The following is a 50,932-nucleotide window of genomic DNA, read 5'->3' on the forward strand; positions in this document are numbered from 1 at the left end:
TTGGAATATTATACTCCAATCGAATTTATTAATACACTTAAAAAACATAGGAGAGAGTTGCGTTTATAACTTGAATTCTGCTATTATAGGGGGTGAAACTAATTTTTCCGCAGCTTATAATCTGGTGTTTAACTCAAAAAGTAAAACGTATTGTCAAAAGATAACCTTATAAGTTGTCTCTCAAAACGAGAAAGTCGAGTTAAAAAGTGTTTAATCTTTCTTTTTCAGTATTTTAAACTTCTCAATATCGTGCTTTCGTACCCTTTCTACCTCGAACCAGCGATTAATTTCAGTACTTGTTACACCACTGTTTACAAATACGCCCTGTCTTTTATACACTTGCGTAAGTATCACTTTTATTTCATTCCTTGAATAGTGATCGCCTATTTCAAACTGCTGGTGAACAGCATTACGCATGGCGAAGGATTTCTTAATTGCATGCTCGTTCTGTTTATTGATAGAACGCTCCATAGCCTTTACATTGAAATCCAGCTTCTCACGGATAAATTTACTACCTAGTTTCTCGTAACAGGAGTAAAGTGTCTGGTCGTCTTTACCTGTTATCAGCCTCGAAAGCAGGTGATGATATTTCTTTTGTGCCTTTTCGTTAGGATTCGTGCGTAATTTCTCCAACGCCTCAAAACGTAACAATAGCACTGCCATGCGTCCTTTTCGGGTTCTCTGGCGATGCAGAGCCAATCGGTCATCATCACTGAATAAATGCTGCTGAGGCTCATGCTCTATATTAAAGAAACCGGATGCACGATACGCCTCATATAAATTGGTGGGGTAGGTGTAGAGCGATTTCACAAGTTCGGCCTCGTATAAGTTGCTGACAAGGAACGGATCGGGTTTGCCGGCATTGTCTAAATAAGGAAGAAAACTGTTGTTACCAAGCGCTTCTCTTAGCAAAGTTCGTTTACCATCATTCGTAGTTTGTTTCAACAGCTTCTGCCAATCGTTGTATATATCTTCGGCTCCTTGCAGCCAGCTTTTTATTTCAGGCTCACTTTTATACTCCAGATTTGGACGGATGGAACTTATGTGCGTAATGCTTTTCACGCCGTTTCTGAACCGTCCCACAATCTGAATGGCCTCAGTCTTCGGATCGATAGCCGATTGTGGCGCACCGTACATATCGGAGATAAGAATCACATGAGGAGGAATCTTCGATATGATATCAACAGCCGAAAAGAAACGGCTGGTGAAGAAGTTGAACTGCATTAGTTCATCAATCAAAGTCGATTTCTTTCTCTTTCCTGCTTTCCACAATTTGAAAGTGCTCTCCTCACTGCAAAACGTGTAGCAATCCTGTATATCGGGCACATCAACAAAGAGCGAATCTATAGTGTCGATGGAGTTTGTAAATATGCACACCCTCGATTTCTTGGTAATTTTAAGTTCGGTAAGTCGCTCAACCAACGATTCACAAATATTGTTTGTGGTAATCAGCTTCATCTTCTTCTTATAATCATAAGTAGGCACCACTTTTAGTATGCGGAATCCCTGATTTACAAGACGTTCATCCTCGGCAATGATAGGTGTGGCCGAAACCATTGCTTTATATTGAAAAAGGAAAAAGTCGCTCATCGGGCCCGATATAGTTCCCCGGTAATCTACATCCTGCACCAGCTTCTCGCATTCATCGAACAACATAAAGCATTCGCTGTACATATCAATCTGCAAAGCCTCCATAGCCTCTTTTACCTTCTGGAAACTCTCCGGAGTGGTAAGAATCTTGTAATGTTGCTTCCCGTTCTTTTCAAGGAAATCTGTTATATGTTGTACCATTACTCCTTTGTGAACAGCCAGCGTATGCTTGTGCTTCTTTGCTTTATCCACAATAACCGGCACATTAGGTTCAATAATGATAGACTTTCGTGGTGATGTAAGTTCGCAGTAAGTAGCTCCCAGTCCCGGAAGCACCTTGTTTATTACACAATTAGTAGGAAGAGCCGCAAAACCTTCGCGCTTCAACGCATCAGTGAGATACTCCTTTTCGTGTATCTTGATAGTTCTTTCTCGTAGCATTAAATTTATTTTGATTAATAAAGGGCGCAAAGGTAACTTTATTTCTCATAATTTATACTATATGTTTTGAAAATATATAAGGTTGTTTCGGTTGAAATGTCTAGTTGTTTTTTTATTTATTGGCGGGAGATTTTTGGAGGGTGGGGTTTGTTTCGCTCGGGGGGGGAAGGATTGTTACTATTGTTGATTTGATGTAAAAATTAGAATGTATTTGAATTACTTTACTTATTTTTTTGACAGTTCTAAATTTAGAGCTGTTTTTACACGTATAAATAAGGTTAACGACTTTGATAATTAGGTGCTTTGTTTATATTACCATTGCTCTATTAAGTATTAATATCGTTTTATTAAATTTTGTTGACGATTAATATATATTTATTATCTTTACATTTTTAATCTGTAGTGTAAAAAGTATTAGACTAATTTATAAATATAAATGAAGTGTCATGTATGAGTAACTTTGGCTATTATAGGAATTGTGTTTTTGAAAAAAAATAAGAGTGATAGCTCTTTTTTGTTTGAGGAAAGAAATCGAGTTTTTATTTAATTAAAAATGAATATATGGGGAAAATTATTAAGAAAATTAGAATAATAAATTTTAAAAGGTTTAAAGAGCTTGAATTACCCTTCAATGACATATTTAATGTTTTTGTTGGCGATAATGAGTCAGGGAAAAGTACAATTTTAACCGCCATTAATTTGGTTTTAAGTGCTAGCCTTAATAAAATAGATACATTAGGTTTGGATAGTCTTTTAAATATAGAAGCTGTAAAAGAATTTATGACTACTGATAAAAAAGTGGAGAACCTTCCTGTTATGTGCATTGAATTATATCTTAATGATCAAGATAATATTGATTTAAACGGCAAAAACAATCTTGATAAAATTGAATGTGATGGATTAAAACTTGTTTGTGAACCTAGAAGTGATTTAGGAGCTGAAATTAATGAAGTACTTCGTCAAGATAATCCGGTATTTCCATATGAATATTATGCTATACGTTTTAGAACTTTTGCCGATATGCCTTTAAATAACTATAAAAAATATTTATCCCATATGTTGATAGATAATTCATCAGTAAGTGGTGAATATGCTATGAGGGAATATACTAAAGATATCTTTAAAAATAATACAGTTAATATTGAAAGGAGTGGATACCAAAATAAATATCGTTTGTATAAAAATGCATTTACAAATAATGTTCTTTCAAAAGTTAATGGTCGATTAAATAAATATTCTTTTCGATTGAAACATAATTCTAAATATAATCTTGAAACAGATATTACTATTTGCGAGGAGGATATTAATATTGAAGATAAAGGAAAAGGAAAACAATGTTTTGTCAAAACAGAATTTGCTTTAAATAATAATGCAAACCTTGATATAATTTTGATTGAAGAACCCGAGAATCATCTTAGTCATATTAATATGAAAAAATTGGTTTCATTAATTGCTAATACAGGAGATAGACAATTATTTGTAACAACTCATAGTAATATGATAAGTTCTAGGCTTGATTTAAGAAATCTAGTATTGATGAATAGTAATGGTAATCTACCAACAAAACTCAAAGATTTAGATGAAAATACGGCTAAATTTTTTATGAAAGCTCCAGATAATAAGATATTGGAATTTATTCTGTCTAGCAAAATCATTTTAGTTGAAGGCGATGCTGAATATATTCTAATGGAGAGTTTTTTTAAGCATGTAACTCAGAATAGTTTAGAAGAATCAAATGTCCACGTAATTGCAGTTGGGGGTATTCGTTTTAAAAGGTATTTGGATTTAGCTAAAAAATTACAAATTAAGACGGCTGTTATTACTGATAATGATAAAAAATATCAAGAAAATTGTGTTGATAATTATAATGATTATAGCCAAGATGGATTGATAAAAGTATTTTCTGATTCTGATAATGAAAGATATACATTTGAAGTTTGTATATACAAAGACAATACTTCTATATGTGAAATGATTTTTGGCCCTAGAAGAAAGGTTTTGTCTGTGCAAGAATATATGCTTAAAAACAAAGCTGAATCGGCATTCAATTTGTTATCAGAGAATTCTGAAGGATTTATTATTCCTAATTATATTAAAGAGGCAATAGAATGGATAAACGAGTAATTTTTGCTGTTGCCGGGTCTGGTAAAACTCAATTGATTATTGATAGCCTTGACTTAAAAATAAGGTCATTGTTGATAACTTATACAGATAATAATTATGTAAATTTAAAGCTTAGAATTATACGTAGATTTGGTTACATTCCTTCTAATATATATATTTATACTTATTTTTCTTTTATGTATTCGTTTTGTATAAAGCCTTATTTCTCAGATGATTTTCGTATTGTTGGAATCAATTATAAACCTAATCCTAATAGGTATGCAAAAGGCAATGACAGATACATTGATAATTATAACAGATTATATAGTAATCGTATTGCCAAGTTCTTAGACATCAAATCTGCATTACCTTTGATCAGAGGTCGTTTGGAGAGATACTTTGATATTTTGTGTGTTGATGAAGTTCAAGATATGGGAGGATATGATTTTAATTTTCTTATGGCACTATCTGAGGCAAATATTACTCAATTGTATTTAGGCGATTTTTACCAGCATACATTTGATACAAGTAATGATGGAGTTGTTAATGCAAATTTACATTCTGATTATGAATTGTATAAAAGCCGTTTTGTTCAATCAAATTTCACTGTTGATACTACAACTTTAAATAAAAGCTATCGTTGTAGCATTACAGTATGCGATTTTGTTACTAGAAAACTAAGAATTAATATTGAATCACATAAAAGTGAGCCAGCAATTGTAAAAAGTATAAACTCATTAGATGAAGCTAGATCAGTAATTACTGATGACTCTATAATTAAATTATTTTATCGAGAACATAATAAGTATCGATGTTATTCTTCAAATTGGGGAGAAAGTAAAGGAATAGATAAATATAATGATGTCTGTGTTGTTTTAAATAAAACAACAAATGATCTTTATATTAAAGATGAAATGTATAATCTTAAGCCAACTACAAAAAATAAATTTTATGTTGCTTGCACGAGGGCAAGGAGGAATTTATATCTTATCTCTGAGACTTTCCTTGCTGAATATAAAGTATCATAAGAGAATATGAGGTCATTTGAAACTTCTATAATTCTATTTAAATCAGAGAAACTGACGTTGCTAGTATTCATTTTTTTATAGTTGTTGCTCCATTGTCTATTAGTTATATCGAATAAACTTCTATATTCACATAAATCCATTAGATATAACTAATGAAAGAAAGTGTTATAGAAATATCCTATTATACGGAAAAGATACGTCCCTATATAGGACAACCTATTATTAAGATATTAACCGGACAAAGATGTCTTGGGAAAAAGATATATTCTAAAACAGCTAAATGATATTGTCTGCAATATAATGGATACTGACATCGATGTGATTTACCTTAAATAGGGATTTAAAGGAATTCACTAAGATTCTGACGGATATGATTTATCCTAAAAATAATTAGAAGTATAGTAAAATAGTGAACAATTAAATACGAAGTATTCATATTATTACTACATTTGTTATATAATTAAGTCATAAAAATTGTAAGTTACAAATCTGTAAAAGAAGTTGTAACTATGCTTCAAGAAAACGGTTTTGTTCTAAAAAGCGATAAAAGTAACTATGAAAACAGTAAAAGTGATTGTAGAACATGCAGGAAAGAATTTTAGTGCTTATATAGAAGGTGCTCCAATTATTACCGTCGGTAATGATATGAGAGAGATTGAAGATAATATGAGCGAAGCTATCCAACTGTATTTGGAAGATAATCCAAATCCTGTTGAATTATTGGTTGGAGAATTTGAACTTAAGTTCAAGATAGATGCTGCTACCTTTATTAATTACTACAGTAATATATTTACGAAAGCTGCATTGAGTAGAATAACTGGAATTAATGAACGCCAGCTATGGCATTATGCAGCAGGAGTACATAAACCTCGTAAAACTCAGCTTGAAAAGATTCAAAATGGTATTAAGACATTGACAAAAGAGCTTCAGGCCATTAGTCTGGTATAGTTTAAACGCTGATGCATATTATAGAGAATGAAACACATACACAACCTCGAATAAATTTATAATGAAGTCATCAAGTTTTGAAATGTTAATTCTTTCTATTTTTCTGTTATTTATGGCAGCAGTCGGGTTTTTTGTTTTTCTTTTTACTGGAGATATAGATGTTTTCTTTCCAGCTTTGGCAGCAGCTTCAGGTGCTGCATTTGTATTAGCAGTTAGAGCAAGGGTTTGGGATAAAAAGAAAATAATAGAATTAGATCAAAATAGATATTGGGTAATGGCCTTGTTAATTTTGGCTATTTTGGAATGTATCTTTCTTTATTTGATTTATATTTCTCAGAATGCCTACATTATGTCAATATCTGATTTTCTTATAAAATGGATAAGGCCTTTTGTTTTTATAATTCCTATTTGGATACTAACTTTGTATAATTTAAGAAAATAGTTATATCTAATAAAAAGACTTATTTGCATTAACCTATTAGATATAAATCATAAAAGGGGGTATTATATATAAATCCGATTTAAGGAATAGATATTCCTTTCTAATCCTAACTATATTGATTAGTAAATTCCCTTTTTTAAGATTTATATGTATAAATTCGGAATTTTTATTTAATTTTGTATCGCATTAAAAGCAAAAAATAAATTCTCTTATCTAACAAAAAAATCACTTTGAGATTAATGAATATTCACGAAGTTGAAAAAGAACAGATTATCTCGCTGGTGAAGCGCGAGGTTGTTCCGGCAATTGGTTGCACAGAGCCTATCTCGGTAGCGCTTTGTGTGGCTAAAGCCGCCGAAATATTGGGTACGCTTCCGGTTAATATTGAAGCTCATCTTAGCGCAAACATTTTAAAGAATGCGATGGGCGTGGGAATTCCAGGTACAGGAATGATTGGTTTGCCAATAGCAATTGCACTTGGTGCGTTGATTGGTAAGCCTTCCTATGAACTGGAAGTCCTGAAGGATTGTACCCCCGATGATGTGGAACGAGGCAAACAGCTAATAGAACAGCAGGCCATCCACATCTCCCTAAAAGAAAATATTGAAGAAAAACTCTATATTGAAGTTGTTTGCGAAGCCGAAGGTAAACGCTCAACTGCTATTATCTCTGGTGGACATAAAGATTTTGTTTACCTGGCTGTTGATGATAAGGTTCTTCTGGATAAACGTACGGCTTCTGTTGCTGAGAAATCAGAACATGATCCGGAACTGAACTTGCGTAAAGTTTATGATTTTGCGATGGAAACGCCTTTGGAAGAGATCGCCTTTATTCTTGAAACCAAACGACTGAATATGGCTGCTGCCGAACTTGCTCTGGATGGTGATTACGGACACGGACTGGGAAAAACTCTGCAAAGTAAAATGGAGCGCCACATTATGGGCGATAACACGTTTGCGCATATTCTATCATACACATCTGCTGCATGCGATGCTCGTATGGCAGGAGCGATGATTCCTGTAATGAGTAATTCAGGTAGTGGTAACCAGGGAATCTCGGCTACACTTCCGGTGGCTGTTTTTGCTGAAGAAAACGACAATTCGGAAGAAGAACTGATTCGTGCGCTGATGTTAAGCCACCTGACTGCGATTTATATCAAACAAAGTTTAGGCAGACTGTCTGCTCTTTGCGGATGTGTAGTTGCGGCTACCGGTTCCAGTTGCGGTATCACTTATCTGATGGGTGGTGGTTACGAACAAGTTTCTTTTGCCGTAAAGAATATGATTGCCAATCTTACCGGAATGATTTGCGACGGTGCTAAACCTAGTTGTGCACTAAAGGTGAGCAGTGGTGTATCAACTGCAGTTCTGTCTGCCATGCTTGCCATGCAACAGAAATGTGTTACATCCGTAGAAGGAATTATTGACGATGATGTGGATCGTAGTATCCGCAACCTGACAAGAATTGGTTCCGAGGCTATGAATGAAACCGACCAGATGGTTTTGAATATTATGACTAGCAAGTGTTGAAAATCCATTTTATAAGTGTGATTCTATAAACACGACCTGCTTTTTTATCCTGTCTCAGGTTTGTAAATAATTAGATTGCTCATACACTCTTAACTTTTCTCCCCAAAAAGATATAATGAAATAATTTATTGCAGAATAAGACCAACTTATTCTGCAATGATCTTGTCTATTATATATTTCCCAGGTTTTTGTTTCTTATACCAAACTTACGCTATATACTCTCTCCTTAAAATGCCATGTATATGGTATTGCCCCTTATAACGACTTAAAATACCTTTGCAAAATCAAAATATAAATAAGAAAGTATGAAGTATTTGATTAGAAAAAACGAAATTATTCCTTTAGTCATGGGAATGCGATGTTGCAAGTGATTTTTGACGTATGGTTTAATAATTAAGGTGTTTTATAGTTTAAATTTTTAGGGTATGAAGAATTTCAGGATACATTTATTAGTATTGGCTTTAATAGCTACAGTTCACTTGCATGCACAGAAAAATACTTCCGAAATTTATATAAAAGGTTCCAGATTTACCACTCCTTTAGTACAAAAGTGGATTAACGAATATGAGAAACAGAATCCTGGAGTAAAAATTGTATGGGCAGACAAAAATGCAGATAATAATTCGGTAGACTTGAGTGTACTGACTTATAATGACTCTTTGCAATCGGACAAGCAAGTTATTTATGTGGGTAGATATGCACTACTTCCCATTGCCGGGAAAAATAGTTTATCTCTGGCGGAATTGAGCAAGAAGAATCTTAATAAGAAGAAATTGAAAGAGCTCTTTTTCAGAGAAGATGTTTTTGCTGACGATCAGAAAGATGCAAAATCTGCAAGTAAAGCAACAGTTTATTCAGGAAATGGAAAGTCATCGGCCACAATAACTTTTGCAGCATATTTCGGTTACAAAACTGCGGATATAAAAGGACGGAAAATATCGGGCGATGATCAGTTCCTGATTAATGCGGTTGAGAAAGACCAGACGGGAGTAACCTTCAATAGTCTGAACTACATTTATGATACGAGTTCCCGCAAGTTAAGAGATAATATAGCTCTGCTTCCTCTTGATGTGAAGAAAGAACAACGCAAGGTTCTTGCTTCTGAGAATATTGATCAGGTTATAGATTTACTCGAAAATCAAAATGTAGATATTATACCGGTGCAGGATTTTGGATTTCTTTATTCAAAGAATGCAAATCCGGAAGTTGGAAGATTCGTCAGCTGGGTACTGGATAACGGATTGATTCATAATCACAATTACGGCTTCCTCAAGCCAACAGTAGATGTTCTTGTTTCTCAGAAAAAACAAGTGGAGGGTAGTGGTTACCTATCATCTATAAAAACAAAATAATTCCTTTATAAAGCATTACTTATGATAAATATATTTTTTAGAGTCGGGGATAGACTTACATTCCCGACAGGGAGAACTATACTCTCACTTATTGCAATTCTTTTGTTTACTTCTTCGGGATTTATAAATGCACAGACTTTAATAAAAGGACATATTGTTGATGAACGTACCAAAGAACCTATAATAGGGGCTATTGTACTTATCAAGTCTACAACAACAGGTGCCTCTACTGATGTAAAAGGAGAATTTGAAATAAAAGCTTCAAAAAAACTTCCGCTTACTTTATCTGTTAGTCTGGTAGGTTATCGCACTCAGGAGATTGATGTGTACGACACTGAAGAGCCTGTTTATGTTACGTTATCAGAAGATCTGAACCGCCTTAATGAAGTGGTGGTTGTAGGTTATGGTACTCAGTCGAAGAAAGTGTTTTCTGGAGCGGCAGCACGTGTTAATGGTGACGTAATAAAGGAATTACCGGTTCAAAGTTTTGATCAGGCATTGTCCGGAAGAGCGGCAGGTGTTAGCATATCACAGCCTAACGGCTTGCTGAACAATCCTCCTGTAATCAGAATCCGTGGTGTGAACTCTATCTCTTTAAGTTCATATCCCTTGGTCGTAATTGATGGGGTTCCTGTAAGTACTGGTAATATTTCTACTACAACGGATGTGCCTAATAATCCGTTGGCAGATATAAATCCTTCGGATATTGAGTCTATTGATGTACTAAAAGATGCAGCTTCTACCTCAATTTATGGTTCACGAGCTGCAGCTGGTGTGTTGCTGATTACAACAAAAAGAGGTAAATCTGGTAAGGCAAAGGCTAATTATGAAGGCTGGGTTGGTGTTACCAATGCTACCCGTTTGCCTAAACTGCTGAATGCGCAACAATATATGGATATAAAGAATGAAGCGGTGCTTAATTCCAAAATTCTGAGCGGAAATGCAAACAATGATAATGTGAGCTCTCAATTATTCTTTCCTTCTTATAACGCGGATGGTTCACTGGTTGACACAAAATGGTATGATTATATTTATCGCACAGCTGTGTCTCACAACTATGCGTTAACATTATCAGGCGGAACAGAGAAGACTACTTATTATTTTTCAGCCAATTATTCTAATCAGGAAGGTTTTTTGGTGAATAATGATTTTCAAAGAAAAGGTATACGATTTAATGTTGATCATGAAGTAACTAAATGGTTGAAAATAAAAGGTAATGGTTCGTATAACACAAGTCATAACCAGGCTTATAGTTCAGGATCTTTGCAGGGATCATCTCAATTTCTTATTGGGGCAGCCAGAATGGCTATTTCTTTGCCTTCTAATATAAGTCCTTATAATGAAGATGGTAGTTATAATCTGAGTAGCACCGGACAAATAGGTATGGGAAATAATAAAGCTTCTTCTACTTTATATAATCCGTTGGCTTTGTTTGAATACAGCCGTAGCACTTCTGACAATGACCGTTTTCTGGGTGGACTAAGCGCGAATGTAAAATTGTCGAAGCATCTGGAGTTTAATACATCGTATGCTATTGATCGTTTGAAAACGGAGACAATTAGTTTTTTAAGTTCTAAGTTGGGCTCTTCGGGTTATTCTAATGGTGGCTCTGTAACGAATGTATCGGCATTGAGAAATAATGAGACTTTTACTAATACATTGAATTATGATCAGGTATTTAACAATAGGCATCATGTTTCTGCTTTGTTGGGTACCGATTTACAGAAAAATAAAGTAAATATCTGGGGAGTAAGTGCTTCAAAAGCTTCTGATGAGTTCTTTGAAAACTATCAGGGAGGCTGGAGCAATTATACTGCTTCTAATAATTCATTGGGTGAAAGATCTTTCTTTTCTTACTTTTCTCGTTTGAGCTATGATTTGGATGCCAAATATCTTTTTACTGTGAATCTGAGACGTGATGGAAATTCAGCTTTGGCCGTGGGACATAAGTATGGTAATTTTGGTGGTGTTTCTGCCGGTTGGGTTCTTTCACAAGAGAAGTTCTTCAAAAAATCGGCATTGGGAAGAATATTTGATGAACTAAAACTGAATGCAAGCTGGGGACGTGTGGGAAATGGAAATCTGACAAACAATTATGGTTCGTATGACTTGTTCTCTTCTTCTCTTTATGGAACAGCATCAGCATGGGCTATCAGTCAGTCGGGTAATCCTGATCTAAGCTGGGAAACAAGTGATCAGACAAATATTGGTATCAATGCCGAATTGCTGAAAAAACGTTTGTCGGTGGAACTAGCTTACTTTAATAATAATGTGAATGGGTTGATTCTGGATACACCTCAATCTCCGTCAAAAGGTATTCCCGGTAATTCTATATTAACTAACATTGGTTCTATGTACAACAGAGGTATAGAACTTACATTGAATGCTTCTTTGATTCAGAAAAAAGAATTTTCATGGGATGTGTCATTCAACTTTACAGGTATAAAGAATAAAGTAACTCAACTTGCCGGAGATAATGCTGATATTATTGGGTATACCCATACTTCTGCCAACGCAAACAATGTAACTCGTGTGGGTTATTCTGTAGGTAGCCTTTATGGTGCTAAGACTGCCGGTGTGAATCCGGAGAATGGTCGCAGGATATTTGTTAACGCTAAGGGCGAAAAAGTGCAGTATAGTTCTGTTGTGGCACCGGGTGAAAGTAACTGGACTTATCTTGATGGAACAACAGCTCCTGCAATCGGGGTATCTGACTATTATTTGATTGGTAGTGCACTTCCTAAATGGTATGGAGGGTTAGTAAGTAACCTCAAATATAAGAACTGGGATCTTACGCTGAACTTTACTTATGCTGGTGGTAACTATGTGATGAATGGTACTAAGGCAACTTTGAGAGAACAGACTTTTTATAATAACTATACCGGTATTCTGGATCGATGGACTACCCCAGGACAGGTTACTGATATACCTCGCTTGGTTTATAATGATATTATTTCCAATGGTACATCGTTCCCAATTTCTGCAAATGCAGAAAAGGCAGATTTCCTACGCTTGCAGAATGTACTGTTAGCTTATAGAATTCCTGCAAATTTATTGAGTAGATTAAATTTAAGCTCTGCCCGGATTTATGCACAGGTATCGAATGCCTTTTTGCTGACTAAATATTCGGGTACGGATCCTGAGTCGTCTGTTAATGGAAACTCAAATACCACTCCGGGTATAGAACGTAACTCCTTAGGACAAGGACGTACATTCACTTTGGGAATTAACTTAGGATTCTAATTACACTATATAAAAATGACATATTATGATTCGAATAATAAATAAAATAAAAAATATATCAGTCATTCTGGGACTTACCTATTTTTTTTCATTTACTTTGTCAGGATGCGATAGTGAGTTGAATACAGAATCGGAAACTTCATTAAGTGCCGGAGAAATATTTCAAACACAGACTCGTATCGAGGGGTTAGTCAACGGAATGTATAAAGCGCTTAAAGGTGCTAGTATGTTCGGTGGTCGCATTCATTTGTACCTGGATGTACGTGGTGAAGATTTTATCAATGTAACAGGTAACTCATATACAGCTTATGAGAGCTGGACAAACTCTTATACTTCCGGTTCAAATGATATTAATAATACCTGGCAACAGGCTTATGCTGCAATTAATAATGCAAATATTATTATAGATGGATTAGCTAAAAGTACTGGTGTGATAAGCGATGAGGTAAAAACACAATATGTTGCTGAAGCAAAATTTGTAAGAGCACTTAGCTATTATACTTTGGTAACTATTTATGCCCGTCCGTATACTGAAAACGACGGAGCATCAAAAGGTTTGCCTCTTCGCTTGCAGGCAGAAACTACATCGGCAAACAATGACCTGGCACGTAGCACCGTGAAGGAGGTTTACAAGCAGATTCTTGAAGATCTTGATTTCGCTGAAACCAATTTACCGGATTCTTATTCTTCTTCAGCTCTAAATACAACAAGGGCACACAAGAGTACAGCCATTGCTTTGAAAACAAGGGTTTATCTCAATAAAGGTGATTTCCAGAATGTGATAGCCGAGGCAAAAAAGATTGTTCCGCAGACTGATGCTCCATTCTCTGCAACAACAGGGGTGAAGCATGCTTTGCAGAGTGATATAACAACTTTGTTTGGATCTAATTTCCTGACAACAGAATCTATTTTATCCATGCCTTCAACTGCGTCCGATTCTTATAGCGGACAATCAGCTATTGCGTATGTTTATTATTCAAACAAGGAATACTATCTGAATCCTTCAGGTATATTGGGCTCTTCTCTTTGGGGAACCAATGATGCACGCCGTAATTTGATTGAGTTGAAATCTGGAAAATACTACCTGAAGAAGTATACAAAGGTTTCTCCATACATAGATTATATTCCTGTAATCCGTTATTCAGAAATATTGCTTAATTATGCTGAGGCTGCTTTGAGAACTAACAACAATGCATTAGCCATAAAATTACTGGAAGCTGTTCATCATCGCTCGGATGCCGGTTTTGTATTTCCTGCCAGTTCAGAAAATACAAGTACAGCATTACTGGAAACTATTCGTCAGGAACGAAGGATAGAGCTTTTAGGTGAGGGATTCCGTTCTAATGACTTGCTTCGCGATTTATTGACTATTCCGGCAAAAGGAAGTAGCAGTCTGCAGGCTGCTCAGGTTTTACCTTCTGCCGAGAACTATATATTCCCGCTTCCTGATTCTGAAACTAACACCAATAAAGCACTTTAATTATATGAAGAAGTTGTTTGTTTATATATTGCTCTTGTTTGCAGGAATTCTGCAGGCAGGAGCTTGTACTACAGCTGTTATTTCGGGTAAGTTTACAGCCGATGGTCGTCCTTTGTTGTTTAAACAAAGGGATACACATGATCCGAATAATAAATTTCAGTCCTTCTCGGATGGTAAATATCCTTATATCGCTGTAGTCAGCACGCGTGATTCTGGAAAGAAAGGTGTATTTGGTGGACATAATAGTGCCGGTTTTGCCATAATAAATTCGGCATCCTATAACCTGAATCCGGGATTGGACGGAGATGAAAAGGGGCTTGACGCTTATATAATGAAACTAGCCCTCCAAACATGTGCTTCTTTAACCGATTTTGAACACCTGCTCGACAGTCTGCCTCGTCCAATTCGTGCCAGCTCTAATTTCGGGGTGATTGATGCACATGGTGGTGCAGCATATTATGAAACCAGTGATAAAAGTTATGTGAAATATGATGCAAACGATCTTGCTGTAGCACCTTTTGGGTACATAATACGTACCAACTTCTCTTTCTCCGGAGACCGTACTCGTGATAAAGGACTGGCACGTTTTGAAGTGGCATCCGAACTTTTTTATCAGGCTTCTCTGAAAAAGAGCATCTCATTTGAATTTATACTGAAGGATGTATCACGTAGTTTGAAACATGGACTTACAGGAATAGATTTATATAATAATATACCGTCAGACGGCAGTAAAGCTGTTTTGGTTCCATTTCGTGATTTTATTCCGCGTTATCTAACCACTTCTGTTCTTGTTTTCCAGGGTGTAAAGGACAATGAACCGGCTTCGCAAACAGTTCTTTGGTCGGTTGTTGGCTGTCCGTTGACTTCTGTAGCTGTTCCACTTCTGGTAAATAGTAAAGGATATCTGCCTAAAATTGTTACTTCAGAAGGAGAGGCTTCGGCACCACTTTTTGATTGGTCATCCAAATTAAAACAAAAACTATTCCCGATAGATCGTGGAGAAGGAGAGGATTATCTTAATTTAGCGGCCCTAATTTCAAAAGATCAAAAAGGAATTCTTCAGACCTTGCAACCGGCGGAAAATAAAGTGATAACTGAATCACAAAAATACATCAATAAATGGAGAACTGAAGGGGTGAAGGTTGATGAACTAAAGAAGCTTGATGATTGGATAGATCAATATTTGACTGATTATTATAAAATCAACTATAGTTTATAAAAGAAGATTCATTATAAGTTTTAGAGGATTCCCGAAGTCAGTTATAAAAATCCCATATATGTGGTATTGCCTCTTAATGTAACTTTAAATACCTTTGTTGCCAGAAAATAACTTATATGGATAATTATAGAACTAATTATAGCTTATGAAAAGAAAATTAATAGTTTTGGCGGCATTAGCATTAAGTTTTACCTTAGCTCATGCACAGGAAAAAAATACATTGCACCTCAATGGCTCTGTAAGTGGAGTAACTACAGGTAAAGTGTATCTGCAAAAGTTTATAGACAAATATTATGTCGTTGTTGATTCTGCCAAAGTACAGAATGGACAGTTCTCTTTTTCCACAAAAACAGTATTGCCTGAGATTTACGGAATCTCTCTGGACTCAAAGGAAAATCCTTATATGCTGTTTTTGGATAAAAATAAAACAACTGTGAATTTAGATCCGGCTTCCGATTATCAGAATACAGAGGTTACGGGATCTGCTTTACATGCTCTCTTTAAAGAGTATAAAAGTAAAGAAGATGTGAAGATTGATGAGTTTATTAAACAACATCCTTCTTCGTTAGTATCGGCTTATGCACTTTATCGTGATTTCTCGTACAGACTTTCCCCAACCGAAATAGAATCAAATATCAAGTTACTTGATCCTTCGTTGCATAACACAACTTATGTGCAGGTTTTAAACAAGCTGGTAAAAACATTAAGTAATGTTTCTGTGGGCAAAACAGCTCCCGAGTTTTCTGCTAAAACCCCAGATGGAAAAACGGTTGCTCTTTCAGATCGTTTGGGCAAAGGTTATCTGTTGATCGATTTCTGGGCATCCTGGTGTCCACCTTGTAGAAGAGAAAATCCAAACTTTGTGAAGATATATCAGAAGTATAAAGATAAAGGCTTTGATGTACTTGCGGTTTCTCTTGATAAGGCAAAAGATAAATGGGTAAAAGCCATAGCTGATGATCATCTTGACTGGACTCAGATTTCTGAATTAAAATTCTGGCAGAGTGAAATTATTGGCAAATATGGCGTAAGAGCTATTCCAACTAATTTTCTGGTTGATTCAAAAGGAGTAATAGTTGCCAAAAATGTATTTGGTGATGATTTGGATAATTTGTTGAGAGAGTTGTTAAATAAGTAAGATAACCTTCATTCAAATCAGGTATTTGCATTCCGGATATTGAACTGGGTATGAATAAAAGGCTACCATTGCAAAAGTTGTAATGGTAGCCTTTTTAGTTTTTATTTTATCCGTCTCATAATTAATTTTATATAATAGCTGGATATATCCATTTGTAGAAAAGCTGAATATATATAAATAAGTTAATATACCTGAGTCGCGGTAATATAAATGCCATGTTTATGGTATTTATATTGCCGCGAATTATTTTGAACTTTGCAATCGATAAAGATGAAAAATATGAAACTAACATAATTCAAATTAGAAGGTTATGAAAACTTTATTTAGAAAAAAACGATTACAGCGATACTTGCAAAAAGTATTGGATTCTCAAAAGACATTTACTTTCTTTAATCAGGCAGGTTTATATTCTGCAATGATGCCTGCATTCTCTTCTTCTCTTTCTACACTTCCCATGCGAATGTGCTGTATGCACACCTGCTCTTTTCCCTTCTAACATCCTTTTTTAAAATATCCGGACGTATAGGAATAAGGTAAAATCCTTATTCCCGGATATGTTATCCTCTCTTTATTATAATACAAAAACAAAATCAATTATGAAAACAAAATATTTCAGCAAACTGTTTTTAGCCTTATTGTTTCTATCCACAGGCCTTGCAGCACAAAACTCTGATAATAATCCTATATTGATAAGCGGAACGAAATTTACTTATCCTTTAATAGAAAAGTGGATAACAGAATATACAAAGATTAATCCGAATGTGCAGTTAAAATTAGTACAAAGTAAAGCTAACACTCAGGATCCGGATTTAAATGTTATTGCTCATTTTCCACAAAAAGATGAACTGAAAGAGAATGATGGAATAGTATATGCCGGTCGATATGCTTTATTACCTGTGACCAATAGCAAAAATCCATTTTTAACAAGCATCGCAAAGAAAGGACTGAACAAAAAGGATATAGACAAACTTTTCTTCGAAGCATTCAATTATGGTGATGATCAGAAAAAGGAGAAACCAAAGTTACCGGCAACAATTTATGCCCGGGAAAATCATTCTTGTGCTTCTACAGCTTTAGCTGGATATTTTGGCCACGAATCTTCGGAAATTAAAGGGAAAAAAGTCTTGGGCGATGATATTTATTTGCTTTCAGCAGTGAAAAAAGACACTATTGGTATTGCTTACAACAATCTGGGTTATCTTTTTGACATCAACACCCGCAAATTAAAAGATGGAATAGCATTGTTGCCACTCGACCTGAAAAAAGATGAGAAAAATGTATTATCAGGAAATGTTGACGATGCAATTACATTATTAGAAAGAAGTCAGATAGAGACAATACCTGTTGTGAATTTCGGTTTTGTTTATTCTCAGCAAAACATACGAAAAGAAGTTTCTGATTTCTTGAAGTGGGTATTAACTGATGGACAGAAATACAACCATGGATTTGGCTTTCTCAATTTAAACAAAGAAGTGTTAGCGGAACAAAGCAACCATTTAACTGAAAGACTATTGTCTTTGAAATAACCAGAACTCTTTTAAATAAAATAAAACGAATATCCCTTTTTCTGTTGATAAACTGATTTAGGGCAGGCTCGTTATAACTCTAAATAAATATGATAAGAACAATTACTACGACAAAAAAGAAAAGAGATTTTTCTGATTTTATTAGATTGAAACTGGTTTTCCTGTTTGTGAGTCTATCCACTTTTACTACGTATGCACAAATTACTCTTAAGGGAACAATTCTCGATGAGAGATCTAAGAAATCTGTGTTTGGTGCATCAATCAAACTAAAAGGGCAACTTGGAGAAACATTTACGGATGTAGATGGGGCTTTTCAACTAAAAGTAAAAGCTTTACCTGCTACTCTATCGGTAAAAAGTATCGGATATAAACCCCAGGAATTTGATATTTATGAAGCTGAACCGATAACAATTTACTTGAATGAAGATTTGAACGAACTTGATAATGTTGTTGTTACCGGTTATGTTCAGACAAAGAGAAATGCAAAGACTAGTGCTATCTCTGAAATAAAGGCAGATCAACTTAAGAACATAGCAGGAACCGGATTGAATGAACAAATACAAGGACAAACTCCGGGACTTTTGGTTTCAACTACTTCGGGAACTCCAGGATCGAGTGTTTTTGTCCGCTTACGTGGAACTACATCCATTAATGCAGGTAACGATCCATTATACGTGATTGATGGTGTACCAATTAGCAGTAAAACTTTGCAAACAATCAGTATTGGTGGGCAAACAACTAATCCTCTTTCGGATATAAATCCAGCTGATATTGAAAGTGTTGAAGTACTTAAAGATGCGAACGCTACAGCTGTTTATGGTGCACGCGGTGCAAATGGTGTAATATTGATTACTACTAAACGAGGGAAAAATAACAGTAAGACAAAGATTAGTCTGGATGCAGAATATGGTTTTTCCAAAGCTGCTAAATTGTGGGATCTTGCCACAGGTCCTGATCATGCACAAATTCTTAATGAAGCATGGGTAAATGATGGAAAATCTTATGCTACAAGACCATATCGCCCTAAAGAAGAAGGAGGACTTGGAAATCCTGAAGATCAAAAAACTTATGACAGACAAAGTCTTGTTTTCCGGACAGCAAACGTACAAACCTATAACATATCTGCAAATGGAGGTGATGCGAAAACATCGTTCTTTATAGGCGGCGGTTTTACATCTCAGGAGGCTATTGTGAAGACACAGGATTTTTCGAGATATAATTTCCGTGTAAATCTTGACCATAAGATCAATAATAAATTGTCAATAGGTACCAGTAATTCTTTGGATTATTCCATCCGTTCTTTATCTCGCACGGCCAATAGTCCTAAAGGTATTCTTCAGGCTAGTGTACATACTGCTACATTGCTTCCTATATATAATGAAGATGGTTCTTATGCCAAGTATGGTATCTTTGATAACATTGTAGCATTGATAAAAAACAATGACCATCATGCATATGGTTTACATTCAATCAATAATGTATATGCAAAATGGAATATTAAAGAAAACCTATCTTTTAAATCTTCAGTTAGTGCCGATTTGAATAACTATCATGAGAAAAGATATTTCAATACTCAGCTATCCGATGGGCAGCCCAATGGAGCAGCTACTGATGCAACCAGTATTGAACAAACTTGGGTGGCAGAGCAATTACTGAATTACTTTACAACCATTCGTAATTCGCATTTTATCTCTCTTTTCCTAGGTAATACTGTGCAGAAACGTAATTATCAGCAAGAGTCTATTAATGCTTCAAGTTTCCCAAGTGATCAGTTTAAAACAATATCTTCGGCAGCTATAACATCTGCAACAACAAGTAGTTCTTCCTCGGGATTGGTTTCTTTCTTTGGTGGAGCAAATTATAGTTTCAATAATAAGTATAGTGTTGATGCCAACCTTCGTGCCGATGCTTCTTCAAGATTTGGAAAATCTAACCGATGGGCTTATTTCCCTTCTGTAGGAGCTTCATGGCGCGTCAGTCAGGAAAACTTTATAAAGAATCTGAACCTGTTTAATGAGTTAAAGCTAAAAGCCAGTCTCGGCTGGACCGGTAATCAGGATATTGACGATTTTGCATCATTAGGTCTTTGGAGTGGAGGAGCTAATTACGGAAATTCAGCAGGTATTTCCAGTTCTCAGTTAAGCAATCCTGATCTGAAATGGGAGACGACTCGTCAATGGAACGTGGGGCTTGAATCTTCTTTCTTAGCAGGCAGACTTTCTTTCGAGCTCAATTATTATAATAAGTATACTTCTGATTTGCTTTTGAATGTACCAATAGCAGGAAAAACCGGATTCTCTTCTACTATACAGAATGTGGGAGCAATGAGTAATAAAGGTGTTGAGTTTGAAATTAATTCTACCAATATAGATACAAGAGACTTTAAATGGACTTCATCATTCCAAATCTCACATAATGAAAATTTAGTAGAGAAGTTACCTATATCTTTTTCACAATATTCAAGAGACTGGGTGCGCTTGCAACAAGGTTCGCCAATGTATTCTTTCTGGCTTTACAAGCAACTGTATGTTGATCCCAAAACTGGAAATGCAGTATATGAAGATGTAAACAAAGATGGCAAAATAACTACAGCCGATCGCCAGATAGTTGGCGATGCATGGCCAACTTTTACAGGTGGACTTAGAAATACACTCACATATAAAGGTTTTGATTTATCGGTATTCCTATATTTCTCAGTAGGTAATGATGTGTTTAACATGAATCGTTTCTTTCAGGAACATGGTGGTGTACGTGGCACAAACTGGGGATTGTTAAAGAGCCAGATGAAACGTTGGCAAAAAGAAGGTGATATTACAGATATACCTCGTGCCTCTACTGTTGTTAATCCTGATGGAAGCTACAATAATGATTTCCAAAGCAGTCGTTTCCTTGAAGATGGTTCTTTTCTGCGACTTCGTAATCTGACTATTGGTTATACCCTTTCTCCAAAAGCTCTTGTAAAGGCAGGATTGAGCAAAATTCGATTGTATGCTAGTGCTACAAATCTGTTTACTATAACTAAATATTCTGGTGCTGATCCTGAAGGAAATACAGCTGCCGATCAAACAAATGGAACAGTTCAAGGACTCGATTTTGCTATTCCACCACAGCCAAGACAAATTGTATTTGGTGCTAACTTAACATTTTAATAATTAAAGAATATGAGAACAACAGAATTCTATAAACATACATATAAAATATTACTCTTAAATTTCATTTTGCTGTTTAGCTCATGTAGTAATATTCTTGATCTGGAGCCCGAGCAGTCTGTATCAGATGCATCAGCAGTGGTAGATAAAAAATCGGCAGAAGCTGCTTTGGCAGGAGCTTATGATAAGTTACAATCTGATAACTATTATGGTAGAGAATTTGTTGCAGCTATTTATTTAGCTGGCAATGATGTTACCTGGACGGGATCACTGAATTACTACAGAGCTTTTAATAATCATTCATACCAGTCTGATAACACAACCATAAATACAGCATGGTATGCAATTTATGCCACTCTGAATGCTGCCAATCAGGTAATAGACAAGGTTTCTGCATTGTCTTCTCAGGTTTTGACTGACACAGATAAGAATAGAATTGTTGGAGAGGCTTACTTTATAAGGGCATTATCTTTATTCGATTTGGGAAGAACCTGGGGAAACATTCCTATTATTACCAAAGGAACAATTACAGCGCATGATTTTGATGGAGTAAAGCAAAGCACTCAGGCCGAAGTTTATCAACAAGTTATTAAAGATTTGCAGACAGCACTTTCTTTATTGCCAGAAAAAGTTGATCGTTCGCGAGTTACAAAGAATACGGCACGTGCATTATTGGCCAGAGTTTATCTTTATTCTGAAAACTGGGAAAAAGCAGAAGAGTATTCTTCTATATTAATAGCCGATATAAACGATTATCAATTAGTCGACTATCCATCATTCTTTAGTAATAAGCAGACAAAAGAGTCAATTTTTGAACTGCTTTATACTACTTCCGATAAAAATACTCATGGTTATTATTGGTTGTCATCTGCTAATGGAGGACGTCATGAGTGGGCTCCATCAGAAGGCATAGTATCATTGTTGGGGAGTTCTGAAACAGGTGGAACCCGAAAGGCTCTTTATTCAGATCAGTCTACTGCAATTAATAAGAATTTCTATGTGGGAAACCTGTATTGGAGAACAACCGGGGATGATCCGGCATATATTCTGCGTATTTCTGAGCAATATCTTATCAGAGCTGAGGCACGTGCTAAAAAAGCAACACCTGATCTTACCGGAGCTTTGAGTGATTTGAATGCTGTGAGATTGCGTGCTCAGATAAAAGTATTAACAGGACTTTCCAAATCTGAAATAATTCTTGCAATTGAGAATGAACGCCGCGTTGAATTCCCTTTCGAACCACATCGCTGGTTTGATTTGGTACGTACAAAAAGAGCCGGAACAGTACTTGGTGTAACCGATTCTGATAAATGGATATTCCCTATACCGTATAATGATATACAAGCTGATAGTGATTTGAAACAAAATTCAAGTTACTAGATTGGTTTACTATACATGCTTTATATGAATAGTGTACAGCTCACCTAAAGCAAGAATCAAGATTATTAGTAGAATAAAAGATATATATTACAATGAAGAAATTAGCATTATTTATTTTAGCTACAACAGCTTTTGGATTAGGCTGCTTTGCCCAGAACAAAGGGCATTTTTCAAACAAAAGCAATATTGCCATAGATTATCTGAATAATTCATTTCCTGTTTATGACCAATTACAGAAAAGTATATGGCGAAAAGCTGAATTAGGATTTATTGAAAAAGAAAGTTCGGAATTGCTTCAGAAGCAATTACAGGATAACGGATTTAAAATTGAAGCTGGCGTTGCCGGAATGCCAACAGCTTTTGTTGCAAGTTATGGTAGCGGAAGCCCAGTGATTGGAATTTTGGCCGAGTATGACGCTTTACCTGGTTTATCACAGGATACGGTGGCATATAAAAAGCCTTTGATAGAAGGAGGAAGCGGTCATGGTTGCGGTCATAATGTGTTTGGTGTAGGCTCTGTTGCAGGAGCAATTGCTGTTAAGCAGTGGCTTGAGCAAACAAAACATTCGGGCACTATAAAAATATTTGGTTCTCCTGCAGAAGAGGGAGGCGGAGGAAAAGTGTATCTGGTTAGAGAGGGAAATTTTAAAGGTGTAGATGTCGTGCTCGACTGGCATCCTTCTTCTGGTAACGGAGTAAGTACAGATACAGGTACTGCGATACAGATGATAGATTATAATTTCTATGGAAAAGCAGCTCATGCTGCCGGAAGTCCGGACAAAGGACGCTCAGCATTAGATGCAGTAGAATCATTTGATTACATGGTTAATATGTTAAGAGAACACGTCCCAACTTCTTCCCGTATTCATTATGTTATAACCAATGGTGGCGAGGCTCCTAATGTAGTACCTGCTTATGCCAAAGTATCCTATTATATCCGTAGTCCCAAAAGAGAAACTCTAAAGGATTTAACAACATGGATTAATCAGGCGGCACAAGGTGCAGCTTTAGGTACTCAAACTACAGTGAAGTCTGAAATTATTTCAGGGTTTTATGAAAGATTATATAATAAAACATTGGCAACCTTAGTGCAGGATAAACTGGAAAAAGTAGGAGGGGTAATATATAACGAACGTGAAGCTACTTTTGCAAAAGAAATAGCCAAAGGACTAAATGAGGCTGATACGGTTTTAGTAAGGGTGCAAAGAGTAGAACCTCTTAAAGAAGAACGAGTTTCACAAGGTGGAGGCTCTTCTGATGTGGGAGATGTGAGCTGGACTGTTCCTACAGTTAGTTTTGGTACAGCGGCATTTATTCCGGGAAGTGCGGGTCATAGCTGGCAAAATGTTGCAGCTGGAGGGTCAACCATTGGAACAAAAGCTCTTATCAATGCAGCTAAGGTATTCTCATTATCTGCAATTGAGTTATACAGTGACTCTAAATTAGTAGAAAAGGCAAAACAAGAATTCAACAAACGTCGTGGTTCTGATTTTCATTATGAACCTTTATTAGGCAATCGTGCTCCGGCATTAGATTATCGGGTAAAGAAATAAGCAATAAAGATCTGAAAAATAGTCAAATGAAATTAAATAACAAGACTGAATGAGTTTATTTGTAAGAAAATCAATAAGTAGTTTATTAAGCGAGTCGAATGCAACCGATAGCAATACTTTAAAAAAGTCTTTAGGACCATCTAGACTTGTAGCTTTAGGTATTGGAGCAATTATTGGTGCAGGTCTATTTTCTATTACAGGAGGTGCTGCTGCATATCAGGCAGGTCCGGCTATCACAATCTCTTTTATAGTAGCATCCTTAGGATGCTGCTTTGCCGGATTGTGCTATGCAGAATTTGCTTCCATGATTCCGGTTGCTGGTAGTGCCTATACTTATTCATATGCAACTATGGGAGAATTTATTGCCTGGATTATAGGGTGGGACCTGGTACTTGAGTATGCCATTGCAGCTGTCACTGTAAGTATTAGCTGGAGTCGGTATCTGATTAAGTTCTTAGAGGGTATAGGTGTTAATCTACCACCGGAACTTACCTTGTGTCCCTGGGATGGAGGAATAATAAACCTTCCGGCAGCCATAATCATTATTCTGGCAAGTTTGCTTTTGATTAAAGGTATAGAGGGAAGTGCACGGGTTAATTTTGTAATTGTGCTATTAAAAATAGCAGTGGTACTTGTCTTTATTGTTTTAGGATGGAAATACATTGATATCTCAAATTATAGACCATATATTCCAGCTAATAATGGAACCTTCGGAGAATATGGTTTTAGTGGAATTATCAGAGCTTCTGCCGTTGTTTTCTTTGCATTTATAGGTTTTGATGCTGTAAGTACGGCAGCTCAGGAAGCAAAGAACCCCAAAAGAAACATGCCTATTGGTATATTGGTTTCTTTACTTATCTGTACAGTACTCTATTTTCTGTTTGCACACGTAATGACCGGAGTTGTTAACTACACAGCATTCAAAGGTTTTGATGGCATTGCTCCCGTAGCAATAGCTATTGACCACATGGGCAAGCCAGACGCTTTGGGTATTATTCATCCAGATTATCCATGGCTAAATAAAGCTATTGTTCTTGCAATTCTGGCTGGTTATTCTTCTGTAATACTTGTTATGTTATTAGGTCAAAGTAGAATTTTCTATAGTATGAGTAAAGACGGTTTGTTGCCAAAAGTCTTTTCACAAATACACCCTGTTTACAGAACACCAATAAAAAGCAATCTTATATTGTTGTTTGTTGGCGGAACTCTTGCAGCTCTGGTTCCAGCACGAGTGGCAGGCGAGATGACTAGTATCGGAACTCTTTTAGCTTTTATTCTGGTTTGTTTCGGAATTCTGGTAATGAGGAAGAAAATGCCTGATGCACCTCGTGCTTTTAAAACTCCTTTGGTGCCTTTAGTTCCAGTCTTAGGTATAGCAACATGTCTATTTATGATGATATTTTTGCCGGCGGATACATGGATTCGTCTCCTTGTTTGGATGGTGATAGGCTTTGATGTATATGTTATTTATGGATTCAAGAACAGTAGGTTACAAGATAAATTACCTACTCGTATAGATTTACTGACTTTAAGGAGCGTTGGGATAATTATTGCACTTCTTTTGGTATCTGTTGTTTTGTGGTATCAGCAGACTGTTGGATGGAATGGTAGTAAAACCTTGATGACAATAGCTTTTGTTATTGCTTTTGTTCATAGCTTGTTTGTATGGAATAAGCTAAAAGGCTTGGATTCACTAGTCAATAAGAAGATTGTGGAATTAGCTTGTGCAGAAGAGAAATTTTAATAATAGTATAGTTTAATGTTTGTTATTGTTTGATTCATTGAGAAAAAGTTGTAAAGTTGAAAATCTTTTATTTTATGGGGGTGATCTTTCGATCACCCTTTTTTATGCAAAGTTTTAATTGGAAGATGTATAGAACTAATTCTGAAAGATATACTGAATAATAAAGTATAGTCGTGACGTTTGTATATATTTGCAGATGAAATATACAATGCATAGAATGGAAAATATTTCTTTTGAAACAACGTTTCATAAGTCTCCCATAATATTAACTGAAGGAGCTATAGTTGAGCGGTTACGTCGTGAATATAATATACCTTTGGATGAGCATATTGTTCATGCCGGATTAATTTATAATGATACATACAGAGAGGTGCTGGCCGATATCTACAAACAATATCTGGATATTGCTGAGGCTTTTCAGTTACCGATTATGTTGATGACACCAACTCGTAGAGTTAATAAAGAAAGAGTTCTCCGTTCTGCATTCAGTGATAAAGATATTATAGCCGATAATGTAACGTTCCTTTCTGAATTAAAATCGGGTTATACCACTTCTGTATATGTTGGAGGTTTGGTAGGGTGTAGGGGAGATGCTTATGCCCCCTCGGAGTCTTTGTCTATAGATGAAGCAATAGAATTTCATCTACCTCATTTGGAAGCATTCAAAAAAGCCGGGGCCGACTATCTTTTTGCTGGAATAATGCCTGCTTTACCGGAAGCTATTGGAATGGCTAAAGCAATGGAAACAACAGAACTTCCTTACATCATAAGCTTTATGATTCGTAAGAATGGAACTTTGCTCGACGGTACATCAATTCATAAAGCAATAGAAGTAATTGATGCAAGTACAAAAATGCATCCTTTATGCTATACGGTAAATTGTGTGCATCCTGATAACCTGCATCAAGCCTTGTCCGTTGCTGATAATAATACTCCGTTGGTTCGTTCCCGATTTATGGGTATACAAGCAAATGCATCCAGCCTGAGTCCGGAAGAACTGAATGAATGTAATTGTTTAAAATCTTCTTCAGATATAGAGCTTGCCAATAGCATGTTTGCTTTGCATAAAGACTTTCCTCTTAAAATTGTTGGTGGATGTTGTGGTACGGACAAAACACATTTAAAAAGATTTGCAGAAATGTTTACTATGAAATAATACCAATGTAAACGCCTTGAAATGCTGTATGTTTGTATATCAAGACTCATAAAAGTAGTTGAGTAAAAAGTTTGTGATAAGTATTTGCAATAAAAAGGCAAGCTAAAAGTATATTTTATTTTAGCTTGCCTTTTTATTATAATTCCTTTGTTTTATATCTTAAGTAGTTGTTCTATAGTTTATTGCTATTCAATAAAGAAACTCATAGATACATAAAGATATTTTGTATTACAATGTTATTAAAAAAAATGCTATTTTTTATGCAGTAATTATGTAACTTTGCGTTTGTTTTAAATAAATGATTCAAAGCAAGGATTAGTTCTTTAAAAAAATGCGTATAATACTATTTTGCGAAAACAAATATGCTATTGATATTTTATATCCAATTTATCAAGAAGCAGTACAATCTCCGGATAATAAAATTCTCTGGTATGTACATCAAAAAAAAATACCTTTATTCCCTTTAAGTGAGGAAGTTCCATATACCAATAATATACAGGAAGTCTACGATTTTTCACCGGAAGCGACTTTTGTTCCGGGAAATATTGTTCCTTATTATCTTCCCGGAGTAAAAATTCAGGTTTTTCATGGATATGCCGCTGAGAAAAAAGACCATTGGGTGATAAGAAGATATTTTGATACTTATTTCACTCAGGGACCCTTCTTTACTAAAGGCTTCTCTACTTTGGCTAAAAAATATAAAGACTTTGAAGTCGTAGAAACCGGATGGCCTAAGCAAGACTGGATAAAAAAGCATTTGCATAGTTTTGATACTGAAAAGGCTGACTTGCTGGTCGAACATAAAAAAAGTCAAGTTGTGTTGTATGCTCCAACCTTCTCGCCTTCTTTAACTTCTTTGCCACACATTAAAGAAGCTCTTGTAGATCTTGTTCACAAAAAGGATGTTGTATTATTACTCAAATTCCACCCTTTAACAAAGCAAGAATGGATTGATGAATATAAACAGTTGGCAGAAAGCGAAGAACATATTGTTTGGATTGATGATTTTAACGTAACAAAATACCAACTAATGTCGGATGTGATGATTAGTGATACGTCATCCACAATATACGAGTTTTTGTTGCTGGATAGACCGGTCATTACTTTGCGTACAATCTCAAAAGATATTTATTGGACTAATATTACTGAACCCGATCAATTATCGGATGCTTTTGAAACAGCTCTATATGATGAAGGTGCAATAAAAAAACGACAGTGGATTAAAAATAATTATGATCCTTATCTGGATGGAAATGTATGTAAGCGCATGCTAGATGCTACTGCCGATTATATAAACAGACATGGTGTTCCAAAGAAACGGAAGCTTAATCTTTGGAGGAGATACACCAGTATTAAAGAATTTGGACGAATTAAACGATAAAAAATGAAATCATACGTTTTTCCTGGAAATATTGAGGAAGAAATATTGCAAATAAATAACGGACAGATACCATATATGCGTACTGCTGCCTTTTCTGCATTAGTAAAAGAGTCTGAGCAGATGATGCTTCAGCTCATAAACTGCAAAAGAGGAAAGGTTATTTTTTATACAGCGTCCGGAACGGGAGCAATGGAAGCTGTAGTTACTAATTTTGTAACTCTGAAGAAGAAAGCATTCATTATATCAGGCGGATCATTCGGACATCGCTGGAAAAGCTTATGCGATTATTATACTTGCCCAAACGAAATTTTTGAAGTTCCTTTTGCCAAGGATATCGATTATGATAAACTTGAAAGTGCCATAATTGAATCTCAACCGGATGTCTTTTTATGTCAGCATCATGAAACCTCAACAGGGCAGTTGTTTAATCTGAAAAAGATTTCAGATATCTGTCATAAGTATAATGTTTCGTTAGTTGTTGATGTAATCAGTTCTTTCCTGGCCGATCCTCTTGATATGGATGCGCTTGGAATAGATATCTGCATTACAAGTAGCCAGAAAGGGTTGAACATTGCTCCCGGATTATCTTTGATAGTACTTGCTGAGAGTGTTCAGAATCTGCCTTATGCCCGTAAAGGTTATTATTTTGATTTTGCGGAAAACCTTAAGAATCTGGAACGCGGACAAACTCCTTACAGTCCTGCCACTACACTTTTTATGCAATTGCATGCCCGCTTAATAATGGATGTTGAAAAGGGAGCTAATGCTATTGTTGATGAAGTAAGAAACAAAGCGCATTACTTCAGAAGTCTTTGTAAAAAGAATGGTTGGGAAGTACCTGCCGAAGTTCCTTCCAATTGCATTACCGGATTTTTCGTTCACAAAAATGGAGATATATTGTTCAACGAACTGTTGAAACAAGATATATATATTATGCCCGGAGGCACTCCTCATTATTTCCGGGTATCGCATTTAGGCGTTCAAACAAAAGAGGATTTGGATGAATTGGCTGCACGAATAAAGGAAATAGAGAATTATAAACTGAATTAAAATAAAAGAGAGATGGTTAGGGTATTTACTTCAGGTAGTTTTGATTTATTTCATGTAGGACATTTAAACTTATTAGAACGGTCGGCGGAGTTGGGAGATGAACTGATTGTTGGCGTTAGCACGGATGAACTTATTGAAAAATACAAAGGGATGAAACCCATTATACCTTTTGAACAGCGTTTTAGGATTATTGAATCTTTAAAATGTGTGACAAAAGTAGTGAAACAAGTGAAATTAACCGAAGTGGCTCAACTTCGGGAGGAGAAAATTGATATTGTGACCATTGGAGACGATTGGGAACATAAATATCTGGAAGGGTTGGAGTGGATGAAATCTCAACCGGACAAACGTGTTGTTTATTTCCCATATACTCCCGGCGTTAGTACTACAACAATAAAAAAGATTATTATTGATAGTGCTAATCAGATTGTGGATGCTGCTCTTCAGCGCGAATCAGCTCTTGACTTTTGCTGGGCAGAGGATGAAAGAAAGTTGGTAATCGAATAAATTTGCAGGAAAAAACAGGCACTGTCCATATAATTGTGTAAATGGGCAGTGCTTATTTTATATAACATGCAAAAGTATCTTATAAAATAGCATATATAATATAAAGAATTCCTCCATTAACACTTCCTAATAAGGCGCTTCTGAGAAATAGGGGGGAAGAAGTTATTTTCTTAAATTTATATGAATAATGAGCCTTTTCTGATAATTTCATAATTCTAATGTACTTTAAAAATTAGTCACTGTCGGGTACTTAATCTCAGCCATGATAAATAATAACTAATCAATCTGGTTAAATTGTTCGTTCCAAAGTTTACTATAGATTCCGTTTATTTCACACAATTCTTTATGCGTTCCGGTTTCTACAACACCTCCTTTGTTAAGCACTACTATCTTATCTGCATTTCTAACTGTGCTTAAGCGATGTGCAATTACAATGATTGTTTTTCCTTGCTGTGCAAGTGCATTTAAGGTTTGCTTTACATATCGTTCAGAGACAGAATCCAATGATGACGTTGCTTCATCAAATATAAGAATATCCGGTTCTTTGTATAGAGCCCGGGCAATAGCAATACGTTGTCTTTCACCACCTGAGAGAGAAGCTCCATGTTCTCCAATATAGGTTAGATAACCATTTGGAAGTTTTTCTATAAATTCTTTTAGCCCAAGTTGTTCAATTAAATCAGCAATCTTTTTTATATCCGGCTGAAAATTACCTAATGCAATATTTTCTATAATTGTACCTGCAAAAAGTTCTATTTCCTGAGGTACAGTTCCCACTATTTTTCTCAGACTATCATTGCTTATCTGGCTAATATCGTAGCTACCAATACGAACATTTCCCGACTGAATAGGATAAATATGTTGTAAGATAGATATCAGAGTAGTTTTGCCGGAACCACTTTCTCCAATAACAGCTGTAGTCTTTCCTTTCTCTATTTTCAGATTGAGTGCTTCGAACACTTGTTTTCTACTACCATAGCGAAATGAAACGTTTTCGAATGTTATATCTCCAATCATCTCCGGCTCAATAACAATCTTTTCATTATTTTCTTCCTGTTCCAGGTCCATAATCTGGAACAGACGATCTGCTGCTATTAATGCATCCTGAATGGTTTGATTCGATTTTATTAATGAGTCGATGGGTGATAATAAATATCCTATCAGCGAATAAAAAACCATTAATGTGCCGGGAGTAAGCTCTTGTTTAATAACCAGATTACTTCCTATCCACAATACTGCAATTGTAATACCGGTGGAAATAAACTGAATTCCCCCTTGAGTAAGAATTGATCCATATATACTTCTATAAGTATTCCTCAGAAGATGAACAAAACGATTTTCGGTATTTATATTAGCATATTCCTCAATTCCAAAGCGCTTGATTGTTGATATTGAGTTTAATGACTCAACCAATTGTGTTTCCAGTTCGGCTCCACTTTCCATAATTTTTCGTTGGTATTTTCTGTTCAGTCGGTTGAAACTCCAATAAACTACAAAAAAGAGAGGAGCTGATAGCAGGGTTACTACTGCTAGTTTCCATGAATATAAAAACATAAGGCAGGCAGAGAAAAATAAGATCATAACATTCACAACTAAATCAAGCGAAACCTTATTGATAAAATTGCGAATCTTTACCGCATCATTTACCCGCGAAATTATTTCACCTACTCTCATCGTATCAAAGAATTGCTGCGGAAGGGTTAATATGTGCTTATAATATCCAAGAATTAATGCGGCATCAATGCGTTGTCCTGTTTTTAGGGCCAGAATACTTTTCATCGAACCAATAAATGTACGCAGAACTGCGATGAGAAGCATAATAATTCCCATCAGGTTTAGCAGGTTTACATTCTTGTCCACAAGTACATAATCGGTTATTTTTCCTACATACAATGCTGTTGATAATCCTAGAATACTATAAATGAATGCACCAAATACAGCTTGAAACATCATGCTTTTGTGTGGTATCAGCAAGGACAAAAATTTGCTGGCTATGCTTTGCTTCAGGTTTCCGGTTTTAAAGTTATCTTCGGGTTCCATTAAAACAAGTACCCCTGACCATTCCTTTAAAAAAGCTTCCCGGTTTATTTTATGTAATTGTCCATCGGAAGGATCCATAATAGTAATGCTCTTCTTAGTAACCTTGCAAATTACTACAAAGTGCTGAAGCGTCTCTTTTACAATAATATGTGCAATAGCCGGTTTGGGAATTATCTTTAATGATTCATCATTTGCCCTAACACCTTTTGCTTTAAATCCTAAACGGTTAGCAGCTTCTACTAATCCAAGAATGTTTGTTCCTTTTTTACTGGTAAATGCATATTGTCTGATTCTTGAAATTGGATATCTTAATCCATAATGTGCACTTATCGAAGCAATGCATGCTGCCCCGCAATCTGTTGCATCATGCTGTTTTATCTTAACGCCTTTTTTACTATACATATACTGGATTCATTTAATGCTGTGTTACTTTAAATTGTGAGGGATTAATACATTCGTCTATTTTTTGATACAGAAGACTAAATAAAGACCGTTTGTTTATCATAAAATGAGCGCTTACTGTCATCCCTTTTTTTAGCTTCCCTTTCTGCCCGTTTTTAAGCTGTAAGTAGTTTCTTTTCATACTACATTTAACTTTATAGAATGAATCCTTGCTTTGGTTTTCCGTTAAAAAATCAGATGATATCTCTGTTATATTCCCGGCAACTGTTCCCCATTCATTGTAATCGAAAGATTCAATCTGAAAATTTACGGGCATTCCTACACTAAGGTATCCTATGTTTCGTGGATTTACGTATACTTCGAAATAGAGAGTTGAATCCGGACTAACTACTGCTAGTGACTGGCCTGCTTGCACGCTACTGTTTTTATATATACCTGAAAATTGATCAAGAGTTCCATTTACCGGACTTTTTACTACATATAACTCTTTGTTCTTTAGTTCTTGTTTAAAAGAGGCATTCATCTCGCTTTCCAGATTCTGATAGTTATTTAAGTCTGTTTGCCATACGCTCAGTTGGTTTTCTTTTAGCGATGCCAGTTCATTTTTCTGAGTTTCGTATTGATAGAAAGATTTATCATAATCTTCTTCAGAAATTACTTTTTTGGTGAATAGTAATTTGTTGCGTTTTAAATCTTTCTCAGCCTTATCTAAGGATGTTCCAAGTTCCTTTTCTCGTTTTATATAATAGTTATATTCTTGTTGTCGGGCAGGGGAATGGAAAGTTGGAGGCTGCTTACCTTTTGCCAGGAATTTTAAATCGGCTAAATGTGTTTTATAATCATCAATACGGTGGCGTTGATAGAGAATCTTATACTCTGAGTTACTCATTCTAAAGCGGAGAATAATATCTCCTTTTCTGAGTTTTTTTCCTTCGTATGCATATACAGAGTCAACCAGTTCTGTAACAGGAGCTTTTATTTCAGTTTTTTCTGCTATAGGTCTTATTATTCCATTACCTTGTATTGATATATCAACATAAATAAATGGAAGTGAGATTAAAGCCAGTGTTATAGCTAAAAGCACTACCCAATAAATCTTTTGGGATGTGGTTGAATGATTATAAGTATAAGCTTCAATGCTGTTTTCAATAAATTCAGATGGTAATAGCATTCTTTAAATTGTTTCTTTTAGAATAATGGATTTGTTATGTTGCGGTTAGTAGTGTTACAGATAAAAAAATATTGCTTAAAGACTGAATTAATACAGTCCTTAAGCAATTCATTTATACTACCTAACCAGTTGAATAATATAAATCTTTGGATGACAAAAAACAATAAAATGTATTTTATATGGAAATATAAACTAGATATTTTTTCGTTCCATAATAATTTCTCCATTGGGGCCTAAACGATAAATAATAATATACTCTCCGCCTTCTATGCTGGCCATCTCTTCGACTGTAAGCTCTGTTATCATTTTGTGTTTTTTATTTTTATAAATCTGATGTGGGCAAAAGTATAGAATCATAAAAAAAAAGAATGTTATTAAATTGTTATCCAATCTAATCTTATTGTTATTTTTGCAGTATATTTGGAGAATATGAATAGCAATTACGCAAAGTTTATAACGGCAATAGCCATTTTATTTATTTTATTACTGCAAGGATTGTGGCTCTATAATGCATATCGCTTTGTAAGTGGCCAAATAGAGAATAAAATAAATATCTGCCTTTCAGAATCAAATCAAAAAGAGGTTTTTGCAAGGCTTAGCATTGCTTTGCAATCTATGCCGAAGGGGGCTTTTATTAGTTCGGACACAATTTCGGGAGAAAGCACGTCGTTTCTTCCTAATTATGTTGATTTGCAGGAATCTCTTGTGAAGTTAAATAGACCTTTGGTAATTTCCAGCCTGGATAGTTTGTTCTCTAAATCGTTAGAGCAATCTCATCTTAAGGTTAAATATATACTGAATAAAGTGAATCCGCAGACTGGTGAAGTTATTCAAACAACCGGCAAGAATACTGAAGAACTTTTTAAAGGTGCATTAAAGTCTATTATAATTCCTACAAATAAGAAAAACACTGAAGGAATTCAGGTATTAGTTATTTCTCCATATAAAGTTATTTTTGAACAGATGACGTTGATGCTTGTAGGTTCTGTTTTAATGGTATTAGTAATTGGTTACTGCATTTTCTTCCAGATAAAAATAATTGTTCGGCAGAACAAAATAGCCCAGCTGCGTCAGGACTTTACGTACGCAATGATTCATGATATGAAAACTCCTCTTTCTACTATTTTAATGGGGATTAATATGTTAAGAAGCGGCAAGCTTGATGACAAAAAGGAGAAGAAGGAGAAGTACTTTGAAATTTGTATGGACGAGAGCAATCATTTGCTTACTTTGACCAACCGTATATTAACTATTGCCAAACTGGAGCAGGGGGAATTGAAGCTAAACAAACAGATTGTGGATTTAAAAGAAATGATCGGTTCGTTGGTTAATAAGTTCTCTATAAATCATCATAAGAAAATATCTTTTGATTTGTCTTTTTCCGATGATCTAACCTTTGTGGTTGCCGACTATGAATATCTAAAGGAAGCTATCAGCAACCTGATTGATAACTCGATAAAGTATTCTCATAACGAGGTGAAGATAGATATCAGTTGCTTTAAAGCAGATGATAAGATTGTAATTAAGGTCAGAGATAATGGACTTGGAATAGCTCCTAAAGATCAGGCAAAGATATTTGAAAAGTTCGAAAGAGCAGCTGCCGTTGGTAGAAAAGGCGGAGCCGCAGGATTTGGTCTTGGACTGAGTTATGTGCTTCGGGTGATTGAGGCGCATGGAGGCACAGTTTCGGTATCCAGTGTTGAGAATGATTTTTGTGAATTTACTATCAGTTTACCGGTATTAATAGAAGAATTATGATAAAAGTTCTACTGGTTGAGGATGATGAAAACCTGAATTATATTATTAAGGGAAGCCTTGAGGATATGATTGGAGGATATAATGTTATGCCTGTGCTAAATGGTAAAGAGGGTTTGAAAGCATGGAAGGAGTTTAAACCGGATATTATAGTATCTGACGTTGAAATGCCATTGATGGATGGAAATGAAATGGTACAAATAATTCGTGAAACAGATGGTGATACTCCTATTGTTTTTGCTACTGCCAAAGGTTCACCAAAGGATGTTACTATCGGTTATCATTCCGGCGTGAATAATTATATAAAGAAACCTTTTCTTCCCGAAGAGCTTGATGCACATATTCAGGCGCTACTGAAACTTAAGAATGGCGTAAGATCTAGAAACGAAAAAAATATATTCACATTAGGGAATTATCATTTTGATGCAGAACGGTTAGTATTACAGTTCGATTCGCAATCGTGGAACCTTACCGCCCGCGAAGCACAGATTCTTCAACTGCTCTGCGAAAACAGGGGAGAGATTGTAAAACGAGACGATATTCTTGAAAACATTTGGGGAACAAGTGATTTTTATACATCACGTAGCCTGGATGTATTTATCAAAAAACTACGTACTTATCTGTCAGCTGACTCTTCAATCTCCATACGCACAGTAAAATGTGTAGGACTTATTTTGAACTGACTATTTAAATTATTAAATCCTTGTACAAAAGAATGCATTCTTCTGTACAAAACAATTAATTCTTTTGTACAGAAGATCTCTTTGTTTTGTACAAGAGAAAATAAAGCATTCGCCAGCCTTTTATTTTTCGTTAGAAGGTCTGCTTCTTTATATATTAAAGACCTATACCCCCCCTCTTAATTATTAGTATTCTTTGGTGAAATATCATTATAAGTAGGTATTTGGTAATAGCTTTTTATGAGCTTATTTTGCAGTATAAAATTAAATGATTTATTATTTATTAGTTAGAACAAATAATAATTAGAAGAGAGTGTGATATGTAGAATATTGCACTTTTTTTGTTTATATACAATAAAATATTCTATATTTGTTTTGCAGAATCAACTTCGAAAAAAAAAGATAATGGATAGAATAGTAATTAAAGGGTATAAATCTTTCAAAGAACTAGATATTGAACTCCGCAATATTAATGTACTTATTGGTTCTAATGGTTCTGGAAAGAGTAATTTTTTATCTTTTTTTGAGTTCCTAAATCGACTTTACGAGCAAAAACTTCAGGAGTATGTAGCCTTGAATAGCGGTGTTGAAAAAATGCTTCATAAAGGAAGTAAAATTACAGAAGAAATTAATGCAAAGATCTATTTTAAACAGAATGCTTATTCATTTGATCTGAAAAAAGGAGATGATTATTTTGTTTTTCTCAATGAATCAATTTGGTATAATAAGGGAGGGATTTATATTAATAAATTGAAGAGTGAAGCAAATATTAAGTCTTATTCCGGCATGTCAAGAGGTGATTATATTAAAAAGTACCTGACAGATATAAAGAAATACCATTTTCACGATACAGGAAAAAATTCCCCTTTTACAAAAGACAGTAATATACGTAACGATATTTATTTTCTTTATGAAAAAGGGGATAATTTGGCTGCTTATTTGTGGAGTATTCAAGATAAACATCCAATTGTTTATAACCGTATTCTGAGAATGATTCAGAGCATAGCTCCTTACTTCTCTGACTTTTATTTTTATCCGGGAGCTTCTGATACTGTTCGTCTGCAATGGCAGGATAAGTACAGTTCTACAATTTACGGTCCAACAGATTTGTCGGACGGAACATTACGCTTTATAGCTTTGGCTACACTCTTTCTGCAACCTGTTTTACCAGGTTCTATAATTATTGATGAGCCGGAACTAGGACTTCATCCATTAGCGATACAAAAACTTGCCGGCATGATAAAATCTGTTGCTGCAAAAGGTACTCAGGTAATTATTGCTACACAAAGCACTGATCTGGTAAGCTTGTTTGAACCAGACGATGTAATAACCGTAAATCAGAATAATGGAGAAACAACATTGCAACGTTTATCAAGCACTGATCTCTCTCAGTGGTTGGAGGACTATTCTTTGGGCGATTTGTGGAAGCAAAACATTATAAAAGGGGGGCAGCCGCAATGAAAAGGATTATAATAATAAACGAAGGCCCCACCGAACAGGAATTTTGCAATGATGTATTGCTTAATTATTTTATTTCAAAGGACATTTTAATAGAAACACCGACAATCAAGTCTACTAATGGAGGTATTGTTGCCTGGGGGAATTTGAAGAAGCAGATAGAAGCACATCTTAAACATGATTCTACAGCTTATGTTACTACATTGTTTGATTATTATGGAATAAAGGATTCGTATAATTATCCTCGTTGGCAGGAAGCTAAAAGTATCGTAGATAAAAGTGATCGACTCGACTTTTTGGAAGAGGCAATGCGTAGTGATTTATCTCCCGAAATTCGTCAACGTTTTATCCCTTACATACAGTTACATGAGTTTGAAGGTTTACTGTTCTGCGATATAGATATCTTTAGAAATAATTTTGAACCTAAAGAAGCTAATTTTGTAGAACTAGAAAGTATTATTAATCGATTTAGTAATCCAGAAGAAATAAACAATGGTGCCGCTACTGCTCCATCGAAAAGATTAGAAATATTAATTCCCGGTTATTTAAAAGTTGTATATGGTGCTTGTCTTGCGTCGGATCTTGGCCTTAATAAGATAAGAGAAAAATGTCCTCGATTCAATAGTTGGATTGATAAAATGGAATCAATTTAGAAAGAGATTATATGGATACAGACGATTTAACCGATGAAGCTTATGAAGCAATTATATTCGAAGCAGAAAACTTCCATCATGATCTGACATTACAATTTGGACTTTTATCATATAACTGCGAAGATGAAGAAGAATATATAGAGTCATCTAAGAAACTAATTAAGCAGTTACTTAAATGTAATAATTCAGAATTAGAAGATATTTTCTTTGAAGATATCCCTACCAAGAGTGAACTGAATAGGGTCTTGAAACGGATAAAGGATAACATCTTAAATGTAGAAAATAATACGTATAAATGTACCACAAATACAGATGAGGATGAATAGAAACGTATTACATCTTATAAGAAAGTAAAAAGTTTATGGCAGATAATTATTTAGAAAATCAGTACGAGCAATATCAGGCAAGAAAGGCAGCATGGGAAAAAGCTAATAAATACGGTAAGAAGAAAACAACTACAGTTAATAAGACTAAACCAGAACAGCCGTTTGCAGCCTCTGAAACTGATGCTAAGAATAAATTCGTTTATATAAAACTAGATGCATTTACAAGCGGAAAGTCGAAAGGGAATCCTGCCGCCTGTCTGTTCCTCAATAAAGATCAGCAATTAACAGAAGAAGAAATGCTAAGCATAGCAAAAGATCACAAAGGATTTGTGTCCGAAGTGGTTTATTGCAGTCCGCTTGCCGAAAATGCATACAGATTACGTTACTATTCTTCCGAGTGTGAAGTTGAATTCTGCGGACATGGAACTATTGCCTGTATGTATAATCTGGTAAAAAGTAATAAAGAGCTGCAACTGGTTAAAGAAATTACAATTAAAACCAATAAAGGAGATTTGGCGGTATATAACGAACTTCAGTCACTCGATGCCGTATTTATCACAGCTCCCAATCCTGAATATCTTGAAGTAAAACCTTCGTTGGCAGATATAGCCACGAATCTTCAGGCTGCTGTTGAAAGTATTGATCAGCAACACCCTGTTATGTTGATAGATGCAGGCTTAAGAACACTGATAGTTCCGATTGTGAATTTGGATAATATCCTTGCTCTGCATCCGGATGAGCCAAAGCTGAAAGAATTCTGCCTCAATAACGATATAGATATAATACTCGTTTTCACCAACGACGTAGCTGACAAATCAAATAAAATAAGAACCCGTGTCTTTGCTCCGAAGTTTGGCTATCTTGAAGATCCCGCAACAGGTTCAGGAAATTCAGCAATGGGATATTATATGCTGAAGCATGAGATGTGGAACGGTCAGCCTGTATCAATAGAACAGAATGGAGAAAAAGATCTCTTTAATATTGTGAAGCTTAATACCAAAGATGGCAAAGTCCTTTTTGGTGGTAATGCTGTTGTTAAGATTGATGGAGAATATCATTTATGATTTAGAAATAAATATGAATATTTACATTGCATTGCTTAGAGGTATTAATGTAGGCGGAAAGAATATCATAAAGATGACTGAGCTGAAGAAAGTCTTTGATTCAATTGGACTTTGTGAAGTGCAGACGTATATTCAGAGCGGTAATGTTATATTCAAATCCAATGAAGAAGAAGCTGTTCTTCAATCTAAAATAGAAGATAACATTGAGTCGGCTTTGGGGTTTCCGGTAAAGGTGGTGTTGAGAACTTTGGCTGAGTTAGAAGATATAATCCTTGATTGTCCTTTCTCAAAGAATGAAATTTCGGAAGCTGAATCTTTGTCAGACAAAGAATGCTTGTATGTAGCGTTGTTGTCTACAGCTCTCCAAAAAGAGAAAACAGAATATCTTAACGCATATAGAAGTGATAGCGATGATTATCGGATTATAGGTAGAAACGTGTATCTTTTATTTCGCAATAGCATTAGTAAATCTAAGCTTGCCAATAATGTTCAGAAACTTGATGCGGCAGTAACCGTTCGCAATTGGAAGACTTTAAACAAGCTTGTTTTGCTGGCAAAAGAGTAATATGCAGGATATTGCACTTTTGGGTCTTATATTTAATATAATATTTAAATGGGCAAAATAATGCACTTATGGATTTCTACGATATTATAAAAGACAGACGAGTCTTGCTCAATATTACTCAGCAAGACCTGGCAGATATTTCCGGTGTTAGTCTTCGGACCATAAAAGCTATAGAAAAAGGTAATGGTAATCCATCTATCGATACTCTTAGAAAAATAGCCGATGCACTAGGACTTGAGTTGATAATGAAAGTTAGAGAAATACCTAAATTATGAGTAATAAGACTTTTAATGTTTATTGCGATGAAAGTACCTATCTAGAGCATGATAGGCAGCCGTATATGGTTTATGCATATGTAAGTATTGCATACAACCAAATAAAACTTGCTAAAGAACAGATCAAGTGTATCAAGCAAAGACATGGCTACGGTAATGAATATGAATTGAAATGGACATCTATTTCGGAAAAAACTTTTCCACTTTATAAAGAAATTGTAGATTATTTCTTTATGACTGATATGAATTTTAGAGCTGTAATTGTCGATAAGTCTCAAATAGATAACAATCGTCCGGAATATACCTTTAATGATTTTTACTATCGAATGTATTTTCAGCTTTTGCATCATAAAATGGATATGGAAAGTACTTACAATATATATTTTGATATAAAGGATACTTGCAGTCAAGGTAAATTACACAAATTGCAGGAGATACTAAAATGGAATGCTTCAATCCGAAATTTCCAATTTATAAAATCGTATGAAAGTCATTTTTTACAGATTGCAGATGTATTGATGGGTGCTATTAATTATCATTTACGAATAGAAAAGCAAACACTTGAGGGAAAGAATGTTGGAAAACTGAAGATTGTCGATATTATTCAAAAGCATACTAAACTTCCACTAAACCAAACTACGCTAAAGTGTGCAAAGAAGTTTAATTTATTTTTTATTGCATTAAAATGATAAATCAATGTCACTAGATATATTGAAGAAATATCCAGAACTGCTAGAAATACTTTTTTTAGATCCTGCCAGCAGAATAAATGTTTTAAAGAGTATTTATACTAGGGATATACAAGATAATCCTTCTTTTAGGTTTCGAGGTAAGCAAATATATCCTATTAAATCTGATGGTCAGATTGATATGGATAGAGAGTTTACTCATCTTACTTGCGAAAATGTAGAAGATGTCGATAAAGATGGCAGAAAATATTCAAGGAGAGTTTTTGAGAAAGACCGTTCTTCAAGATTACATTGGATTCGGTTTCATATTGAAGAACGTTTGCCTGATAATATTTTTGTTTTTAGTGTTGAGGAACGCGATGAAAAGAAAAGAGAAAATATTGTAAGAACCTATATTTATGACAATTTTGAGAAATATATAATAGTCTTAGAACCTCAACGTAATCGGACATCTTACTATTTATTGACTGCATACTATTTAAATAAACCTTATGCTGAAAAACAAATAAAAAAGAAAATGAATAAGAAATTAGATACCATTGTTTAAAAAAGCAGGGCTCGATTTATATCTAGATAAACCGAGCCCCGAAACTCCTTCTAATTTTAGATGAGCACTGCAAAGATGCGACATTTATTATATATATGCAAATATAGTGAATAGAAAAATAACTATTTAACATGCATTAGTCGCCTTGTTTTGAGGTGAATAACTACAATGAATTTGAAAAGTATTAATGAGTCCATCACAAATAAATATTGATCTATATAAGTCGCTCTTTAGAGGACGTGAAGATGTATATGCGGTACGCTGGGAAAAAGATGGACGAAGTGGATATATGCCTGCATATAAAATTGATTGGGATGATTATAACCGGTACAAATCCAATGGTGGAAAATTTGCAAACTATACCAAAAAAGAATATCAGCCGATTAATGATGCTGTTATTAATGAACATTTATTGGGTAAGTCTACAATTGGACTTTATCCACTATTAGTAGATAATACATCATTTTTTATTGCTGCTGATTTTGATGAAGATGACTGGAAGAAGGCTATTAAACGATTGTATGATGTTTGTATGAAAAGTGGATTGCCAGCTGTAATTGAACGTTCGAGATCGGGAAATGGTGGGCATCTTTGGCTATTTTTTGAGGAGAATATCCCTGCTTTTCAGAGTAGAAAGATAATGTTTGAGTTACTATTGCAAGCTGATATTGTCTCAAAATTTGAAAAAGAACCCAGTTTTGATAGATTATTCCCTAATCAAGATACACATTCGGGTAAAGCCATAGGTAATCTCATTGCATTACCAATGCAGGGAAGCTCTTTAGAAAAGGGAAATTCTTGCTTTCTCAATCCTGAAAATTTTACTCCTGTAACTGATCAGTGGGCGTATTTACATGCTGTTCAAAAGATTTCCAAACAGAAAATTGATTCACTTTATCTTCAATTATCAGGATGTCAAAAAGAATACTTTTCATCAAGTTATTCTCCCCATATTAATTTTGAGTTAGAGATAGTAATAAACAGCCAAGTACATCTTAAAAAGATACAGCTTAATCGGAAACTTATTGAGTTTCTTCGTGATAATCTTAATATTCTAAATTCAGACTATTTTGTAAAGAAACGCTTAGGTAAAATTGCATATAATATAGAAAAATATTTTAAGCTTATAGAAGAGACTCCAGAAGAAATTATTATACCTAGAGGGTTTGTTTCGGCACTTGTTCAGTTTTGCAAAGCAGAGAATGTTCCAATGAAAATTATTGATGAACGATGCAAACTGTCTGATGTTGATTTGCATTCAAAAATAAAGTTGTTACCTCATCAAGAAGAGGTTTTAGAACGAACGAAGGTTAAGGATTTTGGCGTTATCGTTTCACCAGCTGGTTCGGGTAAAACAATTATTGCATTGGAGCTAATTGTTCAAAAGAAACAACCGACTTTGATATTGGTTCATCGGAAGCAACTTTTTGACCAATGGATAGATAGAATACAAAATTTTCTATCTATACCAAAGAATAAAATTGGGCAAATAGGGAATCAGAAGTTTAAAATAGGCCAGGAAGTTACTGTAGCAATGATACAATCTTTAACAAGAGGTGACTTGTCTGAATTAAGTAACCGTTTTGGAATGATTATAGTTGATGAATGTCATCATATTCCTGCTAAGTCATTTCGCGAGGTTATAACAAAATTAAATTGCTTTTATCTATATGGATTGACTGCTACACCAAAACGAAAAAACAATGACGAAAAACTAATCTACGTCTATATTGGTAACATTATCTATGAGATGACACTAAAAGAGTTGATGGTTGTACAAGAAAGTAAAGCTGAGATAAATATCAAAGAAACGGATCTATATGTTCCTTATGATTATAAAATAGACAATTATGAAACAATCTCACAAGTCTTGATTTATGATACAGTAAGAAATGCAATGATAATAAAGGATATTGAGGAAAATATATCTAGGTTCAAGTCTATATTAGTACTCACCGAAAGAAAATCTCATGTTAATATTCTAAATTTGTATCTTAAAGAGCGGTATGAGACTATAGCTATATCAGGGGATGACTCTGAGAGAAGTCGTAAGAGTAAGTTGGAACAAATAGAACAAGGTCACTTTCAGATTATAATCTCAACTGGTCAATATTTTGGAGAGGGTATAGATGTCAGTTCATTAGAATGTCTATTTATTGTTTATCCTTTTGCCTTTGAAGGTAAGTTAGTGCAATATATTGGGCGTATTCAACGTTCTGGTAAATCACCCGTTATTTTCGATTACCGAGATTTAAAAATTGATTACTTTGATAAGATGTTTAAACAACGGAATAGATATTATAATAAGTTGAGAAAAGTAGATACTTTGTTAAATGATAATCAGCTAAATTTTAGTGAATAATAATTGTTATTAACAAATGAATATGTCTAAAGCTGTAAATTAAAAACCTACAATATGAAGAAACTATTAACAATACTTTTTGCATTATTTCTGTCTTTATCATCTATGGCTCAAAATCCGATAGATAGACTTGGAGTAAAAGAAAACTTAGAATTTAATAAAACAGACTATAAATTGTCATGGTCTGCAAAGCCCAATGATAATTATTTAATTCAGGAGTATTTGCCTAAAGGTGAGAACTCTGAGCATTTTAATCAGATGCTGACTATACATCTTTTTATCACTGATATTAGTACAGAGGGTGCAGTAAATCAAAAAATAAATGAGTTGATTGCAAGGAAGAATACTGATCCTATATGTAATTATCAAGTAACTAAAAGTCCAGATGGAAAAGAATATCTTGTAGACTTTTTGCTTGGTGAAAGCAAAGATGACAAGATGACAGTTGTTGAATTTAATCTATATCGATATAAGCAAATTGAAGTTCCTAATAGAGGAAAAGCGTTAATTGTTTATGCTTATTCAAAAAGAGGTTATGGAGATGATATTACGCCATTTTTTCAGACTCTTGAAAATTATAGAATAAGTTATTTAAAAGAAATGATCTCAACAAATATCCCAACTGTTAAGATTGGAAATTAATGAAACTTATTAATTGACTATAACAGTAGCATCAATAAAGTAACACACAATATGAAACAAAGAATATATCAGGTAGATGCATTTTCCAGCGAAGTTTTTTCAGGCAATCCTGCAGCCGTTTGCCCATTGGAAAAGTGGCTGAGTGATGATGTTATGCAGAAAATAGCAATGGAGAATAACCTTGCCGAAACAGCCTTTTATGTGAAACAAGGTGATAAATACGAGATACGATGGTTTACTCCAGCGGTCGAAGTCGATCTATGCGGACATGCCACACTTGCTACTGCTTTTGTTTTGTTCAATTATGAAGGTCATAAAGAAGATGCCATTCATTTTTATTCACCCAGAAGCGGAGATTTATCTGTCTGCAAGAATGGAGAACTGCTAACCTTGAATTTCCCTTCCGATGAATTTAAAGAGATAACACTCACGGATGAAATAACAAATGGATTTGATATAAAACCAATAGCAGCCTATAAAGGTAAAACAGACTATTTCTTAGTCTTTGAAAAGGAAGAACAGATTGTGAATATAAAGCCCAATCTGAAAGAGATTTCAAAGTTAAAGGGTAGGGGAGTAATTATTTCGGCGAAAGGAAACAATGTAGATTTTGTTTCAAGGTTCTTCGCTCCGCAGTCCGGCATTGATGAAGATCCGGTTACCGGGTCAGCTCATACAACGTTAACTCCTTACTGGTCGGCAAGACTAAATAAGAAAGAACTTTCTGCAATTCAGCTGTCAGCTCGTAAGGGATACCTTTCTTGCAAATATTTAGGTAAACGAGTTGAAATTAGCGGAGAGTGTAAGTTATATATGGCTGGGGAGATTTATTTGTAGCTTATTTAAAATATAGAAAACAGGAAAGTGTAATATGCAGAATATTACGTTATTTTTTTAAAAAAAAGTAATGAAAAATTGAATTGTTTGGTTCGATTTTGTAACTTTGAGAAGTGAATCAATTTAAAACTGAAAATTAATTTATTATCTCTCATTCATTCAAAATGATATTTTAAGTTTTACCCAAACAGGAATACAATCAAATCGGAGTAAAAATATTATTGAAAATTTAGTTGTTAGTACTCCTGAAAACAGATCTGTGCAAACTGCCATTGTCCAAATCCTTTTCGATACGAACAATGGAATAACCCAATTTGAAAAGAGCTGGATAAATAATAGAAACTCAAAGTTTCGGTTATGCAGGCCGTTTTTAACTGGGAGGTTAAGTTTGGTGTAAATATTAAAACTAAAGAATCTAATATTATGCCTATAAATCAATTAGTTGAATTTTGCGCTGGTTCTATCAATAAAGATGGGAAATGTATAGATTGTGAACATAATTGTAGCAATAATTGCAATATCTGTTTGCAAGAATGTCATTTTGGATCTCCTAGAGGCTATGATTGTAATAATATGATTTATTGTTATACATGTAGTTATAGCTATAAATATGCTTCAGAGATAGGTCATTTATTCTATAATCTAGGCTTCAATAGGTTTAGGCAATTCAATATATTGAATTTAGGTTGTGGTTCTTGTGCTGATTTATTTGGTGTTGATAGATATTTATCAATTGTAGGTACACAGAGACCTATTTCTTATGTTGGTGTAGATAACAATGAAAGATGGTTAGAGACTCATAATCAAATACAAACGATTTTTCCACAATACAATATCGAATTCATTAACTCTGATATTTTTGACTTCTTAGATAATATAACCGATGATGATATGCTTGAATATAATTTTGTGATTCTTCAATATATACTTAATGAGTTTAATCTGCATTGTAGAGAAAGGATTGATGAATTTATTGAAAAATTTACCCATAAGATAATTGATAAACTCCCTGAAAAATCAATTGTAATTACAAATGATATTAATCATAATGATGTAAGGTCAATATCTGCTAGAATTTTTAATCAATCACAGATAAACAATCTGACTTCACAGTTTTTGTATCGTTTTCCTCATCAACCATTACATGACTATGGTGGGGAGAATCATCCTTTTGATAATCTTATGTTTGATGTTCCGGAGGTAATTGAAGGAAGATTTGATATAAAAAAACCTTGTTCAAGTGCGCAATCAGTTATTTTTAAAACAAGAAACAGATGATACTAAGTGTAAGTCGAAGAACTGATATACCAGCTTTTTATTCGGAATGGTTTTATAATCGGGTTAAGGAAGGTTTTGTATATGTTCGTAATCCAATGAATATACACCAAATAAGCAAAGTACCAATCAATCCGAAAGTGGTTGACTGTATTGTGTTTTGGACAAAGAATCCAAAAGCAATGCTGCCAAGACTTGATGAAATCAAAGAGTATCATTATTATTTTCAATTCACTATCAATCCATACAATCAGGAACTTGAAGTAAAAGTACCTAAAAAAGATAATGTGGTTGAAACTTTCAAAGAGCTTTCGAAAAAGATAGGCTCAAACCGTGTAATCTGGCGTTATGACCCAATATTACTTACCGATAAAATTGATATTGCCTATCATGTCAAATACTTCGAAGAGCTTGCTAAAAGATTAGAGGGGTATACAAATAGATGTACTATCAGTTTTATAGACTATTATCAAAAGACAGAAAGAAACCTACGTGGTACTACTGCCCGAGAACTTACAGAATATGAGATATTTAAAATATCAGATAAGCTATGGCCAATTGCAGAAAAATATGGTATGTGCATACAAACATGTTCTGAAAAGATAGATTTAGAAAGTCATGGTATAGGACATGGTAAATGTATAGATAATAAAATAGTGGAAGAATTATTAGGGTGTAATATCAAAATATCAAAAGACAAGAATCAACGGACAGAATGTGGTTGTGTACAGAGTATTGATATTGGTGAATATAATACCTGCGGACACAATTGTCTTTATTGCTATGCTAGCTTCAATAATGAATTTGTTGCAAAAAGTAGACTTAAACACGATCCCAAATCTCCTTTACTTACAGGGCATGTTGAAAGTAATGATACTGTGAAAGACAGAGAGGTTTGTCCTTTGAAAAGAGATAATCAGTTGTTTTAATCTAATATATTGTAATTTGAGATGATAAGAGATAAAGGCAGTCAACAAGCTATGATTAAGCTAATAAGTACATCAGACTTTATTCCAAAACTTCGGAATATTCTTAATGATGATTCAATTATTCTTTCAGAATATGAAATATTTTTACCATCCAAACAAGTACAGAAAGAAGTTCAATTGAAAAATTTTCTATTAGATAAATTTTCAGGAGAATTAAAGACACAAATAGTAAATTGGTGGATTGCGGAAAAACCGCAATTTTCAAACACTCCAAACTGGGATTTTATTTCAACCTGTACCGTTGACGGAGTAAAAGGATTATTATTGATCGAAGCCAAAGCTCATGTACAAGAACTAAAACAAGAAGAATCAGGTAAACGAATAAACAATAAATCTTCAGAACTAAACCACTCAAAAATTGAAGAAGCAATAACTCAAGCAAAAGCTGAACTTAATGTAGTATATCCAGAAATTAAAATATCTAGAGATAAATGCTATCAATTATCCAATCGGATAGCTCATGCCTGGTGGTTGGCTAATCAGGGTATTCCTGTTGTGTTAGTTTATTTGGGTTTTCTGAATTGTGAAGATATGAACGATTGTAATCGCATACTATTCAAAAAGGATGAAGATTGGCAGGAATGTTTCAGAGGTCACGCAAAATTGGTTGGTGCGGAAAAGTTGATTGGAGAATGGGTTAATTGCGGAAAAAGTAGGTTTATGTTAATTAGTAAAAGTTATTAGCAAACAATCATTATGGCTATAGTAGATTCAGAAATAAAGTCAATTGGAGAATATCTCAAAAATAAGCAGTTAGATATTCCTCATTATCAACGTCCATATAAATGGACAAACAAAAATGTAATTCAATTGATTGACGATATTCATAGATTTAAATCTGACACTCCTTATCGAATAGGAACAGTGGTTATACATCAAGAAAATGGAAAAGATCTAATTGTTGATGGACAACAACGAACTATAACTTTTTTGCTTATTCTGAAAGCCATACTCGCTTACAAACTAGAAGGATTAAATGATGCATTGAAAAATCAAATTTTGGAGGTGAATGGTCAACTGTTTGATCCTACTTTTAAAAGTGATTTAACCAAAATGAATATTCAAAATAATTATAACACGATAAAAAGAAAATTGGATAGCGTGGACGAGTCTTTTGTTGATTACTTCCTCAATAAATGCCAGGTTAATTGTTTTAAAATAGACGATGTATCAGAAGCATTTCAGTTCTTTGACTCGCAGAATGCTCGTGGCAAAGATCTTGAGCCACATGATTTATTAAAGGCATTTCATTTACGCGAAATTCATACTAAGAATAATTCTGTAGATGAAGAAGAAGTAAAAAAACTGGTTGCTACTTGGGAGAATACAGATAGTAAAGAACTCGCAAAATTATTTGCAGAATTTCTTTTTAGGGTAAGAGGCTGGTCTAAAGGTGATTCGTCCAGATATTTTACAAAGAAAGATATTGATTTGTTTAAAGGAATAACATTAGACTCCATTGATTCCTATCCATACACATTGATATTCAGGAATATGGAAAAATATCTGAAGATAAAAAGCATTGTTAGTACGGATAGTTGTTTCCCTTTCCAACTAGATCAAGCCATTGTTAATGGTAAGTATTTCTTTGAAATGGTTAGTTATTACAAAAGTTTATATGACAATATGTATAAACATATGGGCGAATTGAATATTATTGCAAAAGAAATTATTGATACACTGGACAAATATGAAGGGCGTAATCGGACAGGTGATAAATATGTGAGAATGTTGTTTGATTGTGCATTGCTTTTCTATGTAGATAAGTTTGGAATGAAAGATGTATCAAAGGCTATTGAAAAAATCTTTATTTGGGCGTACCGTATCAGATTAACTTACCAAAATCTACAATTGGTATCTGTGGATAATTATGTAGTGCATGAAATGAATATGTTCAAAAAGATAAAAGAAGCTACCTTTCCCAAAGATTTGGGAATGTTAGAAATACCTCTTTTGACAAAGAGCTACGAATCGGATAAAACTACTAAAATTAAAGATTTATATGTGAAAATGAACTACTATGCCGAATAAAATCAACTATATTGACCCACTCAATATTGAAACTACTTTGTCGAAAGACAAGTATAATATACCTATTTATCAACGGAATTATGCCTGGGAGGCTAAAGAAATAGAACAATTGATTCAAGATATTGTGGATTATGCTTCAGTTCACCCTGATAAAAATTATTATATAGGCACATTGATTGTTGCAGAAAATAATAATTTTTTTGATACGATAGATGGTCAACAACGGCTCACTACACTTGCCATCCTTACTTCTGTCATCAACAATGAATTTAAAGAGTTGAGTTGGTTTAACGTTCTCAATATCCGTTTTGCTAGCAGAGAAAAATCGATGACAACCTTAAATGCTGTTTTCGAAGGTAAATTCCCGAAAAACGAGTATGAAGCAAATATTAAAACTGCTTATGATATTTGCAAAACAGAGTTGAAGAAGAGAATTGATGAAAATAAAATAACCATAGAAAAATTCATTGATTATCTTTATAAATATGTTCAGATTATACGGGTTAAATTACCTGTTGGAATTGATCTGAATCATTATTTTGAAATAATGAATAGTCGTGGTGAACAGCTTGAAAAACATGAAGTACTGAAATCTAAACTAATGAGTTTTTTTGAAAACTCTGATAAAAGAGAGCTCTATGAGTATTGTTTCAATCTGATATGGGAAGCCTGCTCCAATATGGAGAAATATATTCAATATGGATTTACGCCAGCTCAACGTCATTTATTGTTTGGACAGGACGATTGGAACGAACTTGTCGTTGAGTCGTTTGATGATTTTGTTCTTAAAATTAAATCCAATAATGAGCATTCACTCAATGTGCCCAGCTATCAACAGGAAACTTTATTATTAAATATTGATGAAATTATCTCTTTACCTGCAATAGAGTTACAAAAAGCAAATAATGATGATCAACCTGATAGATTTAATTCAGTAGTGAATTTTCAAAATTTTCTATTGCATGTACTTAAAGTTCAAACTGATAATGTAGATGTTGCATTAGATGATAAGCGTTTATTAGATATATTTGATCTTTGTATTCCCGAGGATTCCGAAGGCAAAGAAAACTTTGCTAAAATGTATATTTACAACCTTTTTAAATGTAAGTTCTTATTTCAATAGTTAGTTAATAAAATAGTATCGAGCTATGCTGCAATAGCCGCAAACTCAATGAGTTCTTTGAATAGATTGTCATTTAATCTCTTGTTTGG

The 50,932-nt window shown here is 34.5% G+C and carries 41 protein-coding genes; 38 read left to right on the forward strand and 3 right to left on the reverse strand.

The window, feature by feature from the left end; translation table 11 throughout:
• Positions 1 to 210: 210 nt before the first annotated feature.
• A complete protein-coding gene (locus BUC21_RS15345) occupies positions 211 to 2,031 on the reverse strand; it encodes a hypothetical protein (RefSeq protein WP_073404031.1) in 1,821 nt (606 codons plus the stop codon).
• A 561-nt stretch (positions 2,032 to 2,592) separates the two neighbouring features.
• On the opposite strand from BUC21_RS15345, the gene BUC21_RS15350 reads away from it, so the two are divergent.
• The 20 genes from BUC21_RS15350 (at position 2,593) to BUC21_RS15440 (ending at position 29,959) form a co-directional block, all read left to right on the forward strand.
• The gene (locus BUC21_RS15350; RefSeq protein WP_073404033.1) at positions 2,593 to 4,155 is read left to right on the forward strand and encodes an ATP-dependent nuclease; all 1,563 of its coding nucleotides are present in this window, start codon (positions 2,593 to 2,595) and stop codon (positions 4,153 to 4,155) included.
• Positions 4,140 to 5,162, forward strand: coding sequence for a DNA helicase UvrD (locus BUC21_RS15355; RefSeq protein ID WP_073404035.1), 1,023 nt, complete (start codon positions 4,140 to 4,142; stop codon positions 5,160 to 5,162). Before BUC21_RS15350 ends, BUC21_RS15355 begins: the two co-directional genes overlap by 16 nt.
• A gap of 555 nt (positions 5,163 to 5,717) precedes the next feature.
• Entirely contained in the window at positions 5,718 to 6,110 is a 393-nt protein-coding gene (locus BUC21_RS15360) for an antitoxin HicB (RefSeq protein ID WP_073404037.1), read from the forward strand.
• A gap of 112 nt (positions 6,111 to 6,222) precedes the next feature.
• Positions 6,223 to 6,552 (forward strand): hypothetical protein, encoded by a 330-nt coding sequence (locus BUC21_RS15365; RefSeq protein WP_139261472.1) that lies wholly within the window; start codon positions 6,223 to 6,225, stop codon positions 6,550 to 6,552.
• Between the two features lie 239 nt (positions 6,553 to 6,791).
• Complete coding sequence (locus tag BUC21_RS15370; RefSeq protein WP_139261474.1) at positions 6,792 to 8,081, forward strand: L-cysteine desulfidase family protein; 1,290 nt, start codon at positions 6,792 to 6,794, stop codon at positions 8,079 to 8,081.
• A 425-nt stretch (positions 8,082 to 8,506) separates the two neighbouring features.
• Positions 8,507 to 9,433, forward strand: a complete 927-nt coding sequence (locus tag BUC21_RS15375) for a type 2 periplasmic-binding domain-containing protein (RefSeq protein WP_073404041.1) — start codon at positions 8,507 to 8,509, stop codon at positions 9,431 to 9,433.
• 21 nt (positions 9,434 to 9,454) lie between these two features.
• Positions 9,455 to 12,676 carry a SusC/RagA family TonB-linked outer membrane protein gene (locus BUC21_RS15380; RefSeq protein WP_073404043.1) on the forward strand — a complete coding sequence of 1,074 codons (3,222 nt, stop codon included), beginning with the start codon at positions 9,455 to 9,457 and terminating at the stop codon, positions 12,674 to 12,676.
• 25 nt (positions 12,677 to 12,701) lie between these two features.
• Entirely contained in the window at positions 12,702 to 14,156 is a 1,455-nt protein-coding gene (locus tag BUC21_RS15385; protein ID WP_073404045.1) for a RagB/SusD family nutrient uptake outer membrane protein, read from the forward strand.
• 4 nt (positions 14,157 to 14,160) lie between these two features.
• Entirely contained in the window at positions 14,161 to 15,375 is a 1,215-nt protein-coding gene (locus BUC21_RS15390) for a carcinine hydrolase/isopenicillin-N N-acyltransferase family protein (RefSeq protein WP_073404047.1), read from the forward strand.
• A 145-nt stretch (positions 15,376 to 15,520) separates the two neighbouring features.
• The gene (locus BUC21_RS15395) at positions 15,521 to 16,513 is read left to right on the forward strand and encodes a TlpA disulfide reductase family protein (RefSeq protein WP_073404049.1); all 993 of its coding nucleotides are present in this window, start codon (positions 15,521 to 15,523) and stop codon (positions 16,511 to 16,513) included.
• A 310-nt stretch (positions 16,514 to 16,823) separates the two neighbouring features.
• Positions 16,824 to 17,009 carry a hypothetical protein gene (locus tag BUC21_RS16345; protein WP_139261476.1) on the forward strand — a complete coding sequence of 62 codons (186 nt, stop codon included), beginning with the start codon at positions 16,824 to 16,826 and terminating at the stop codon, positions 17,007 to 17,009.
• 100 nt (positions 17,010 to 17,109) lie between these two features.
• Positions 17,110 to 18,039, forward strand: a complete 930-nt coding sequence (locus BUC21_RS15400) for a hypothetical protein (protein WP_073404051.1) — start codon at positions 17,110 to 17,112, stop codon at positions 18,037 to 18,039.
• Between the two features lie 89 nt (positions 18,040 to 18,128).
• Positions 18,129 to 21,188: a SusC/RagA family TonB-linked outer membrane protein gene (locus BUC21_RS15405; protein WP_073404053.1), complete on the forward strand. Its 3,060-nt coding sequence runs from the start codon at positions 18,129 to 18,131 to the stop codon at positions 21,186 to 21,188.
• Positions 21,189 to 21,200: 12 nt separating this feature from the next.
• The gene (locus BUC21_RS15410; RefSeq protein ID WP_073404055.1) at positions 21,201 to 22,568 is read left to right on the forward strand and encodes a RagB/SusD family nutrient uptake outer membrane protein; all 1,368 of its coding nucleotides are present in this window, start codon (positions 21,201 to 21,203) and stop codon (positions 22,566 to 22,568) included.
• A 92-nt stretch (positions 22,569 to 22,660) separates the two neighbouring features.
• The gene (locus tag BUC21_RS15415) at positions 22,661 to 24,121 is read left to right on the forward strand and encodes an amidohydrolase (RefSeq protein ID WP_073404057.1); all 1,461 of its coding nucleotides are present in this window, start codon (positions 22,661 to 22,663) and stop codon (positions 24,119 to 24,121) included.
• A 49-nt stretch (positions 24,122 to 24,170) separates the two neighbouring features.
• On the forward strand, positions 24,171 to 25,865 hold the full coding sequence (locus tag BUC21_RS15420) for an amino acid permease (RefSeq protein ID WP_073404059.1): 1,695 nt from the start codon (positions 24,171 to 24,173) through the stop codon (positions 25,863 to 25,865).
• Positions 25,866 to 26,082: 217 nt separating this feature from the next.
• Positions 26,083 to 27,021: a homocysteine S-methyltransferase family protein gene (locus tag BUC21_RS15425; RefSeq protein ID WP_073404061.1), complete on the forward strand. Its 939-nt coding sequence runs from the start codon at positions 26,083 to 26,085 to the stop codon at positions 27,019 to 27,021.
• A 331-nt stretch (positions 27,022 to 27,352) separates the two neighbouring features.
• On the forward strand, positions 27,353 to 28,402 hold the full coding sequence (locus BUC21_RS15430) for a CDP-glycerol glycerophosphotransferase family protein (RefSeq protein ID WP_073404063.1): 1,050 nt from the start codon (positions 27,353 to 27,355) through the stop codon (positions 28,400 to 28,402).
• A gap of 3 nt (positions 28,403 to 28,405) precedes the next feature.
• Positions 28,406 to 29,452: a pyridoxal-phosphate-dependent aminotransferase family protein gene (locus tag BUC21_RS15435; RefSeq protein ID WP_073404065.1), complete on the forward strand. Its 1,047-nt coding sequence runs from the start codon at positions 28,406 to 28,408 to the stop codon at positions 29,450 to 29,452.
• 12 nt (positions 29,453 to 29,464) lie between these two features.
• Positions 29,465 to 29,959 (forward strand): FAD synthase family protein, encoded by a 495-nt coding sequence (locus BUC21_RS15440; protein ID WP_073404067.1) that lies wholly within the window; start codon positions 29,465 to 29,467, stop codon positions 29,957 to 29,959.
• A gap of 276 nt (positions 29,960 to 30,235) precedes the next feature.
• On the opposite strand, the gene BUC21_RS15445 is transcribed toward BUC21_RS15440, so the two are convergent.
• Positions 30,236 to 32,401: a peptidase domain-containing ABC transporter gene (locus BUC21_RS15445; protein WP_073404069.1), complete on the reverse strand. Its 2,166-nt coding sequence runs from the start codon at positions 32,399 to 32,401 to the stop codon at positions 30,236 to 30,238.
• A gap of 13 nt (positions 32,402 to 32,414) precedes the next feature.
• Positions 32,415 to 33,572 carry an HlyD family secretion protein gene (locus tag BUC21_RS15450; RefSeq protein WP_073404071.1) on the reverse strand — a complete coding sequence of 386 codons (1,158 nt, stop codon included), beginning with the start codon at positions 33,570 to 33,572 and terminating at the stop codon, positions 32,415 to 32,417.
• 429 nt (positions 33,573 to 34,001) lie between these two features.
• Here BUC21_RS15450 and BUC21_RS15455 point away from each other — a divergent pair, with 429 nt between their 5' ends.
• From BUC21_RS15455 to BUC21_RS15540, 18 genes are all read left to right on the forward strand, one after another.
• Complete coding sequence (locus tag BUC21_RS15455) at positions 34,002 to 35,330, forward strand: sensor histidine kinase (protein WP_073404074.1); 1,329 nt, start codon at positions 34,002 to 34,004, stop codon at positions 35,328 to 35,330.
• Entirely contained in the window at positions 35,327 to 36,010 is a 684-nt protein-coding gene (locus BUC21_RS15460; protein WP_073404076.1) for a response regulator transcription factor, read from the forward strand. The genes BUC21_RS15455 and BUC21_RS15460 overlap by 4 nt, the downstream gene beginning before the upstream one ends.
• 402 nt (positions 36,011 to 36,412) lie before the next feature.
• Complete coding sequence (locus BUC21_RS15465; protein ID WP_073404078.1) at positions 36,413 to 37,468, forward strand: AAA family ATPase; 1,056 nt, start codon at positions 36,413 to 36,415, stop codon at positions 37,466 to 37,468.
• On the forward strand, positions 37,465 to 38,118 hold the full coding sequence (locus BUC21_RS15470; protein WP_073404080.1) for a DUF4276 family protein: 654 nt from the start codon (positions 37,465 to 37,467) through the stop codon (positions 38,116 to 38,118). Before BUC21_RS15465 ends, BUC21_RS15470 begins: the two co-directional genes overlap by 4 nt.
• An 11-nt stretch (positions 38,119 to 38,129) precedes the next feature.
• Positions 38,130 to 38,444 carry a hypothetical protein gene (locus tag BUC21_RS15475; protein WP_073404082.1) on the forward strand — a complete coding sequence of 105 codons (315 nt, stop codon included), beginning with the start codon at positions 38,130 to 38,132 and terminating at the stop codon, positions 38,442 to 38,444.
• A 35-nt stretch (positions 38,445 to 38,479) separates the two neighbouring features.
• Positions 38,480 to 39,508 carry a PhzF family phenazine biosynthesis protein gene (locus BUC21_RS15480; protein WP_083547731.1) on the forward strand — a complete coding sequence of 343 codons (1,029 nt, stop codon included), beginning with the start codon at positions 38,480 to 38,482 and terminating at the stop codon, positions 39,506 to 39,508.
• 13 nt (positions 39,509 to 39,521) lie between these two features.
• Positions 39,522 to 40,073, forward strand: coding sequence for a DUF1697 domain-containing protein (locus tag BUC21_RS15485; protein ID WP_073404110.1), 552 nt, complete (start codon positions 39,522 to 39,524; stop codon positions 40,071 to 40,073).
• Between the two features lie 68 nt (positions 40,074 to 40,141).
• Positions 40,142 to 40,348, forward strand: coding sequence for a helix-turn-helix transcriptional regulator (locus tag BUC21_RS15490; RefSeq protein ID WP_073404084.1), 207 nt, complete (start codon positions 40,142 to 40,144; stop codon positions 40,346 to 40,348).
• Entirely contained in the window at positions 40,345 to 41,037 is a 693-nt protein-coding gene (locus tag BUC21_RS15495; protein ID WP_073404086.1) for a DUF3800 domain-containing protein, read from the forward strand. The genes BUC21_RS15490 and BUC21_RS15495 overlap by 4 nt, the downstream gene beginning before the upstream one ends.
• 7 nt (positions 41,038 to 41,044) lie before the next feature.
• Entirely contained in the window at positions 41,045 to 41,584 is a 540-nt protein-coding gene (locus tag BUC21_RS15500) for a hypothetical protein (RefSeq protein WP_073404088.1), read from the forward strand.
• A 187-nt stretch (positions 41,585 to 41,771) separates the two neighbouring features.
• Positions 41,772 to 43,946, forward strand: coding sequence for a DEAD/DEAH box helicase (locus BUC21_RS15505; RefSeq protein WP_073404090.1), 2,175 nt, complete (start codon positions 41,772 to 41,774; stop codon positions 43,944 to 43,946).
• Positions 43,947 to 44,000: 54 nt separating this feature from the next.
• On the forward strand, positions 44,001 to 44,588 hold the full coding sequence (locus tag BUC21_RS15510; RefSeq protein WP_139261478.1) for a hypothetical protein: 588 nt from the start codon (positions 44,001 to 44,003) through the stop codon (positions 44,586 to 44,588).
• A gap of 51 nt (positions 44,589 to 44,639) precedes the next feature.
• Entirely contained in the window at positions 44,640 to 45,425 is a 786-nt protein-coding gene (locus BUC21_RS15515; protein ID WP_073404094.1) for a PhzF family phenazine biosynthesis protein, read from the forward strand.
• 423 nt (positions 45,426 to 45,848) lie between these two features.
• Positions 45,849 to 46,703 carry a methyltransferase domain-containing protein gene (locus BUC21_RS15520; protein WP_175550532.1) on the forward strand — a complete coding sequence of 285 codons (855 nt, stop codon included), beginning with the start codon at positions 45,849 to 45,851 and terminating at the stop codon, positions 46,701 to 46,703.
• Positions 46,700 to 47,629, forward strand: a complete 930-nt coding sequence (locus BUC21_RS15525; protein ID WP_073404098.1) for a DUF1848 domain-containing protein — start codon at positions 46,700 to 46,702, stop codon at positions 47,627 to 47,629. Before BUC21_RS15520 ends, BUC21_RS15525 begins: the two co-directional genes overlap by 4 nt.
• A 21-nt stretch (positions 47,630 to 47,650) precedes the next feature.
• Positions 47,651 to 48,373 carry a hypothetical protein gene (locus tag BUC21_RS15530; RefSeq protein WP_073404100.1) on the forward strand — a complete coding sequence of 241 codons (723 nt, stop codon included), beginning with the start codon at positions 47,651 to 47,653 and terminating at the stop codon, positions 48,371 to 48,373.
• Positions 48,374 to 48,385: 12 nt separating this feature from the next.
• Positions 48,386 to 49,720, forward strand: coding sequence for a DUF262 domain-containing protein (locus tag BUC21_RS15535; protein WP_073404102.1), 1,335 nt, complete (start codon positions 48,386 to 48,388; stop codon positions 49,718 to 49,720).
• A complete protein-coding gene (locus tag BUC21_RS15540) occupies positions 49,710 to 50,843 on the forward strand; it encodes a DUF262 domain-containing protein (protein WP_073404104.1) in 1,134 nt (377 codons plus the stop codon). The genes BUC21_RS15535 and BUC21_RS15540 overlap by 11 nt, the downstream gene beginning before the upstream one ends.
• The last annotated feature ends 89 nt before the right edge of the window (positions 50,844 to 50,932 follow it).

The organism is Bacteroides luti (assembly GCF_900128905.1).
Taxonomy (GTDB): domain Bacteria; phylum Bacteroidota; class Bacteroidia; order Bacteroidales; family Bacteroidaceae; genus Bacteroides; species Bacteroides luti.

Coding starts and splice junctions, on each gene's coding strand:
- BUC21_RS15345 (WP_073404031.1), bottom strand. CDS start 2,031: ATGCTACGAGAAAGAACTATCAAGATACACGAAAAGGAGTATCTCACT.
- BUC21_RS15350 (WP_073404033.1), top strand. CDS start 2,593: ATGGGGAAAATTATTAAGAAAATTAGAATAATAAATTTTAAAAGGTTT.
- BUC21_RS15355 (WP_073404035.1), top strand. CDS start 4,140: ATGGATAAACGAGTAATTTTTGCTGTTGCCGGGTCTGGTAAAACTCAA.
- BUC21_RS15360 (WP_073404037.1), top strand. CDS start 5,718: ATGAAAACAGTAAAAGTGATTGTAGAACATGCAGGAAAGAATTTTAGT.
- BUC21_RS15365 (WP_139261472.1), top strand. CDS start 6,223: ATGGCAGCAGTCGGGTTTTTTGTTTTTCTTTTTACTGGAGATATAGAT.
- BUC21_RS15370 (WP_139261474.1), top strand. CDS start 6,792: ATGAATATTCACGAAGTTGAAAAAGAACAGATTATCTCGCTGGTGAAG.
- BUC21_RS15375 (WP_073404041.1), top strand. CDS start 8,507: ATGAAGAATTTCAGGATACATTTATTAGTATTGGCTTTAATAGCTACA.
- BUC21_RS15380 (WP_073404043.1), top strand. CDS start 9,455: ATGATAAATATATTTTTTAGAGTCGGGGATAGACTTACATTCCCGACA.
- BUC21_RS15385 (WP_073404045.1), top strand. CDS start 12,702: ATGATTCGAATAATAAATAAAATAAAAAATATATCAGTCATTCTGGGA.
- BUC21_RS15390 (WP_073404047.1), top strand. CDS start 14,161: ATGAAGAAGTTGTTTGTTTATATATTGCTCTTGTTTGCAGGAATTCTG.
- BUC21_RS15395 (WP_073404049.1), top strand. CDS start 15,521: ATGAAAAGAAAATTAATAGTTTTGGCGGCATTAGCATTAAGTTTTACC.
- BUC21_RS16345 (WP_139261476.1), top strand. CDS start 16,824: ATGAAAACTTTATTTAGAAAAAAACGATTACAGCGATACTTGCAAAAA.
- BUC21_RS15400 (WP_073404051.1), top strand. CDS start 17,110: ATGAAAACAAAATATTTCAGCAAACTGTTTTTAGCCTTATTGTTTCTA.
- BUC21_RS15405 (WP_073404053.1), top strand. CDS start 18,129: ATGATAAGAACAATTACTACGACAAAAAAGAAAAGAGATTTTTCTGAT.
- BUC21_RS15410 (WP_073404055.1), top strand. CDS start 21,201: ATGAGAACAACAGAATTCTATAAACATACATATAAAATATTACTCTTA.
- BUC21_RS15415 (WP_073404057.1), top strand. CDS start 22,661: ATGAAGAAATTAGCATTATTTATTTTAGCTACAACAGCTTTTGGATTA.
- BUC21_RS15420 (WP_073404059.1), top strand. CDS start 24,171: ATGAGTTTATTTGTAAGAAAATCAATAAGTAGTTTATTAAGCGAGTCG.
- BUC21_RS15425 (WP_073404061.1), top strand. CDS start 26,083: ATGGAAAATATTTCTTTTGAAACAACGTTTCATAAGTCTCCCATAATA.
- BUC21_RS15430 (WP_073404063.1), top strand. CDS start 27,353: ATGCGTATAATACTATTTTGCGAAAACAAATATGCTATTGATATTTTA.
- BUC21_RS15435 (WP_073404065.1), top strand. CDS start 28,406: ATGAAATCATACGTTTTTCCTGGAAATATTGAGGAAGAAATATTGCAA.
- BUC21_RS15440 (WP_073404067.1), top strand. CDS start 29,465: ATGGTTAGGGTATTTACTTCAGGTAGTTTTGATTTATTTCATGTAGGA.
- BUC21_RS15445 (WP_073404069.1), bottom strand. CDS start 32,401: ATGTATAGTAAAAAAGGCGTTAAGATAAAACAGCATGATGCAACAGAT.
- BUC21_RS15450 (WP_073404071.1), bottom strand. CDS start 33,572: ATGCTATTACCATCTGAATTTATTGAAAACAGCATTGAAGCTTATACT.
- BUC21_RS15455 (WP_073404074.1), top strand. CDS start 34,002: ATGAATAGCAATTACGCAAAGTTTATAACGGCAATAGCCATTTTATTT.
- BUC21_RS15460 (WP_073404076.1), top strand. CDS start 35,327: ATGATAAAAGTTCTACTGGTTGAGGATGATGAAAACCTGAATTATATT.
- BUC21_RS15465 (WP_073404078.1), top strand. CDS start 36,413: ATGGATAGAATAGTAATTAAAGGGTATAAATCTTTCAAAGAACTAGAT.
- BUC21_RS15470 (WP_073404080.1), top strand. CDS start 37,465: ATGAAAAGGATTATAATAATAAACGAAGGCCCCACCGAACAGGAATTT.
- BUC21_RS15475 (WP_073404082.1), top strand. CDS start 38,130: ATGGATACAGACGATTTAACCGATGAAGCTTATGAAGCAATTATATTC.
- BUC21_RS15480 (WP_083547731.1), top strand. CDS start 38,480: ATGGCAGATAATTATTTAGAAAATCAGTACGAGCAATATCAGGCAAGA.
- BUC21_RS15485 (WP_073404110.1), top strand. CDS start 39,522: ATGAATATTTACATTGCATTGCTTAGAGGTATTAATGTAGGCGGAAAG.
- BUC21_RS15490 (WP_073404084.1), top strand. CDS start 40,142: ATGGATTTCTACGATATTATAAAAGACAGACGAGTCTTGCTCAATATT.
- BUC21_RS15495 (WP_073404086.1), top strand. CDS start 40,345: ATGAGTAATAAGACTTTTAATGTTTATTGCGATGAAAGTACCTATCTA.
- BUC21_RS15500 (WP_073404088.1), top strand. CDS start 41,045: ATGTCACTAGATATATTGAAGAAATATCCAGAACTGCTAGAAATACTT.
- BUC21_RS15505 (WP_073404090.1), top strand. CDS start 41,772: ATGAGTCCATCACAAATAAATATTGATCTATATAAGTCGCTCTTTAGA.
- BUC21_RS15510 (WP_139261478.1), top strand. CDS start 44,001: ATGAAGAAACTATTAACAATACTTTTTGCATTATTTCTGTCTTTATCA.
- BUC21_RS15515 (WP_073404094.1), top strand. CDS start 44,640: ATGAAACAAAGAATATATCAGGTAGATGCATTTTCCAGCGAAGTTTTT.
- BUC21_RS15520 (WP_175550532.1), top strand. CDS start 45,849: ATGCCTATAAATCAATTAGTTGAATTTTGCGCTGGTTCTATCAATAAA.
- BUC21_RS15525 (WP_073404098.1), top strand. CDS start 46,700: ATGATACTAAGTGTAAGTCGAAGAACTGATATACCAGCTTTTTATTCG.
- BUC21_RS15530 (WP_073404100.1), top strand. CDS start 47,651: ATGATAAGAGATAAAGGCAGTCAACAAGCTATGATTAAGCTAATAAGT.
- BUC21_RS15535 (WP_073404102.1), top strand. CDS start 48,386: ATGGCTATAGTAGATTCAGAAATAAAGTCAATTGGAGAATATCTCAAA.
- BUC21_RS15540 (WP_073404104.1), top strand. CDS start 49,710: ATGCCGAATAAAATCAACTATATTGACCCACTCAATATTGAAACTACT.